Below are 57347 nucleotides of genomic sequence, written 5' to 3'. Positions count from 1 at the left end.
ATATTCATCCCCATATTATCTCCAACGATACGACGGCCTATCCCCATTCGCCTCTGGGCGGAAAGCAGTCGACCTGGTCCAGGGAACGCCCCGTTACCTTCGAGCAGATTGTGCAGGCGATGGACGAGGCGGGAGTCGATAAGGCGGCGATCGTGCAGTCGTCCACCTGCTACGGCTACGACAACAGCTATCTCGTCGATTCCATTGCCAAGCTGCCGGAGCGCGTTTGCGGGGTTGGCTGCGTCGACGTCACCGCAGCGGATGCGCCGGCGGTCATCGCCAACCTGGCCAGCCGCGGCATCCAGGGCCTGCGCCTGTTCACCGGCGGCAGTACCATTCAAGTGAATGTGGACTGGCTCGACGACCCGGTGACCTATCCTGCCTGGGAGGCCGCGGGCGAGCATGGCATGGCGATCAGCATCCAGACCCGGCCGGTCGGGCTGCCGAAGGCCGGGTCACTGGCCAGGCGGTTTCCGAAGGTCAAGGTGGTGATCGACCATCTAGCCCGCGCGCCCGTGGTGGACGGCCCGCCTTACAAGGAGGCCGAAGTGCTTTTCGTCTTGGCCGACCTGCCGAATGTTTATCTCAAGGTGACACCGCGCACGTTCGACCAGGTGCTGGAGGGAAAGGCATCGGCGGAGACCTATTTCCCCAGGCTCGTCAGCGTCTTCGGCGCGGAGCGGATGGCTTTCGGGTCGAACTACCCGTCCTCGGAAGGCGATCTGCCCGGCATCGTCGCAAGGGCGAAGTCGGTCCTGTCGTGCCTGCCGGACGAGCAGCGCCACATGGTGTTAGCCGGAACCGCGCAGATCCTCTATCCCGCACTGGCCGACGAGGAGGTCGCGCCATGACCGCTCCCATGCGTCTCCACACCCTGCTGGCGGATTATCCCGTCACTCATGCGCTGCGGACGGGGGAGATCGGTTCGGATCTGATTGCGTTCGATTTCGCGCCCTACGAGGTTTCGAACCAAGCTTTCAAGCCGATGGTGCGCGAACTCGCATTCGACGCCGGGGAGCTGGCCATCGCCACGTTCCTGCAGGCCAAGGACTGGGGCAGGCCGCTGACTTTGCTGCCGGCGACCATCTCGGGACGGTTCCAGCATCACTGCATCGCCTACAATATCGAACGCGGAGAGCTGCGTCCCCAGGATTTGGCCGGCAAGCGGGTTGGTGTCCGCGCCTATACCCAGACCACCGGCATGTGGGTGCGCGGCATCCTGCAGAACCAGTTCGGCGTCGATCTGAGCAAGGTGACGTGGCTCACCTTCGAGGACGCGCATGTGGCCGAATACGAGAACCCGCCGAACGTGATCATCGCGCCGCCGGAAAAGAAGCTCAAGGACATGCTGCTGGACGGCGAACTCGATGCGGCCATGCTGGGTAGCGACATGCCCGACGACCCGCGCCTGCGCACGGTGATCCCCGACCCGGAAGCGGCGGCCCGCGCATGGTACGGGAAGCATCGCGCCGTCTCGGTCAACCATATGTTCGTGGTCCGCTCGGACCTGTCGCGGGACCATCCCGGCGTGATAGCCGAGCTTTTCCGCCTGCTGAAGGAGAGCAAGGCGCGCGCCGGGCCGAAGGGCGAGATCGACATGCGCCCCTACGGGCTCGAGACCCTGCGCCCAGGGCTGGAACTGGCAATCGAGTACTGCCACCAGCAAGGGCTGGTCCGTCGCAGGATGTCCGTCGAGGAGTTGTTCGATGATACCACGATCGGGCTCGAATGAGCGCCGGTCGGGCGGAATGAGCGGCCTGCGGTCGTGGCTCGTTGTCTTCGGGAATCCGGGTTTCCCGTCCCTGGTGGCCGCCCTGTTCCTGGGCGGCTTCGCCATCCAGATTCAGACGGTCGCCGTAGGATGGCAGGTTTATGACCTGACGGGCGATCCGTTCCAACTGGGTCTTGTGGGGTTGTCGCAGTTCGCCCCCGCACTCGCGCTCGTCCTGTTTACGGGCGCGGTCTCGGATCGGCTCTCGCGTCGTCTGGTGATGAGCACGTGTCTGGTAATGATGGCATTCGTCGCCGGCGGGCTCGCCTGTCTCGCCTGGATCGGCAACAGGTCTACGCTTCCCATCTTTGCCCTCATCTTGATGTTCGGGGCCGTTCGCGCCTTCTACAATCCGGCGCGGCAGTCCATCGTGACCAACATCGTCGAGCCGGAGCACTTACCGCGGGCGTTGGCTACCAATAACAGTGTGCACCAGATTGCGACGATCTGCGGTCCCGTAGCCGGAGGGCTCATTTATGGGATAAGCCCGGTGGCCGCCTATGGCGTGGCCTTCGCGTTTCTCCTTGTCGCAGCCGTGCTGATTACTCGTTTGCCGCGCATTCGCCAGCAGATATCTCGGGCGCGGCGCGACTGGTCGGAAATGATAGCGGGCTTCCGCTTCATCCGGGAGAAGCGGATCATCCTTGGGGCAATCTCGCTCGACCTGTTCGTCGTCCTTCTGGGCGGCGCAATCGCGCTCCTCCCGGTCTATGCGCGCGACGTGCTGGATATCGGATCGGTGGGGCTGGGCCTTCTGAGAGCGGCTCCGGCGCTGGGCGCCGTCATGGTCGGTCTCTTCCTGATCGGCCATCCGATCACGCGCAACGCCGGCCGGATCATGTTCGCCGCCGTGGCGGGCTTTGCCGTGTTCACCTTCGTCTTTGCTCTCTCGAAGGTCGTCTGGCTCTCGGTCCTCTGCCTGATCCTTATCGGGGCCTTCGATGTGATCAGCGTTCTGATCCGCAGCACCCTGATCCAGCTCCACACGCCCGACGACCTGCGCGGACGGGTCAACGCGGTCAATCAGGTGTTCATCGGGGCATCAAACGAGGTCGGCGGCTTCCGCGCCGGCACCACGGCGGCGCTGTTCGGCCCGGTCTTGGCCGTTGCGGGCGGAGCGGTTGTCGCTCTGGGCATTTGCGGCGTGTGGTACCGCGCCTTTCCCGAGCTGCGAGAGGTCGCGCATCTGGGTAAGCCGACTGAGGATGCGACGCCGGCAGCCGCGGCCGAACCGGCGCCTCCCCCTGCGCACATTTGAGGATGTTTGCCGTACGGCCTCAGGCCGGCGTGGCGATCTTTTCCTGTTCCCGAAGGCGCTTGTCCAACCGCGGATAAACGCGCCGAGCGTTGCCTTCGTAGATCTTCTTGCGGTCCGCTTCGCTCAAGCCTGTCAGAGCTTCGACGTAGCGCTTGGTGTCGTCGAAGTAGTGGCCTGTCTCGGGATCTACGCTGCGCACCGCGCCAACCATCTCGGACCCGAAGAGAATGTTGTCTGCCGGGATCACCTCCGTCAGCAGGTCGATGCCCGGCTGATGATAGACACAGGTGTCGAAGAAGACGTTTTCCATCAGCAGTTCGGCCAGCGGTGGACGGTTGAGATCCTGCGCGAGGCCGCGATAGCGCCCCCAGTGGTAGGGCACAGCGCCACCACCGTGCGGAATGACGAACTTCAGCGTCGGGAAATCCCTGAACAGATCGGACAGCAGGAACTGCATGAAGGCAGTCGTGTCGCCGTTCAGGTAGTGCGCGCCGGTGTGATGAAAATTCGGATTGCACGATCCGCTGACGTGAATCATAGCCGGCACCTTGAGCTCTGCCAGCTTTTCGAAGAGCGGGTACCACCAGCGATCTGTGAGCGGCGGATCGGTCCAGTGGCCGCCGCTCGGGTCGGGGTTGAGGTTGCAGCCGACGAAACCGAGTTCGCGGACGCAGCGCTCGAGCTCCTCGATGCAGTTCTTCGGCGGTACGCCCGGAGATTGCGGCAGCTGGCACACCGGTGCAAAGCGTTCGGGATAGAGATTGCTCACGCGGTGGACCAGGTCGTTGCAGATACGCGACCAGTGTTTGCTGAGTGCTTCGTTGCCCTGATGATGCCCCATCAGACCTGCGATCGGCGAGAAAAGCGTCAGGTCGATGCCGCGCTCCTTCATCAGCCTGAGCTGAGCGCTTTCGAGACGTTCGCGCAGCTCATCATCGGAAAAGTCCGGCGGCGGTGCGAAGTCCCCGGTTTGCCCGGCCTCGCAGGCAACCACTTGCGCCTTGCGGTATTCGCGCAGCGTAGTGGGGACGGTTGTGAAATGTCCATGGCAGTCGATGATCATATATGCGGAGCCTTCCTCGTGCCTACCAACCGTCCCCGTGCCACCGCGGGAGCAATGACCGGTTCCAGATCAAGGGATCTCAGGGCGATCTACTTTGAAGACTACGCCTCGCACCGTGGCCTAATGAAATTGGGAACACCGTTCCGGCCATAGAATTTGCTGAGGGGTGGCCCTGAATGCTGCGCAAAAGGTTGAGCGATAGCGACATGACCGCCAGCTATCTTTACAGTTTCGACGAAGGAGGTGCCGACCCTCCGGCATCGGCAAAAAATTGCCGGGATCGAGAACTGTAGCGGAACGGGCGTGGACGGGCGCGATGGATGGACATAATACGGTGGACCTTGAAATCGACGTTCTGCGGCGATGGATCGGCCGCAGGGAAACGGCGGTGGACACGATTTCCGAACGGTTGGCGGCGAGCTTTCAGGCGACATTCGGCTTCGATCCGTCTCCTCGGGGCAAGCCTGCACCGTTAGCCATCCACTGGTGCCTTGCGCCGGCCATCGCCAAGGCCGGTGAGACAGAGGCCGACGGTCACCCCGCACGCGGAGGATTTCTCCCGCCCGTTCAGCTGCCACGGCGTATGTGGGCCGGCGGGGATATCCGTTTCCATGACGCGCTGCTGGTCGGAGATGAAGTCACGCGCACATCGCGTATTGCCGATATCGCCGCCAAAGCGGGGCGAACGGGACCATTGTGCTTCGTCAAGGTCGAGCACCGGCTTTCGACCGCCAGGGGGCTGGCAATTGTCGAGCATCAGGACGTCGTTTACCGGCAAGCAGCGACGGGGCAGGCGGCTGTCGGTGGAGTGCCGGCTGCGGGCGACGCGGAGGAACGACCGCAGCCGCAGTGGCGTGAGTCCGTGATGGCCGACACGCTGCTTCTTTTCCGGTACTCAGCGCTCACCTTCAACGGCCATCGTATCCATTACGACCGCGATTACGCCACGGAAACCGAAGGCTATCCTGGGCTGGTCATTCACGGGCCGCTCCAGGCCACGCTGCTGCTTCACATGGCGGCGCGATTGCGCGACGGCACACCTCCGCGGCTGTTCCGCTACCGAAGCCTAAGGCCGCTCTTCGACGGTGAGCCGCTCTTCCTCAATGCGACGGACGTCGAAGGAGGACTGGATCTCTGGACATCTGACGGTCCGGGAGCCAGGGCCATGTCGGCCACGGCCGCCTAGTCCGTCGCCTTCAGCGTCGACATGAAGCGGTGCTTCGAGCGCTCGACGTGGCGGAAGAAGGCCTCCTGCGCGCGGTAGCGGTCGCCCGAGGCCAGCGAATCCACCATTTCGCGGTGCTCGCGGTTGGAGACGGACAGGCCGCCGGCCTGCACGAGGCCCCTGGCACGGCACAGATGCAGCTTGTTGACGAAGCTCTTGTATTCTTGGAGCAGCGTCTTGTTGCCGGTTGAGGTGACGAGGTAGTCGTGGAAGGCGAGGTTGACAGGATAGTATTCGTCAAAATTTTGACTGCTCGCGATCCGGTCCATCCGGTCGAGATAGTCGTTAAGCTCCGTCAGCATGGCGTCTGTGACGACGTCGGTGAGAAGCCTGCCGACCAGCCCGAAGATCGCCGCCCGCACATCGTAGATCTCGAGCGCTTCGTCCGGCGAGACGGAGCGGACAAAGACACCACGGTTGCGGATGATGTCGACCAGCCCTTTCGCCTGGAGGCTGCGGGTCGCTTCCCTGAGCGGGCCCCGGCTCGTACCGAAGCGGGTGGAGAGCTGGATCTCGTTCAGCCGTTCCCCGGGCTTCAATTCGCCGGTCAGGATGAGATGTTCGAGCTCGCGTTCGAGGGCGCCGGTAAGCGACGACGTTCTCAAGATCAGGAGATCGCTTTTCAGGTCTTGTTCCTGCCCTGCCGACATGATGCCCACCATCCTTTTGATTGTAGGCAATAAACAACAGCTCGGCCAGCCGCAACAAGCCTTTTAGCCAGGCCCGGCCCTTATGCCGTCGATCACCGCCCGTGTTACCGCTGCCGTATCGGCTTGCCCTCCGAGATCGGGCGTGAAAGGGCCGGCGCGGCTCACATCGGCGATTGCCGCCATCAGCCGTTCAGCCGCGTTTTTCTCGCCGAGATGATCGAGCATCATAGCGCTGGTCCAGAAGGCGCCGATCGGATTGGCGATACCCTTTCCCATTATATCGAAGGCCGAGCCGTGGATCGGCTCGAACATCGACGGGTTCTCCCCTGTCGGGTCGATATTGGCGGTCGCGCCGTTGCCGAGACTCCCCGTCAGCGCGGAAGCAAGGTCCGACAGGATGTCGGCGTGGAGATTGGTGGCGAGAATCGTATCGAACTGGCCGGGCCGGGTCACCATCATCGCCGCCATTGCGTCGACGAGCTTCCAATCGACCTCCAATTCGGGGAAGCTGGCGACAACTTCCCGGCAGACTTCGTCCCACAACACCATGCCGTGGCGCTGTGCGTTGGACTTGGTGACGATGGTGAGCCGCCGGCGCGGTCGCGCCATCGCCGTCTCACAGGCAAAGCGCGCGATGCGCTCGATGCCGGCGCGGGTGAACACGGCAACGTCCATCGCCACTTCGATCGGCAGCGCCCGGTGAGCGCGGCCGCCGACACCGGCATATTCGCCTTCCGAATTCTCGCGCACGATGACCCAGTCGATTTCCTGGCCGAGCTCCGGCCGCAAGGGGCCGGTCATGCCGCCCAGAAGCTTCGTCGGGCGGACATTGGCGAACTGGTCGAGGCCCTGGCAAATGGCAAGCCGCAGATCCCAGAGCGTAATGTGGTCGGGGATATCCGGATCACCCACGGCGCCGAAGTAGATGGCGTCGAAGGAGCGAAGCTGCTCGACGCCGTCCTCCGGCATCATGCGGCCGGTGCGGCGGTAGTGGTCGGAACCCCAGTCGAAGCGCGTCGCCTTCACCCCAAAGCCGCCGTCTCTCCCGGCTAGCGCATCGATGACGGAAATGCCCGCCTCTATAACCTCCGGCCCGACCCCATCCCCGCCGATTGCGGCGATCCTATGCGTGCGCAACGGCCTTCTCCATGCCTCTCAAAATTCCCTCGACCATATCGGCCTGCGTTCCGGTTCCGCGGATGTCCGGTGTTCGGGTGGCGGGATCGGCAAGAGCGGCATCTATGCCGGACTTCATGATGCGCGACATCTCAAGTGCTGCATCCATCTTGCGGTTGTGCCCCATCCAATCGAACAGCATGCGCGTGGATTCGATCATCGCGTAGGGATTGGCAATACCCTTGCCGGCAATATCCGGTGCAGAACCATGGGTAGCCTGCGCCATGGCGATGGAACCGCGGCCGATGCACAGCCCCGGCGCCATGCCGAGCCCGCCGACGAGGCCGGCGGCTTCATCCGTCAGGATGTCGCCGAACATGTTGGTAGTGACCACCGTGTCGAAACGCTGCGGCTCGCGCACGAGGCGCAGCGCCATGGTGTCGACGATCACCTCGTCCACCTCCACGTCGGGAAATTCCTTCGCCACCGCGTAGCAGGCGTCGACAAACATGCCACAGCCAAGCTTATAGACGGTGTTCTTGTGGACAAGCGTCAGGCGCTTCTCGCGCGAGCGCGCTATCTCGAAGGCTGCGCGCGCCACCTTGCTCGAGCCCTCCACCGTGATGACGCGCACCGAGATCGTGACGTCGTGGGTAGGCCGGAACTCGCCTGAGCCCGCCACCACATTGCGGTCGGGCTGAAAGCCTTCGTTGTTCTCGCGCACGATGACCATGTCGATGCCTTCGTGCAGACAGCCGATGCCCGGGAACGAGCGGGTGGGCCGTACATTGGCGAAGAGGTCGAAGCGCTTCCGGAGGATCGGGTGCGGATTGATGGCTTCCGGTATCTTCGGATATTCGCGGTGGCCGATGGGTCCCAGAATCCAGCCATCCAGGGCGCCGAGTGTATCGAGCGTGCCCTCCGGCATCGTGAAGCCGTGGGTGTCGAGCGCGCGCCGGCCGATCGGCACGTCGACCCAGTCAATAGCCATTCCGGCCGCCTCGGCCGCTGCCTTCGCGATCCTCACCGAGGCCGGCACCACTTCGTGGCCGATGTCGTCGCCCTCGAGGATGCCGATCTTGAGTGCGGCTTTCTTTGTCTCGTTCATTCGGCTGCTGCTTTCTCCTCGTTGTCGGGGATACTCGCGCGTGCGACCTCGGCTGCGTCGGCGAGCTGCTCCAGGTTCCAGGCGGTCTTCAGGAGCCCTTCCGTCACCGCCTTGCCGACCACCGGGACCGATTGGTTGACGAACTTACGATCGATCTGCGCGTCGGTCAGCGGCACATCGCGGCTGCCGATCGCGCGTTCGACATGCTTGGTCGCCGTCGAACCGTCCTCGAAAGTGATGTCGATATCGACCGACGCTTCATGACAGGCCGGATCGGCCGTCGCCGTGATGGTGTCGCGGAGCGCGATGATGTCGGCTTCATTCACCATTTCGTTGGTGAAGGCCATTGGCCCGCCGTCTCCGCGCAGAAGCGCGGCGGCGGCGGCGTGGTAGACGCTGAATTTACCTTCGAGTCCGGACTTCGGCGCTCTTTTTCCGGTCAACTCGAGGACCAGCGGATGGGTCTTGAGCGTGACCGATCGGATCGCCTTTACCTTGTCGCCGAGTTCCTCGCGCAGCTGAATGCAGCCGTCGATCGCCGGATGGATGACGATGCCGCAGGCAAATGGCTTGTAGCTGTTGAGCGCCGCTTCCCAGCGCGTGCCGAGATCGTCAACGATCTCGGCATAGTCCTGCTTGTCCGACATGACGTTGGCGAAGCCGCGTGGCGCCTCGATGGCGCGCTCGGAGCTGTCGTAGTCCGCCTCCGCCAGAAGTGCAGCGAACATGCCGTTCTGCGCCGCGCGGCCGGGATGGAAGCTTTTCGTCATCGTGCCGAACATCTCGCGCAGGCCGGACGACTGGGTGGCCGCGATGCCGAAGGCCCAGCGCACCTGCCGGCTGGAAAGGCCGATGGCCTTGCCGACGGCAGCGGCCGCGCCGAACACGCCGGCGGTGCCCGTGATGTGCCAGCCGCGGTCGTAATGGTGTGGGTATACGCAGTTGCCGATGCGGCACTCCGCCTCCATGCCGACGATCAATGCCGTCAAGAGGTCGTAGCCGGAGATCGGCCGCATTTCGGCAAGCGCCAGCAGCGCCGAGGCGACGGGGCCTGCCGGATGAATGATCGTCTTCAGATGCGTGTCGTCATAGTCGAGCACGTGCGAGGAGATTCCGTTGAGGAGCGCGGCGTGCAGGGCGTCGAGCCTGTCCGGCCGGCCGAGCACGGTCGACGTCGCTTTGCCGGAGAAGGGCCTGACGGCGGCGAGCGCGCGGTCGACGGTCTCATGGCGTGCGCCGCCGACGGCGCAGCCGGTCCAGTTGACGAAGGTGCGAAGCCCTTCGCGCCGCACCTCGGTGGGAATGTCGGCCCCTTTGATATTCACCGCCCAGTCAGCAAGGATCTGGGTGACATGGGGAACCCCGGGGGCGGTTTCCTGGTGAAGGCTCATTGTGTTTTCTCTCCTCAGAGCAATCCGCGGGCGATGCCGCCGTCCACATTGACCGCCTGGCCGGTGACGTAGCTTGCAAGCGGGCTGGCGAGCCACGCGACCATGACCGCCACTTCCTCCGGCGTGCCGAAGCGGGCGAGCGGTATATCCTTCGAGAATTCTTCCAGAACCGCCTGGCGGTCGCGATTCTGTTCCACGGCCATTCTGTCGGCGCGCTTCTGCCAAAGCGGCGTCAGCGTACGACCGGGAGCAACGCAGTTGATGCGGATGTTGCGGTCGGCGAGCTCAGCGGCCAGCGTCTTAGTCAGGCCGAGCAGGCCCGCCTTGTGCACGTTGGAGACGATCTGGTGCTGGTAGGGCATTTTCGAAGCCGCCGCGCCGAGCGTGACGATGGCAGGGTTCCGCCCCTTCTCAAGAGCGGGAAGAAGAGCTCGGATCGCTCGCACCGTCGAGAGCACGTTGAAGGTGTAGTTGGCGAGCCAGTCGTCGTCTGTCAGGTCGGTGAAGGCGGAGCGGATGCTCCCGCCGACAGCAGCAACCAGCACGTCGAGCCCGCCCCAACGCTCTTCGACGGCTGCGGACAGGATCCGGCCGGCGCCGGTTTCCGTCACGTCGCAGACAAGAGTTGCCGGACGCCTGCCTGCGTCCGCGGCGATGGCTTCAGCCGCAGTTTCGAGGTTCTCGGCACTGCGCGAGGCGATGATGACGTCGGCGCCTTCTCCCGCCATGAGCGCGGCCGAAGCCTTGCCGATGCCGTAGCTACCGCCCACGATAAGGGCGCGGCGATCATTATAGCGAAGGTCCAACGCGGCCTCCTCTGAGTGTCGAATAGAGCCTGAAGACGAGGAGCACGGTCGAGGACACGACGGCGATCCGCATTACATGGAAGGCGGTGACGATCTCCGCCTCCAGATGCATCACTTGCGCCGTCAGCACCATCTCAGTCACGGCCGCCGGCGCCAGTGACAGGAAGCTGGTCGTGAACGGCAGGCCCGTCGCGGCCGTGAGCACCAGCGCGCCGAGCGCGGCGCAGCCGATCATGAAGAGCGAGGTGACAATGGCCGCCGACGTCACCCGGGGCAGGGCGGACAGGAGATTGCGGCGGAACTGGCATCCGAGCCAGGTGCCGAGCACGATCTGCGCGATAACGATCAGCAACGAGGGAATCCCGACCTCGAACAGGCCGCTCACGCCGATGACGATGCCCGTGAAGATCGGCCCGACGAGCCACGGATTGGGCAGTGGCGTCGGTTTCAGGAGTCGAGCCGTGAGGAAACCGAGCGCGAGGGCCAGAAGGACGAGCAGCAGATTCGACGAGCCGCTGGCAGCCGTCTCCGGGGCACCGCCCGGCCGGCCGAACAGCACCACGAGAAACGGGACCAGGGCGACCACGCCCGAGACCCGCATGGCGTGCACGACGGCGACGGAGCCGGGCGCGCCGCCACGTTCCTTCGCTACCGTTGCCATGTCGGCCACCCCGCCGGCCGCAGTGGCGAAGAACGCCGTCACATCGTCCACCCGCGCCAGCGGCTTGAAGAGGAAGGCCGCCAGCATCGTAAAGGCGATCACATAGAGTGTGGCGCCGATCATCGCCGGGAGCAGACTTGCCGTGGCAGCAAGGACGGCCGGCGTGAAACGCAGGCCCACGGCCAGGCCGATCGCCACTTGGCCAAGCTCCCGCCCCAGGGGAACAAGCGCAAATTCGAAGCCGGCGACCGAGAAAGCGGCGAGCACGAAAAACGGCCCGAGCATCCAGGGTAGCGGCATGTTGACGAAGGACGCCGCGGCACCTGCAAGCACGGCGGCCGCATAGGTGAGGACAACCAGCCCCCACCATCGTGGCGAACGGAACCGCCCGGACTTGTCCGGAGGACCAGGGCGCCTTGCGCGCGAATCGGCGAATGTCTTGGCGTCCATGGCGCTTCAGTTGCTGACAAGTGCCATCAGCTTGCGGATGTCCGGGAGCGTTTCGAACGCCGCTACCATGTCGACGACGCACTTCGCCTTGGCCATGTCCCAGCGAGCGAATTCCGCGCATTCCAGGAACTTGTCAGCGACCTCGTCGTAGCTCATGGGGTTTACCGGGCTGCCCTTGCCGAAATCCGCCTTGCCCGAGATAGTGCGCCCGTCCTTCAGCGCGATGTCGATATAGGTCGTCATCAGGTGGTAGCCGGCCGCCTCGGCGCGCTCGTCAACGACGAAATCGACCTTCTCGATCATCTTCTGAACGTCCTCACGCAGCACCGTCTCGTCGGTGAACTCGTTCAAGCCCGCGCGGCCTTCGAGCAAGAGGATCGCCATGCAGAACTCCATGGAGAATTTCGCCTGGAGCTCGTTCTGCGGGCGGTGGTGGATGAGAGCGTTCGGCATGTTGGAGTTGGTGCCGACGCGCACCGAGGCGACGTCCTCGGCCTTGATGCCGTTTTCCCGGATGAGGCGCTGCATCTCGGTCATGCCGGGATGGGTGAGGGAACCCGACGGGTGCGGCTTGATTGAGACGCCGGGGCTATCGAAGGTCCAGGGATTGCCGAGCTTGCCGTGGATGGCGTTCGGATCGTAGCCGCCTCCAGCCGCCGAGAAGAAGCCGCGAGGCGCCTCCAGGATCTTGTCCGTCGACGTCCAGCCATAGGAGGCGAACTGCACGGCAACGATTCCGCTTTCCGACGACCGCCCGGCGTGGAAAGGCTTGGTCATCGTGCCGAAGTTCTCTCTGAGGCCGGCCGACTGGCTGCCGGCGATCGACAGCGCGCGCTGCAACGCCTCGACGTCGAAGCCTACGAGCCGGCCGGCGGCCGCGGCGGAAGCGAAGGTGCCGCAGGTGGCTGTGGCGTGGAAGCCGGTCTGGTAGTGGCGCGGGTTGATGGCCTCTGCGATCTTGCACTCCACCTCGACGCCGAGGTGATAGGCGAGTATCACGTCGGCACCCGAGGCGCCGAGCGTTTCACCCATGGCGAGCGCGGCCGGAAGGGCAGGGGCGGTGGGATGCGTCAGAAGCCCGTAGACGCGGTCCTTGGCCGCAGCGAGCTGCGTATCATCATAATCGTCAGCGTGAATGCCGACGCCGTTGGCGAAGGCGGCAAAACGCGGCGCCACCTTGCGGTTCCAGCCGATGACGGTCGCCGTGCCGCCAGTCGCGCCGAGATCGTCCAGATGCCGGCGCACATAGTCCCCGGAGCGCGCGACGGAGCCGGAAAGGGCAAGCCCGAGACCGTCGAGAATCGACTTCTTGCCGTTCGCCAAGACGACCTCCGGCAGATCGCGGAGTGTCGCGTCGTGGACGAAGGCAGCCACCTCGCGGGTAAGCCCCGTCGTCTCGGTCGCGGTTGTTCCTGCGGTGACGGCAGTCATTCCTCTCTCCCTCTTGTGACGGCATCGGACAGGTGCACCTCCCGGCGGGGCCGGCGGACAGTGCCTCGTCGCTTGCCGGAACAAACGTGAATAGGTGTTGATTGTCAACAAAATTATGGCTGATTGAAGAAACCTTTCCCCCACGCGACTTCCACGGGCAATATCCCCAGTTTCCCTGATGTTCTGACGGGATTGTGGGTAAGGTGCATTCGCAGGAAACCTGGAACATAACTGTTGACAGTTTACCAAAGGGTTCGTAGCGTTACAATGCTCAGCCAAGGGAGTGGCCGGCCTTTCGGCCGAAACGCAACACAAGTCCAGCCAGGACAATCGGAGGAGACAATGAAAAAGGCCATTACGCGTCGCCGGATGCTGCAACTGACATCGGGCGGCGTCGCCGCGGCGACGCTCGGCACGCCATCCATCCTGAGAGCGCAGGAGAGCTATCCGGATCGGCCGATCAACATCGTCGTTCCATTCGACACCGGCGGCTACAACGACCGTCTGGCACGTGCCTTCGCGCCGTTTCTGCAGGAAAAGCTCGGGCAGCCGCTCACCGTGATCAATCGCGGCGGCGCGGGGGCGATGCTCGGCCATACCTATTTTCTTCAGCAGCCCGACGACGGCTACACCATCCTGTGCACGTCGGCCGCGCCCTACATTCCGCTCAATATCCTGACACAGGATGCGACCTTCACTGTCGAAGATTTCCACATGATCAACTTGCCGTCTCGCGACTATACGCTGATGGCGACGAGCGCCGGTTCCGATCTGACGTCCGCCGACGATGTGATCGCCCGCCTCAAGGAGGACAACAGCAGCCTGTCGATCGGCATCCAACCCGCCTCGGCCGATCTCGTGAACCTGATGCTGCTCTGCGACGCCAATGACATTTCCCGCGAGGGCCTAAGGCTGGTAACCTATGACGGCGGCGGACCGACCCGCAATGCCACGGCCGGCGGCGTGGTCGATATCGGTCTCGTTGGTGGCGAAGGCTTCCTACCGCTGGCCGAGCAGATCACGCCTCTCATCGTCTTCGACACGCGCCAGCGGGACGGCTGGGATGCAGCCCTCATTACCGATGTCGCGGGAGAGGACGCGGAGTTTGTCGTCGGGTCGCAGCGGGGCTGGGGCGTGCACGCTTCAATGCTCGAGAACCACCCGGACCGCTACGAGATCCTCGCCGCGGCCGTCGAAGAAGCCTCGAAGAATCCCGCCGCCATCGAGGCACTGAAGAACCAGCAGCTCGCCACCGACTGGTATGGGCCCGAGGAATCGAACAAATCCCTCGCCGCTACGGCAAGAGTGATGCAGCAACACGTCGATCTCCTTCAGGGGACCTGAGGCAGCACATAGCGATGAGGGGCCGCCCGCGCGTCGGCCCCTCTCCCTTTCTGAACGGGAGAGCCGACCATGCAACCCGGTCAAGGCAGGCTGGTCGTCATGTGGGGACATCTGGCGCTGCTTGCGGTCATCGCCGGCGTCGTCGTCGCCTACTGGATGGACGCGCGCGCCACCTCGCTGAAGGTCAACAACCTGCTCCTGGTGCAGCCGGCCTCGGTCCTCGCGCTCATGCTCGTCGCCCTGGTTGTCCCGCAATGTTTCAAGCGGACCGTGCCTGGTGCGGACGAGGAAGTGCCCGCCGAAAGCCTCAGCGACTTAGGCAAAGTGGCGGCGCTGGCTGCCTGCTTCGGCGCCTTCACCACGACGCTTGAAATCGTCGGCTTCGACGTCGCGACCTTCCTCTTCATGATCGCCGCCCTCTTCATCTGCGGCGAGCGCCGCTGGTGGCTCAACTTGTCGTTCTCGGCTGCCTTCACCATGCTTTTGATCTACGGCTACGGCGCGCTGATCCCATTCCCGTTCCCGCTGACCGTGCTGTGAGGCCGTGTGATGATTGACTTCAACTCGGTCGGCGGCGCGTTCAGCCTGCTCACGTCGGACTGGTCGGCGTGGATCTACCTCATCCCCGGGCTGATCATCGGCCTCTTCTTCGGCGCCATGCCGGGGATCTCCATCACGATGGCCATGGCCATCTTCCTGCCGATGACGCTCTACATGGATTTCCTGCCGGCGATCATCTTCCTGACCTCGATCTACACCGGCGCCGGCTTCGGCGGTTCGGTGCCGGCCGTCCTGATGAACATTCCCGGCACCTCGTCGGCCGTCGCCACCACCTTCGACGGCTACCCGATGGCCCGCAGCGGACAGCACAACAAGGCGCTCGGCATCGCGCTCGCCTCTTCGGTAATCGGCACGCTGTCGAGCTACATCCTGCTCTTCGTGCTGATCGCACCCATCTCCAGGGTGGTGCTGAAGATGGGGCCGCTCGAACTCTTCTTCGTCGCCGCATGGGGCCTCATGCTGCTCGGCTCGCTCGCCGGCCGATCGCTCGCCCGCGGCCTGCTGGCCGGTGTCTTCGGTGTGCTGCTCGGCACCGTCGGCATGAACACGGCAGGCTTCATCCGCGGCACGATGGGCGTTCCCTGGCTGCTTGACGGCATTCCTACGATCCCCGCCATGATGGGGCTGCTCGCCGCCAGCCAGCTTCTCGGCCTGATCAACACGACCTATCTTGTCGAGGACGAGGCCTCGCGCAAGATTAGCTTCCGGCAGATCGTCTCGGGTCTCCGCCAAGCGATCTCCTATCCGGCCATCATCTTACGCGGTGCCGTCATCGGTATCCTCGTCGGCGCCATCCCCGGCGTCGGCTCCTCGATCTCCAACCTGCTTTCCTATTCGGAGACGAAGCGCAACGCGCCGGACGGCGATACCTTCGGGCAGGGCAATCCGAAGGGCGTCATCGCCGCGGAGGCAGCGAACTCCTCCTCCGAAGGCGGCGCAATGGCCACCATGCTTGCCCTCGGCATTCCCGGCGGCGGCGCCACCGCGATCCTGCTCGCCGCCTTTGCCATGCACAACATCGTTGGCGGGCCGAGCTTCATCGGCCACAACAAGGACATCGTCTACGCCATCATCTTCTCGAACTTCGCCCAGGCCGTCCTCCTGCTCATGGTCGGCCTCGGCTTCGTCTATATCGCCGGCTACGTGGTGCGCGTGCCTTTGCGCTACCTGATCCCGACGATCCTTGTCGTCTCCACTTTCGGCTCCTACGCGATCGACGGCACGTCGTCAGGACCGATCACGCTCTTTGTCTTCTCGCTGCTCGGCTGGGCGATGGTGCGTTACGGCTATCCGGTGGCGGCAACAGTGGTGGGCCTGCTTCTCGGCGGCCTGCTCGAATCCAACCTCCTGCGCACGTATCAGGTCAGCGGCGGCGATCCGGCCTATGCGCTGGAGCGGCCGGGCGCATTGCTGATCCTCGCCATCATGGTGGTGTCGGTGACGATAACTGCCGTGTCGAAGGCGCGGCGCCGAGCGGGCGATGCCGCCGTTGGGCAGCAGAAGCCGGCGCCAAAGGCTTAGGGTTCGAAGAGACGGAATTCGGCATGCTCCAGCGCATCCAACTGATCGACCAGCCCCGTTTCCCAGGCGAGATAGTGGCGCGAGGCTTCAAGATTGCCGTCGTGTCGGTCGTGGACGAAGAAGAGGTGGTCGATCGCCTTGCGATCCGGCGGCTCGTCGGGTGAGGATTGGCAGGCTGCCCCGGCGGCGACAAGAGCGGCATGACTGCCTTCGACCACGAAGGCCGAATGGAAGCCCGACGCCCGAAGGTCGTCGACGGCGAAACACGCTATCTCCTGATCGTCCGCGATTAGATGAATACGGCGATCCCCGTATGGGGCGGCCGCTCTCAAAAGGCGCGGCCGGATCGACCAGACGGCGCCGTCCACATGCTCGCGCCGGTAGGCAAGGGAGGATCGAAGGTCGATGAAGCAACCCCGCTCCGAGCGGACATCGCGAAGCGCGTCGGCCGCATCGACCTTTCTTGGGACAGGCGCTCTCTCACGGGGAGCCGCGCCCTCCGGGCGGTTGACCCTGCGCATCGCATCATCGATCAAGGCGACGTGGACGGTATAGCCGAGTTGTGCCAGCCAGAACGCTGCGAGTGCTGCGCGCAGACCCCCGTCATCGATGAGGATGAGTCGGGACCGGCGCACGCCAACCCATTGGTCTGTCGCCTGTACAAGCTGGCCTGAAGGTGCATGGACAGCCTCGGGAACGCGGTCGCGCAACGCCTCTTCGCGCGAGCGCACGTCGAAGAGATAAGTGGTGCGGCGCTGGTCGTGGAGAAGACGGTCGGCTTCAGCCGCTGTTACGAGGGGAATTCCAAATCGGTCACAGATGGCGCGGGCGCGCGCCTTTGCCTCTTCGAGCGCATAGCCCGGCAGCGGCGGGTAAGGCTCGGCCTTGTTTCCCCGTTCGAGGTCGAAGCCGGCGAGCGCCCAGCCTTGCGTGCCGTTTTCGAGCGCGAACACAGGCACCTTGTGACCCGCCAGCCTCAGTCCGATGGCGCCGACGATGCCGCGCGTGCGCCCGGCGCAGGTGACGACGACCGGCTGCTCCTTATCGAGACCTGCCGCATTCAGCCGATGGGCTAATTCGCCATTCGGAAGGCAGACGGCGCCGGGCACACGCATCCTGGCATATTCCTCCGGCGGCCGGGCATCGAAGAGGCGGAATGGCCGCCCGGACCGCCGCCAGTCATGGAGCGTTTGCGGCTTGACCATCTCGGGGTGCCAGGCCGTTTCCGCCAGTTCTCCCAGCATCTTGGAGGAAACGTTCACCCCCTTGTAGACGGGAAAGCCGGCGGCGACCCAGGCGGACATGCCACCGGCAACGACCGAGACGGCCGTGTAGCCAAGGCGGTCGAGCGCCCGTGCGGCGCTGTGTGCGACGCCGTCGCCGTCGTCGATCAGGAGAATGTCGATATGGGGGCGGGGAACGAGGCCCGGCACAGCCGCCTCCAGCCGCGAATAGGGGGCGGGCACCGCGAACAGCGCATGGCCTTCACCAAATTGCCCCGCCTCGCGGACATCGAGAAACGCTACTTCCTGGCCGCTATGGACCGCCGCGCGCGCCGCCACTGCGTCAATCTCCCTCATGCCGCGTCCACAAGTTCGGGTTCGCGTCCGCTGAAGAACGACCAGAAGGCGGGGTAGATGAGGTCGGGCCGCTGCTCGGCCGGATAGTGCCCAGTCGGCACCGCAAAGCCGCGCAAATCGTCCACCCATTCGCTCCATGCCTCGAGCGGCTTGAAGTGCCGCCCGCAATGGCTGTTAGAGCCCCAGATGGCGAGCACCGGACAGGCGATCTTCTTCACGCCGTAATCGGCCGTGTCCATTTCGAAATCCAGCGTGACGGTGGCGCGATAGTCTTCGCAGACCGCGTGGATCTGCTCCGGCGTGGTACAACGCTTGTATTCCGCCATCGCCGCCTCGCTGAATATCTCCAGTCCCACGCCTTTCTTGTTCAGCTTGTAATCGATGTAATAATCGAGATCGGCGGTAAGCAGCTTCTCAGGGAAGGGCGCCTTCTGCGCCATGAAGAACCAGTGATAGCTCTCGAGCCCCCAACCGAGCGACACGTTGGTCAAGACGTGATGGGTCGGCACGATGTCGAGCGCGGCAAGCCGCTCGACACGTTCCGGCCGGTCGAGTGCCATGCGGAAGGCGACGCGTGCGCCGCGGTCGTGGCCGGCGACCTGGAAGCGCTCAAAGCCGAAATGGTCCATAAGGTCGAAATTGTCCTCGCCCATGGCGCGAAATGTATAGGCGGCGTGGTCCGCCCCGCCGTCGGGCTTGGAGCTGTCGCCATAGCCGCGCAGGTCGGGTGCCACGACCGTGAAGCTCTTCGCCAGCGTCGGCGCGATCTCGTGCCAGCTCACATGGGTGAGGGGGTTGCCGTGCAGGAGCAGCAGGGGCGGGCCCTCGCCGCCGATTGCAACATTGATCTCTGCCCCGCGCGTGCGCACCCGCTCTCGCCGGAAACCCTCCATTAGCGTGGTCGTGGTTCCAAGGGCCGGCATCTCTGACGTGCGCATGAGCAATCTCCTCTTTTTGTAGATTGTCTACAATATTGGGATGATCTACACAATCCATGGATCAGAAGGAGGGACGCGACGTGAGAATAGCGGACATCAAGGCAAGCCTGCATGGCTTCTCGATTGAAATTCCTCTGCTCGAGGGCCGGGTTCAAGGCTACGGCCGCGAGGAGCAGAAGCATTTCGTCTTCTGCCGTGTTGAGACCGATGAAGGCCATGTCGGCTACGGCCTCACCGGCCATTTCCTCGCGCGTTCTGTCATCGTCGCGCTGGAAGAGCACGTGCTGCCCTGCGTAAAGGGCATGGACGTGCGGGATCTGGAGAAAATCCACCAATGCGTCTGGCAGAAGCTCAACCCGCGCGCCATGACAGGCACGATCTCCATGGCGCTCTCCTGCCTCGACATCGCGCTTTGGGACATCATCGGCAAGACGCAAGGGCGTTCCATTGCGGCGCTGCTCGGCAATGCGCGCGAGAAGGTGCCCGCCTATGTCACCTTCGGTTTTCCGCAGTACGACGTCGACATGCTGAAAGAAGCGGCAAAGCTTCATGTGGCGAACGGCTTTAGGGCGCTGAAGTCGGTGGTCGCCGTCGATCCCGGCGGTTGGCGCGAAGATGCGCGCCGCGTGAAGGCGATCCGCGACGCGGTGGGGCCGGATATCGACCTGATGATCGATGCCAACTACCTCTTCAATCCCGTCGAGGCGAAATATCTCTGCCGCGAGATCGAGGGCTGCCGCATCACATGGTTCGAGGAACCGTTGATGCAGAACGACGCCCGGGCGCTCGCCGATCTACGCCGCGCAACCAGGATTCCGCTTGCCGCCGGCCAGATGGAAGGGCACCGCTGGCGCCTGCGCGAGTTCATCGACCATCAGGCGCTCGACATCCTGCAGCCCAACGTCACCTATTGCGGCGGCTATACGGAAGCACGCAAGGCCGCCCATCTCGCGCAGATCTACAACATGCCGATTGCCAATGGCGGCGGTTGGCCGCTGTTCAACATGCACCTGATGGCCGGCATGATGAACGGCTGGATCGTGGAATGGCATCTCGGCATGGTTGCCGTCGGCGAGACGCTGTTCACCGACGCGCCGAAGCCGGAAGACGGCTTCATCACAATCCCCGATCGTCCCGGACTGGGGCTGACGCTCGACGAGGATGCCTTCCGCGCCACACGCATTCGCGTCGACTAAGCAGGAGCAGAGACAAAATTGTTGACATTTGACAATCATGGCGCCTAACCTCCGCCAGAACGACCGGCGCAGGGGCTTTTCAGCCCGTCATGTCACGTGGCCTTGGTTCGCGTCGCCTTGGCCGGTTTTGGGAGGGAGCAGCCATGCGGAAACAACGCATACTCGCAGCGGGAAGCGCGGTGTTCATGTTCGGCATGATCGCCGGCGCGAACGCGCAGGAGGACTATCCCGTCGACACAGTGACCCTGATCACCCATTCGAGTCCCGGCGGTGGCAGCGACGTCTTCCTTCGCGAGCTTTCCCGCTATCTGGGCCCTATCCTCGGCGCCAATGTCGTCGTCGAGAATGTTAGGGGCGGCTCGGGCGCGGCGGCGATGGCCAATCTCGCGCAATCAACACCGGACGGCTCGAAATTCTATGCCACGACGCCGACCTTCATCTACACGTCGCTGCTCTCCGACCCGGAATACAAGTACACCGACCTCGAGCCGCTGGTGAATTTCTTCATCGATCCCGAGGTCATCTATACCTCGGCGAACAGCGAATACCAGACTCTCGAAGATGTCATCGACCACGCGAGGGAAGGGCGCGGCCAATGGGGCGCGGCCAATCCCGCCTCGCTCGAGCGCCAGGCGCTTGAACAGCTTAAGGCGGCTGCCGACGTCAATGCGGCGGTCGTCACCCACGAGGGTGGCGGCGATCTGTTGATCAATGTCTTGAACGGCACGCTGCAGATCGGCGTTGGCGAGGTGCAGGAAATCCAGTCGCAGCTCGAAGCGGGGGAACTGCGCCTACTTGCCACTTTCAGCGATGAGCGTCTGGAAGCCTTTCCGGACCTGCCGACGGTCGAGGAGCTCGGCTACGACGTCGTCGTGCGCAAGTTCCGCGGCCTTGCCGGTCCCAAGGGCCTGCCGGACGACGTGATTGCCGCGTGGGAACGCGCCGTCCAGGAGGTTCTCGCCGATGAGAAGTACAAGGCCGCCTATGAGGCCGCCAACCTTCGTGCCGCCTACATGCCGCACGAGGAATATGCGCAGTTCATCGAGGACTTCGGCAACGAGACGCGCGTCTTCCTGAAGGAGAGCGGGGTCATTGAGTAGAGGCGGGAATAGAGCGGGCTACAAGGCTCCGGCGGCATCCTTCGGTGCCGGAACCTCCATTGAACCTTGTGCCGAAGGACACGAGGAGGCTCATGATCTCACGTGATCTCGTCGGTGGATTGGCGGCGGTCGTCATCGGTGCCGTCTACCTCTATTTCGCCTACCAGCTGCGCGTCAGTGCGCTTGACGATAGCCTCGGCCCCAGCGGCATGCCGCGCATCTATGGATGGCTGCTGCTGAGCCTCGGACTGATCCTGACGGCACAGGCGGTCCTTTCCCGGCTAATCGGGCCCCCACCGGCAGCCGGGCGCGAGGCGCTGCGCGGCGAATGGGAAGGGCAGGGGCGCCGGATCGCCTGGGCGGCCGGCCTCCTTGCGATCGGTGCTGCCTATCTCTTCGTCGTCGAAAAGCTTGGCTACCTCGTGTCGGTGGCGCTGCTCATCCTCGCGGCCGCCACCTTTCTCGGCGCCCGGTTTGGAACGCGGCTCCTGGCGATCGCGGCGCTCGGCGCTGTCGCTTTGTGGGCGATCTTCGCCCTGGTCCTCGGCGTATCCATGCCTTCCGGCCTTCTCGGCCGCCTCGGCGTGTGACGGCATCCCAATCCTGCCGGCCGCCGCGCCGCATTCTGGAGTTCTGATTGATGGAAACGCTCGTTCAGTCGGCGTCCTATCTCTTCGACCTCGGGGTCATAATCGCCGCGCTCGCGGGGGTGACCTGGGGAATCATGGGCGGCGCGTTGCCCGGCATTTCGCCATCCATCACCATGGCGCTGCTTCTGCCCTTCACCTACACGATGGAGCCGATGAGCGCGATCGTGCTCTTGGCCTCCACCTATATCGGCGCTGAGTATGGCGGCTCTGTCCCCGCCATCCTGATCCGCACGCCGGGAACGAACGCGGCCGCCGCCACCGTCATCGACGGCTACGAGATGAACCGACAGGGCAAGGCCGGCTTGGCACTCGGCATCTCACTCTATTCTGGCGTGCTCGGCAGTCTCTTCGGCCTCGCCATGCTCATCCTCTTGTCTGGGCCGCTCTCCAGGGTCGCACTTGCCTTCACGCCGCCCGCATATTTCGCCCTTGGCGTGCTCGGCCTGTCCGTCATCGCCACGCTTTCTGGAGAGAACCTGGTCAAGGGCTTCATCGCCGCAATCCTCGGCCTCATGGTCGCCACCATCGGCACCGATCCCGTCACCGGCGGGACGCGCTTCACCTTCGGCAGTTCGGAACTCCTCAGCGGCATCGAGCCGGTCATGATCATGGTCGGCCTCTTCGCCATGAGCGAGCTCCTCGTCCAGGCGGGAAGGCGCGGCGAGGCGGAGCGCGTGACCTCCCGACCGCGCATCAGGTTCCCCGATCTCAAGCTTGCCCGGCGCCTCGCGTTTCCCCAGTCGATCGGCAGCGTCATCGGCACGTTCGAGGGCGTAATGCCCGGCGCCGGCGGCACCATCGCCTCCTTCATGTCCTACAACGAGGCGCGGCGCTGGTCGCGCCGCCCCGAGGAGTTCGGCAAGGGATCGCCGGAGGGCATCGCCGCGCCGGAGACCGCCAACAACACGGTGGCGGAGACGGCGCTCGTGCCCCTGCTTTCCTTCGGCATCCCCGGTTCCAATTCCACCGCCATCCTGCTCGGCGGCTTCCTCATCCACGGTATCGTGCCGGGGCCGATGCTCTTCCAGCGCTCGGGCGAGATCGTGCATGGGCTTTATGCCGGCCTGTTCACGGCAACCTTCGGCATGCTCGTCATGGGCATGCTCCTGCTGCCCGCCTGCATCTGGCTGGTCAACCGCCCGCGGCCCTATCTCAACGCTTTCATCTTCGCGCTGATCCTTTCCGGCATCTATTCGATCCACAACTCGGTCTTCGATCTCGGCATCATGATGGCCGCCGGCGCCGTCGGCTTCTTCATGCGCATGCTGCGTTTTCCCTTCCTGCCGACGGTGCTGGGGCTGGTGCTTGGCTATCTGGTGGAAAGCAGCTTCCGGCGCTCGCTGGTGCTCTCTGGCGACGATCTCCTGATCTTCGTCAATGACCGTATCTCGCTGGGGTTGCTCACGCTGGCGGTCCTGTTCATCGCCGGCTCGCTCGGCAAGAGAATCTACGACCTCGCCCGCCGCCGCCGGGTCGAGGCTTTTTCGCAAGGCTCCGAAGCCAGGGAATGAAAATGATGAAAAATGACAACGTCCGCTCGGTTTCCGAGAGGCTGGCCGAATGGGCCGCCATGCTCACGTGGGAGGTTCTATCCGATGCGACGAGGGCCAAGGCGAGGGACATTCTTGTCGACACCATCGGCCTGTGCGTAGCCGCGCGCGGGACCGATTATGTGGCGGCGGTGAAGGCTGCGGCAGAACCGGGCGATCACCTGATCGTCGGCCATGTGCAGCGCGCCTCGGCGTCGAGTGCCGCCCTTGTCAACGGAACCGCCGCCCACGGCGAGGACTTCGACGATACCTTCGAAGGCGGTCCGGTCCATTCCGGCGCCGTCGTGGTGCCGGCGCTCATCGCCGCCGCTGAGCGCTATCAGCTGACGAACGACCGCCTGATGCTGGGCATCGCCGCCGGCACGGAGATGCTCTGCCGTCTCGCCCTCACCCTGCCCAAAGCGGTGCACAAGGCCGGCTTCCACCCTACGGCGGTCCTTGGCACCTTTGGTGCAACCTTTGGCATCTGCGTCGCCTGCCGCGCGGAGGAGAAGGTGATCGCTAACGCTCTCGGCATTGCCGGCAGCATGGCCTCCGGCATCATCGAATATCTTGGCGACGGGAGCTGGACCAAGCGCATGCACCCCGGCTGGTCGGCGCAATCCGCGTTACGCGCCTATGCCATGGCCGAGGCCGGCTTCGTCGGTCCGCGCGCCGTCTTCGAGGGCACGCACGGCGCCTTCACGACCTTCGCCCCCTCCATCGAGCCGAAGACCGACATACTCTTCGAAGATCTCGGCCAGACCTTCGTCATGGACACCATCACCTTCAAGCCCTATCCCTGCGGCACGATGGTCCAGCCCTATATCGACTGCGCGATGAAGCTCAAAGCGCGCGGCATCCCGCTCGAGGGTATCGAGAAGATCGTCTGCAAGACCGCCGAGGGCATCGTCCATCGCCTGTGGGAGCCGCTGGATCTGAGACGCCGACCGCCAACGGCTTATGCGGCGAAATTCTCCACACCCTTCGGCGTCGCGCTCGGCCTGGTGCGCGGCCGCGCCGACCTTGGCGACTTTACCGAGGCAGCGATCGCCGATGATGAACTCATCCGCATCGCCGGTCTGGTCGATTTCGAGATCGACCCGAAGAACCCGTACCCCGCCGCCTACACTGGCCATGTCCGTATCGCCTATCGAGACGGACAGGTGGAAGAGGCCGAACAGGGGCATATGCGCGGCGGCGTGGAGGAGCCGCTGACGCGTGACGAGATCGATACCAAATTCCGCGCCAACCTCGCGTTCGGCGGGCATGCGCGTGCCGACGCCCTGCTTGCTCTCTGCGATCGCATCGGCGCGATGCAGGGCGGACACGAACTGATCGCGGAGCTTGGCCATGACGACTGAAGATCTGAAGGGCAGGACGGCTCTCGTCACCGGCGCCTCACGCAACCTCGGCCGGGCAATCGCGGTGACACTCGCCGGCCGGGGTGCCGACATCGCCGTCCACGTCGCCAGCGACCGGGCGGCGGGACAGGAGACCGCCGCCGCCGTGGAAGCGATGGGCCGCAAGGCGGCGCTGGTCTCCGGCGATCTTTCAGACCCTGAGACGGCGCGCCGTGTCGTCGCGGAGGCAGCATCCGCCTTCGGACGCCTGGACATCGTCGTCAACAACGCTGCGATCCGCCCGGAATCTCCCTTCGAGACGCTTGCCTATGAGGAGTGGCGCAAGGTGATGGGGATTGCGCTTGATGCCGTCTTCCTGGTCTCGCAGGCGGCCCTGCCGCACCTTGACGAGAGCGACCAGGCGGCCATCGTCAACATCGGCGGCCTGACGGGGCATACGGGTGCGGCCCACCGCGCCCACGTCATTGCTGCCAAAGCCGGCATCGTCGGTCTCACCAAGGCGATGGCGTACGAGCTTTCGCCCAAGGGCGTCAACGTTAACTGCGTTTCGCCGGGGCTGATCGAGACGCAGCGTGTGGCCAATCGCGGAAAAGCGCCGAAACATCACGATACCCGCACCAACCTCGTCGGCCGCAAGGGCTATCCGGAAGAGGTGGCGGAGGCGGTTGCCTATCTCTGCGGCAGCGCCGCCCGCTACATCACGGGCGAGACGCTGCACGTCAACGGCGGCGCCTATCTCTCATGATGGCCCGGTCGCTTCTCGCGCTAGGTGGCGGCCTTTGTGCGTCCGCCTTTGCGGGATGGGTTTTCTTTCTCCTGGGCGTGCCGCTCGCCTGGATCCTGGGCGCTATAGCGGGCAGCGCGATCTACGCCAATACAGTCGGCCTTGGCGGAAAGACGAAATACATCCGCCGCGCCGGTCAGCTTCTCATCGGCGCCGCAACCGCTGCCATTTTAACGCCCGATATTCTGAGCCAGCTTCTCGGCCTTTTGCCCCCCATGGTGGCGGCCGCCGTTGTCGCCAACGCGCTCGGCGTGGCGCTCGCCTTCCCGTTGCAGCGCATCGCTAGGGTCGACCGCAAGACGGCGCTCCTTTCCACGTTGCCCGCCGGCATGTCCGAGATGGCCTCGCTGGCGCGTGAGACGGGCGGGCAGGCGGAAATCGTGGTGGTGGTCCACACGCTTCGAGTGGCGATGATCGTCGTCTGCGTTCCGCTGCTCTTCGGCATCGACCGCGGCGCTGCCGGCGCCTCGTTAAGCGCAGATGCAAGCTACACCGCGCTCCTGATGTGCGTCTTCGGCGGGCTCGTCCTGTCCGCCGTCACGGCGAAGCTCGGGGTCCTCAACCCCTGGGTCATCATGCCGATGGCGGTCGGCATCATCATCGTCTCCCTAGGTTTGCCGATCCGGCAGATGCCGCCGGCGCTCATCATCCTTGCGCAAATCCTCATCGGCTTTTCGCTCGGCGCGCGGCTCAAGAAGGAGGATTTCGAGCGCATGCCCCGCGCCGTGCTCGCCGCAATCCTCTGCAGCGGCGGCCTCATCCTCATCATGATGTTCGGTTTCGGGCCGATCCTGCGCCATTTCGTGGAGGCTGCGCCGACGACGCTGGCGCTGGCTCTCGCGCCGGGCGGCCTCGGCGAGATGATCGCCTCGGCCAAGGCGCTGGGGGCTGCCTCGGCCATCGTCGCCGGCTTCCAGTTCACGCGGTCCTTCCTGACCAATATCATCGCCCCGCCGCTTCTCGTCAGATTCGCCGCCAGTTCGAAAGGGTCCCGCACATGAAGATCATCGATATCCGCGACGCCGTCGTCCCCATCTCCTCGCCGATCCGCAACGCCTTCATCGACTTTTCCAAGATGACGGCGAGTGTGGTGGCGGTCGTCACCGATGTGGTGCGCGACGGCAAGCCCGTCGTCGGCTACGGCTTCAATTCCAATGGCCGCTACGCGGCGAGCGGGCTCCTGAACGAGCGCTTCCTGCCGCGCCTGCGCGAGGCCGATCCGGAGAGCCTTGTCAACGAGGCGGGCGACAATCTCGACCCCGCGCGCATCTGGTCCACGATGATGACCAACGAAAAGCCCGGCGGCCATGGCGAGCGCTCGGTCGCCGTCGGCGTGGTCGACATGGCGGTCTGGGACGCGGTGGCCAAGATCGCAGGCCAGCCGCTCTACAAGCACCTCGCCGACACCTGTGGCGACGGCACCCACGACAACAGCGTCTTCGTCTATGCCGCCGGCGGCTACTACTATCCCGGCAAGGACGACGCCCGACTCCAGGAGGAGATGCGCCGTTACCGCGACATGGGCTACGAGGTGGTGAAGATGAAGATCGGCGGCGCCTCGCTCGAAGAGGACCTGCGCCGCATCGAGGCGGTGCTCGACGTGGTGGGCGAGGGCCGCTACCTCGCCGTCGACGCCAATGGCCGCTTCGATCTCCATACTGCACTCGCCTACGCCGAGGCGCTGAAGCCGTATAACCTTTTCTGGTACGAGGAGGCGGGCGATCCGCTCGACTTCCAGCTTCAGGCGGAGCTTTCCAAGGTTTATCCGGGGCCGATGGCGACAGGCGAGAACCTCTTCTCACACCAAGATGCGCGCAACCTCGCCCGCTACGGCGGCATGCGGCCCGACCGAGACTGGCTGCAGTTCGACTGCGCGCTGAGCTACGGGCTGGTTGAATATTTGCGCATCCTGAAGGCGATCGAAGCGGAGGGTTTTACGAGCCGCAACTGCGTTCCGCATGGCGGGCATCAATTGTCGCTCAATATCGCCGCAGGACTGAAACTCGGCGGCAACGAATCATATCCGGAGGTCTTCGCCCCCTTCGGCGGCTTTGCCGACAATATCCGCGTCGAGAACGGCCACGTCGGTCTTCCGCAAGCGCCGGGCATCGGCTTCGAGCAGAAATCGGCGCTGATCAGGACAATGCGCACGGCGACGGAGACCTGACGCCTGACAACCCGGATCAGCGCGCGCTCTTCCAATCCAGAAGTGCGAACAGGCGCCCAGCATCAGGCATCTCTTCGAGCGACCAGACGGCATTGAGGACCTCCTTTACCCGTTCCTCGTCCAGAAGCCCCTCCGCGCAGTCGCGGAACTTGCTTTCGAGTTCCGCATGAGAACGCCGGAAGGGTAGGGTTTTATGGAGACGCCGGGGCTCACCATGGTGTGCGGGGTGCCGAAGCGGTTGACGACGAGGGCCGGCTCGCCGCCCGGTCCGGCAATGGCGAGATAGCCCCAACGTCCGTCGAGCGCTTCCGTGTTCGCCGAGAGGCCGTGGCGCGCAAGAAGCGCAGCGGTCACCCCGTTTTCCGCCGCCCGACCGACATGCAGCGGCTTGGTCATCGTCCCGAAGCCGGCACGGATGCCGGACGCCATGGAGGCAGCGATGCCCAGCGCCCGCGCCACGTCGTCTTCGTTGAGGTCCAGCATCTTGGCCGCCGCCGCAGCCGCCGCGAAGGTGCCGATCGTGCCCGAAGTGTGGAAGCCGCGTATGTAGTGGTCGGGGTTGATCGCCTCGGCGATCTTGCAGCCTACCTCGAAGCCGGCAGCGAAGGCGGTGATGAGCCGTTTGCCGTCGACGGGCCTGCCTGTCTCGCCCGCAACAAGGTCGGATATGGTGAGCGCGGCGACCAGCGGCGGCATGGTCGGATGCATCAGAAGGCCGTAGGGACGCCCCGGGCCCTCGGCGAGCTGGGTGTCGTCCCAGTCCATCGCGTGGCCCGCAGTGCCGCTCCAAAGCGCGGCGAGATGGGCCGGTATACATTTGGAAGCATCACCGACCATTCTCGCCTGCGGCTCGCCGCCGAGGCTATCGATATAGGCGGCGAGCGGCGCCATGCCGGGCTGCTCGGAGCCGGCGAGCGCCACCGCGAGGCCGTCGAGCACGCAGCGCCGCGAAAGTCGCAAGGTCGCCACGTCGAGATCGGAAAAACGCAGGTTCGTCACGAAGCCGGCAGCCGCTTTGGTCAGGCCCGTAAGCGCTGCAAGAGGATCCTCGCCATTCGGCGTCCCGTCCTTTGTCATCTCCATCTCCTCCCTTCGTTTCGCCGCCGAATGTCAGGCCTTGCCGCCAAATTCCTCGCGGATGGCTACCCCGTGGGCGTCCAGTTCCGGCACTGCAGCGAAGCTGCGGCTCTCCCCGCGCGTGACGGCAGGCGGCGCCGGAAAGGAGATCCGTCCGCCTGGTGTGGCGACCTCGATGCGGCGCAGGTGTGGGTGCCGGCAAAGATCGAGCGGCGTGTTCACCGTTGCGTAGGCGATGCGCGCCGCCTCCAGCCTGCCGGCGACCGCCTCATGATCCATTCTTCGGAAGATGGTCCCGATATGTCCGTCCAGTTCCCCGCGGTTGGCAACGCGGGCCGAAGGATCGCGAAAGCGCGGATCGTCGGCCAGCTTTTCGTCTTCCAGCACCAGACGGCAGAAGGCTCGCCACTCCCGCTCGTTTTGGATCGCGATCACCACCTCGTTGCCATCCTTGCAGCCGAAGAGACCGTAAGGTGCGATGGAGGGGTGCTTGAGGCCGAGGCGCGGCGGGTTCTCTCCGCTGCCCTCCGCCTGCAGGAGCGGCACCGCCATCCAGTCCGCCATCGCGTCGAACATGGCGATGTCGATGATCTCGCCTGTGCCCGTCGCCCGGCGGCGGATCAGCGCTTCTAGGATCGCCGCGTGGGCATACATGCCCGTGCCGATGTCGCAGACAGAGACGCCGACGCGGGCGGGCTCGGCCGACGAGCCGGTCACCGAGGCAAGCCCGCTTTCGGCCTGCACCAGCAGATCGTAGGCCTTCTTATCGCGATAGGGGCCGTCATTGCCGAAGCCGGAGATGTTGCACTGGATGAGGCGCGGGTTGAGGGGGCCAAGCGTCTCGGCACCGAGGCCCAGACGGTCGAGCGCTCCGGGCGCCATGTTCTGCACGAGAACATCCGCCCGCGCGATCATCGATTTCAGGAGCTTGAGGTCCTCGGTCGCCTTAAGGTCGAGGGCGATCGACTCCTTGCCCCGGTTGAGCCAGACGAAATAGGACGACTGCCCGCCGGCGAACCGGTCGTAGTTGCGGGCGAAATCGCCCTCGGCACGCTCGACCTTGATCACCCTCGCGCCAGTATCGGCGAGCTTGCAGGTGCAGAAGGGTGCTGCCACCGCCTGCTCGATGGCGACGACCAGAAGGCCGGAAAGGGGAGGAAAGCTTGGCATCGCTGCGCCTCAATACGACCGCGGCATGCCAAGCACATGCTCGCCGAGATGGGAGAGGATAAGATTGGTCGAGATCGGCGCCACCTGGTAAAGACGTGTCTCACGGAACTTGCGCTCCACGTCATATTCCTCGGCGAAGCCGAACCCGCCATGGGTCTGCAGGCAGGTGTCGGCCGCCTTCCAGGACGCTTCCGATGCCAGCAGCTTCGCCATGTTCGCCTCCGGCCCGCACGGCTCGCCCCGGTCGAACAGCTCCGCCGCCCGATAGACCATCAGCTTGGCGGCTTCCGCCTCGGCGTAGGCGCGCGCGATCGGAAACTGCACGCCTTGGTTGACGCCGATCGGCCGGCCGAAGACGACACGCTCCTTCGCATACGCACTCGCGGTTTTGATGAACCACACGGCATCCCCGATGCATTCGGCGGCGATCAGGATGCGCTCGGCGTTCATGCCGTCAAGGATGTAGCGGAAGCCCTTGCCTTCCTCACCAATCAGGCTATCGGCGGGGATTTCGAGATCGTTGAGAAAGATCTCCGTCGTCGCATGGTTGAGCATCGTGCGGATCGGCTTGATGATGAGCCCCTTGCCGAGCGCCTTCTTCATATCGAGGAGGAAGACCGAGAGCCCTTCGCCCTTCTTTTCGACCTTTTCCTTCGGTGTCGTGCGGGCAAGCAGGATCATCAGGTCGGAATGCTCGGCGCGCGAGGTCCAGACCTTCTGGCCGTTGACGACGTAGCTGTCACCGCGCCTTTCGGCGAAGGTACGGATCGAGGTGGTGTCGGTGCCTGCGGTCGGCTCGGTGACGCCGAAGGCCTGCAGCCGCATCTCGCCCGAGGCGATTTTCGGCAGCCACTTCTCTTTCTGCGCCCTGCTGCCGTGGCGCAGCAGCGTGCCCATCGTGTACATCTGGGCGTGGAGCGCGGCCGCGTTGCAGCCCTGTGCATGCACCTCCTCCAGGATGTTCGCCGCAAGCGTCAGGCCCTGGCCGCCGCCGCCATAGGCCTCCGGTATCAGGACGCCGAGAAAGCCGCCCTCTGTCATCGCCTGGACGAATGCGGCCGGATAGGCGCGCTCGCGGTCGAGCCTTCTCCAGTATTCGCCGGAGAAACGCGCGCAAAGCGCGGCGACCGCCTGCCGGGTTTGCCGGATCGTCTCGCCATCTGCGGTTCCGCTTGCCATGCCATTGCCTCCCGAGTTGCCCGCGGGATTCTAGATCAAACCGGAAAGCGGCGCTCTATGCCGACTGCGATATCTATTATATCAATCTGGCATATTAAACGTTGCAGGTGTGCGACCCATGGAGCTTCGGCAACTGAACTATTTCGTGCGGGTCGCAGAGAACGGCAGCTTCTCGCGCGCGGCGATTGCCTTGCAGGTCGCGCAGCCCGCTCTCTCGCGCCAGATCGCCAAGCTGGAGGAGGAACTGGGTGTTCCGCTGATGCATCGCCACGGCCGGGGTGTGACGCTTACGGCCGCTGGTGATCTTCTGCTGGCATCGAGCCGGGACGTGCTGAACCGGCTGCAGGCGACCACGCGCGATATCGCCGAGATCGCAAGCCGGCTCTCCGGTTCGGCCGTTGTCGGCCTGCCGCCGACGGTGGGGCGCATCCTGTCGGCGCCGCTCGCCCGGATGTTCAAGCAGCATTTCCCGGCGGTCAAGCTGCAGATCGTCGAGGGCTTCAGCGGCAACGTGCTCGAATGGCTGTCGAGCGGCCGCATCGACGTCGGCGTGCTCTACTCCGATCCCGGTCAGGCGCCAATGATTGCCGAGCCCCTGGTGGAGGAAGAATTGATGCTGATCGGCGCGCCCGGGATGCCCGGCTCGCCGGGTAAGAAGCCGATTGCCTTCCGCGCGATGGCGCGTCTGCCGCTGATCTTGCCGAGCCGACCGCATGGACTCAGGCGCCTGATAGACACGCTCGCAGCCGACAGTGCAGCGGAGCTCAACGTGGTCATGGAGGTCGATTCCCTCCACACGATGCTGGAGCTGACGCGCGAGCGTCTCGGTTTCACGATCCTTCCCGCGGCGACGATCGACGGCGCGCGAGGCGCGCTCGAGGCCTTTGCGATTGCCGAACCCAACGTCACGCGCACGCTTTATCTCGCCACCGGTCCGCAACGCTCCACATCGATCGCGCGGCGCGAGCTTGCCCGCCTCGTGCGTGGGCAGATCTTCAGTATCTCCGGCGTCGGCTTGTGGCGGCCGGCCGTCTCACCGCCACCGTAGGGTGCATCACGCACGGAGTCTGCATTCAATGGCTTCCTTCCCGTGTTCGAACGATAGTTGCCATGGCCCGTGCAGTCCTTTTAATCCGTGCAATTTGGTCAACCTAGTGCATGGCGTTCATGATGTGATCTGGCTGCGGTGTATCATAAATCATTGAAAAGCAAGGCATTTGCCGTCGCCCCCATGTGCAGGCAGAAACCGGTCTCACACCGGCTCGCGGGTAGACTTCTGCGGTAACGCCGCGCACGAGGAAGCGGACCTTTAATCCCTATCAGAGCCGCCGATGAGAACACGCTGGTGGCGGAAGCCTGCCGCAAGTCCGGCATCTTCGTGCAAGCTCTGGGCTAGCCATCTCCCGGCTCAAGGTTTCCCAGCGCGCGCATGGCCGGTATGCCGGCGATGACCGCAAGAAGCACCAATCCCGTAGCGAAAAGCACAGGGAGAGTAAGACCCACATGGTCGAACGCCCAGCCCGTACCCAGTGCACCCAGCGCCGGGCTGCCGCGCGAGATCAGACCATGCACGCTGAGCGTTCTCCCGCGCATGGAGTCGGGCGCCCGCAACTGCACGAATGTCTGCGTCCCGATCACGCTGCGGGTCACGAAGAACCCGATGATGAGTGCCAATGCAGTGTCGAGCATTGCGGAACCGCTTGCTACGAGCGCTGCCAGCGCCGCGGCCCCGAGCGCCCATGACGTCGCCACTTTCCGCACGAGCCTGTTGAGCGAGGTGTCGACGCCGAACGTAAGCCCGGCCGCGATCGCCCCGACGGCCATGCTCGAGGTTAGAAAGGCGAGGCCGGTCGCCGCCGATGCAAAATTGTTCTCGGCGAAGGCGGGGAACAGCTCCTGTACGGAACGCACCCCGGCACCGCCCAGGAAAAGCAGGAGGAGCAGCAACCGGATCCCCCGGTCGCCGAACGCAAAGATCACACCACTGCGTATCTGCGTGAACACCGATCCTTCCGGTTGCCGGACAGGTAGCGGATCGATTTGGATGAGCCCAAGCAACGCGACGAAGCAAATGGTCAAAAGCGCGTTGGCAAGGAATATCAGTTCGACGTCGAAATGCACGATCATGATGCCGGCGATTGCCGGCCCTGTCAGTCGCGCGAGATTGATGTTGACCGAACTCAGGGCAACTGCAGAACCCACGTCTTCGCGGGAGACCAGGCTTTGCACCAGCGCCATGCGCGCAGGCTGGCTGAGCGCGATCATCGAACCGTTGGCCGCGGCAAGCGCCATGAGCACGGGCAGGTTGAGCAGGTCGAAGAACAGCAGGATACCCAAAAGGGCGGCGATGCCGGCGAGAACGTATTGGCACAAGCGCGTCAGTTTGAGCCGGTCCTTCCGGTCCGCCACCGCGCCGGCCAAAGGCCCCACCACGAGGATGGGCAGCATGTCCGCCGTCGCGAGCATGCCCAGCCAGAAGCCCGAGCCCGTCATTTCCCACACCAGCCAGATCAGCGCGATCCGCTGCATCCAGGATCCGGTGAGCGAAATGCCGTTCCCGAGGGTATAGAGCCCGAATCGCCTCTGGGTCAGCAGGCGCAGATGCCCTACTTTACGCAAGCGGTGGAGGAGACCGGGGTGGTGGTCAAGTCTCTCACTTGCCATTCCGTGCCGCCCCGTTCACCACGCCAATCGGCGTTCCGTCCATGAAGGCAGCGATGGCGGCGACCGCATCGCCGTAATAGATCGCCAGCATTTCCCGTGTGAAGTAACCGAGATGAGGTGTGAGAATGACGTTGTCGAGGCCGCGCAGCGGATGATCGGCCGGCAATGGTTCGGTCTGGTAGACATCGAGGGCCGCCCCGGCGATCGTCCTGCGTCTCAGTGCATCGATCAGCGCTACCTCGTCCACTATGGCGCCTCGCGCGGTGTTGATCAGGTAGGCGCTGGGCTTCATGAGGCCGAACTCGCGGGCGCCAACCAAACCGGTGGTGCGGTCGCTCCAGGCGACATGCACCGTAACGAAATCGCTGGTCGCAAAGAGTTCGTCCTTGCTGACATAGCGCGCACCGGCTTCGGCGGCCCGCTCTGGCGTCAGGTTCTGGCTCCAGGCGACGACGTCCATCCCGAAAAACTTGCCGCCGTCCGCGACCTGCCGCCCCAGCCCGCCGAGGCCGATGATGCCAAGCGTCTTGTTGCGGATGGTGGTGCCCGCGAAATGCTGCCAGCCGCCTTGCCGCATCAGCCGGTCCTCGAGCGGGATGTTGCGGGCAAGCCCCAGGATGAGGCCCCAAACGAGCTCCGCGACCGAACCACCGCCACGGCCATCGACCTTCGTATTGGAGACGAGGACACTGTGCTCGGCGGCCGCTCCGACGTCGATGGTGTCGTACCGTTTGCCAGTCACGAGAATGTATTTGAGCCGCGGAAGGCGTTCGATGAGACGGCGTGGGATGGGCATGCGCTCGCGCAGCGTGCAGATGATATCGAAGTCCTTCAGCGCCTCGGCGGCCTCGTCGGGCACCGCCAGTGGGCGGTTGAAGACCACGACGTCGGCTTTTGACGTTACGGCAGACCAGTCGGCCACCTGCTGCGAAATTTCTAGATAGTCATCGAGAATGGCGATGCGCATCAATTGACCCGAAGCTCCTGAGGTTGAAATGGGCAGGCCCGCGGCCTGCCCCCATTCCTCGCGGGACGTGGGAGGAACTAGTTAAGCGTCCATTCCTCGGCCCAGATCGCATTCACGTCGAAGGGTGTGGAGTTGAAATTGCCAACTTGCGGGATGGCCACGTAGGCCGCCGCGTAGAAGTAGAGCGGCAGCATGGGCAGGTCCTCCGCGAATATCTCCTGCACCTGGCCGGAATACTTCGCCTTCTCGGTCTCTTCGAGCGACTGCTCGAAGCCAGCAACCGCCTCGTCCATGTGCTCACTGGCATAGCCGGAAAAATTGTTGCCCACCCAGGCGTTTTCCTCGGTCGGGATGGCGTCGGAGCCAAGGGCGATGCGCGGCGAGGTGGATGGCGAAAACTGGATCGAAGACAGGATCATGCCCGAGAAACCTCTCTTGCGCGCGTACTCGCCATTATATTCCTGCAGCCCGACGAACTTGTTCTGCGTCTCGACGCAAATGTCCTTGAGCTGGCTCTGGATGACCAGCGCAAGCTGCTCGCGCGTCGTATTGCCGGCCGTGGTCACGAACTCGAATGAGAGCCGATCGCCATTGTCGTTCACACAGATACCGTCAGGACCCGGCGTCCAGTCCGCTTCCGCCAGCAATTGTTTCGCCTTTTCCGGATCGAATTCGTATTTGCGCACGTCGGGATTGTAGTACGGGCTCACCGGGCTCTCGAAGGTGTGCGCCGCAGCCTGCAGCCCTTCGAACAGCGCGTCAGTGATCGCCTGGCGGTCGATGCCATGCATCAGCGCCTGCCGCACCTTGAGATCGGCGAGAGCCGGATTGTCCAAATTGACGGCGATGCGTTCGAGATTGGTGCCGTCCCGCACGAAGAACTGAAAGCGATCCGGGTGCTGCTTGCGTAACTCAAGCATCTGCTCGAAGCTGATGCCGCCGGGGCTGACCACGATGGTCTCGATCTCGTCGGCGAGTACAGCCTGAAGCAGCGCCGACGAGTTGTCGCGGTAGCTGACCACGATGCGTTCGATGTCCGGAGTCTTGCCCGGCCAGTGCGGATTGACCCCGAAGCCCACACGCTGGCCGACCGCATAGTCGCTCAGGACATACGAGCCGTTCCAAAGGCCCGGGTTGTCCGGCTCGCGATTATAGAGCGTCTGGCGCGTGTAGCTCTCCAGGTCCTTGTTGGCTTCGTAGATCGGGCGTTCCAGATGGGCCGGAATGACCTGGTCCCACGAATTGTAGCTCTGCATCACTTCAGGGAGATGGATGACGAAGGTGCGCTCGTCGATCACCTCGACATCGGAAGCGCGGGTCCACGGGTTGTAGTTGGAGAAGCCGATATTGGGGTCGTTCGCCATTTCCCAGGTGAAGACCACGTCGTCGCTCGTCACTGGCGTGCCATCGCCCCAGGAAAGACCTTCCTTGAACTTGAAGGTCACTTCCATGCCCTTGCTGCCGTCGGCGTTCTCGACGATCTTTGCGCCGCCGTTTTCCACCGTGGGCAGTTCCTCGCAGAGTACGCAGACGTTGTTGCCGTCGAGGTAGAATGCAGTGAGCGGCCGCAGCGAGAAATTGATCAGGTTCCTCTTGGTATTGTTGACCTGGACCAGCGGGTGGAAGTTCGTCAGGAACTGACGAGCTCCAAGCACCAGTTGCTCGTCGTCGGCCTGGGCGTATGCCGCAGGCGCGGTCATGAGCCCTAGCGCGGCCAGGGCCGGTAGAAGTTTCAGTCCAGTCATCTCAGTCTTCCTCCCTAGAGAACTTTGATGGAGGTCCGGGGATCCGGACCTATTTTTCCGAGCGAGGATCGAACGCGATGCGGATTCCATCCCCCACGAAATTCACGGAAATAACGGTCAGGAAGATCAGCAGGCCCGGATAGACGGCGAGCGCCGGCGCTGAAATGATGAGTTCCTGCGCATTGGTAAGCATGTTGCCCCATGACGGCGTAGGCGGAACGATGCCGAAGCCGAGGAAGCTCAGCGTGGATTCGAACAGGATAATGCGCCCCACCGACAGCGTTGCCGCCACCGTGATCGGTGTAGTGATGTTGGGCAGCACATGGACCAGGACGTTATAGAGATGCCGGGCGCCGCTCACCGTCGCCGCCTTCACATACTCGCGTTGGCGCACCTCGATTGTAGCTGCACGCGTGATGCGCGCGATAGTCGTCCAGTCCACCAGAGCGATGATGACGACGATGCGCAGGAAAACCACTCCGGGCGAACTTGCGAGCGCCTGCGACAGCCCAAGTTTCGACAGATCCACGGCACCCAGCACGATCAGGACGGGCGTCATCGGCAGTGCGATGACGACGTCAGTCAACCGCATCAGGAATGCGTCGACCTTGCCGCCGAGAAAGCCGGCCCAGACGCCGATCAGGATGCCGATGAGGGCAGTCAGCAAGGTTCCCAGGACGCCGACGGCGATTGACACCTGACCGCCATACATCAGGCGCAGCAGCACGTCCCGGCCGAGCGAGTCCGTGCCCAGCCAGTGCGTGGCAGTGGGGGGACGGAAGCGCATCAGAAGGTTGGTCTCGTTGGGATCGAGGCCCATGAGGAGACTGTACGGGTAGGCCAGCACACACAGAGCCGTCAGCGTCACGAGTATTGCGAGCGCAATCACGGCCGGCTTGTTGCGCAGGAAGCGCTTGCGACGGAGCTGCCAGATCGTCTGGCGGGGAGCCGAGGGGATGCCGGCGAGTCCTGTATCGATCGCGCTCATTTCAGTGTGATCCTTGGGTCGAGCCAGGCATAGGCGAGATCGGCCAAAAGATTGGATACCAGCGTGACGATGGTGGCTAGCAGAAGACCGATGAGCGCGAGGTTGAAGTCGACATAGCGGATGGCGTCGAAGATCATCTTGCCCATACCGAGAATGCCGAAGATGGTCTCCACCACCAGGGCGCCGGAAAACAGCATTCCAAAGCCGAGCGCCAGCACCGTCACCATGGGGATGAGCGCATTGCGTAACGCGTGCTTGACGATGACCGTCGTCTCGGAGAGGCCCTTGGCCCGTGCCGTGCGAATGTAGTCGGAACTCATGGTCTCGATCATGGACGCGCGCACGTAGCGCAGGAGCGGGCCGACGAAGAACATGGTGAGTACCGTGACGGGCAGTATCGAATGGTAGATCTGGAGTCCCAGGGAGGGGTTGTCGGCGAGCGGCGTGCCGCTGGCCGGAAGCCAGCCAAACTGCACGGCAAACACGATGATGAGGATCAAGGACAGCCAGAAGTTGGGCAGTGAAATGCTTGCGAAGGCGAAGAAACTGATGGCGGTATCCATCCAACCGCCGGGCCGCAAAGCCGCGATGGCACCCAGCAGCAAGGACAAGGGGATCGACAGCACGATTGTCGCGACCATCAGCTTCAGCGTCTGCAGGAGCGCGGGGCCCAGGATTTCCAGCACCGGCCGGAAGTAGAGACTTGAAAAGCCGAAATCACCCTGAAATGCCGCAGTCAGCCAGTGCCAGTAGCGAACAGGTAGGGGAACGCCCACACCGTAGAGCTCGCGCATCTGCCGCGCCAGCTCCGGGGTTAGCGCCGGATTGCCCTCCAGCATGTTCTCGACCGGGTCGCCCGGCATCATGCCGATCAGCATGAAGAGCAGAAATGTCATCACGAGCAGGACGAAAGCGGCCTGTACCAGTCTGAAGAATGTGTATCTCAGCATGGCATCAGTCCTTGAAATGGCAGGCGGAGAGCTGTTCGGGCCGTCCCGGCGCCGGCAATAGCTCAGGGATCTGGCGGCGGCAGACTTCCTGCGCCCTGGGGCACCGGGTGTGGAAGACGCAGCCTGGCGGCGGTGACAACGGTGTCGGGATCTCGCCCTTGAGCGCCTGGCCCGGCTTGCGCCTTCCTCGGCCGATGCGAGGCACCGACTCCAGAAGCGCCTGGGTGTAGGGGTGGCTTGGCGTCGCGAACAAATCCTGGCGCGACGCGATCTCCATGATGCGGCCGAGATAGAGCACTATCACCCGGTCGGCGAGATGATGGACTACGCCGAGATCGTGACTGATGAACAGATAGCTGATGGTGCGGTCGCGTTTGATCTTGTTGAGCAGGTTCAGGATCTGGCTCTGGATCGAGACGTCGAGCGCGGAAAGCGGCTCGTCGGCGACGATGAGCTTGGGTTTTGCAATCAGGGCGCGCGCTATGGCGATGCGCTGACGCTGCCCGCCCGAGAACTCGTGCGGGTATCGCCGCGCGCTTTCGGCGGGTAGGCCCACCTGTTCCAGCACGTCATCAGCCTGTTGGAGCCGCTCGGCGCGGCTCACCCCCTGCAGGCGCAGTGGCTCGGCAACGATATCGCCTACCATCATCCGCGGGTCGAGCGCGGAAAAGGGGTCCTGGAAGACCAACTGCACCGGACGTTTCTGTGAATGGCCACCCAGCGCCGCACCAAACTTGATCCGCCCGGAGGTCGGGGTGAGGAGCCCTGAGATAGTGTAACCGAGTGTAGTCTTGCCGCTTCCGCTTTCGCCTACGATCGCCAGCGTCTCGTCCTCTTCGACCGAGAAGGAAACATCAGTCAGCGCCCTGAGCGTAAGCTTCTCCTTGAAGAATCCGTCGTCGATGGGGAAGTGCAGGTTCAGGTTGTCGACTTCGACGAGAGCGTTCATCAGTTCACCTTGAAGCAAGCGACGTGATGGCTCAGCGTGACCTCACGCAAAGCTGGCTCGGCTTCGCGGCACCGCGCGTCCGCCAGCGGACACCGGTTGGAGAAGCGGCAGCCGGACGGTCGCTTTCCGCCGACGGATCCAGGGATCGTGTAGAGTTCCGCCATCGGTTGGGCGATGTCCGGCAGCGTCCTGATCAGCCCCTGTGTGTAGGGGTGAAGTGGATTGGCGAACAGATCCTCGGCGGGCGCGTACTCGACGATGCGTCCCGAGTACATGACCATGAGCTGGTGCGCGACCTCGGAGACCACCGCAAGATTATGGCTGATGAACTGTATGGCCGTTCCGTATGTGTCCTGGAGCTCAAGCATCAGATCGAGGATCTGTGCCTGGACGGTTACGTCGAGCGCTGTGGTCGGCTCGTCTGCCACCAGGAGCTTCGGGCGGCAGGCCAAGGCCATGGCGATCATAGCGCGCTGTCGCATCCCGCCGGAGAGCTGGTGGGGATAGTCCTGCGCCCGCCGCTCGGGCGAGGGGATATGGACGCTGGCGAGGAGTTCTACTGCGCGACCGAAGGCTGCCCGTTTGCTGAGCCTCTCGTGCTTGACGAGAACTTCCGCGATCTGCTGCCCGACCTTCATGACCGGATTCATGGCCGTCATTGGCTCTTGGAACACCATGGCCACCTCTCGGCCACGGTGGTTCCGCCATTGCCTGGGGCTGAAGGCTGTCAGATCCTTGCCGTCGAACTCGATCGATCCGGAAACTTTGGCGCCACTTGGCAGCAGTCCCATGATGGCGAGCGAAGTCATTGTCTTGCCGCAGCCGCTTTCGCCGACCACGCCAAGCGTCTCCCCCTGGGCGATCTCGTAGCTGAGTTCGCTCACGACCTCGCTTTCGCGCCCCTCCGCGCCTGGAAACGACACGCTGAGGGAAGATACCCGCAACAGCCGCGGACGGTCCGGTTGCGCCACGTGCCCCGCGCCGACCACCTCAAGTGCCGGAGTCGCCACGCTCATGGCTCGAATCCTCCCTGTTTTCTTCTTATCGCCGCCGGCAGGCATGCCGCCGGCGAAGTATCTTGCGGCCTCGTCGGCCGGATTTATATTCAGGCCGACAGTGCGGCCGGTTCGGCGCTCGACAAATCGATTGTGCCCACGCCGCCATAGATTTCGACGTTGGTGCCATACATCTTCGACAGACGCTGAAAGCGTTCGAGGATGCGCAGCGCGTCGTCCCCCTTTGCCAGCATCGGCCTTCCTTCGGTAAAGTCATGCTCGCCGCTTCCAGTGCGTCGGGTCTGGGGGGCATCCGGTGTGCTCTCGCGGCCCATCTCCACCGGGTGGAGGTGAATGCGCTTGAGCTGATGGTCTTCCATCTCGACCTTGATGATCGCCGAGCTCCACCAGGTATCGGACGGCGAGTCTAGGCCCGGATGGAGCGGGTGCGCCGCCGGCGTCAGCGTGGGCAGGCGGTCGACATCATGCCCCCATGCATCGTAGCTGTCGTAAGGAACGCGCTGGATGAATTCGGACTGGGCGAAGAAGTTGCCGATCCCGTAGATGATCGGTTTGCCCTTGTAGATCTCGATGCCCAGTGTCTTGTGCCAGCCATGCCCGACATAGATGTCGGCCCCGCCGTCAATCGCTGCATGGGCGAAATCCCGGGCAAACTTCGGCGGGGTGTCGCCTCGGGGGCCATCCGCCACGCTGAAATGATGCGCGACCAGCACCAGGTCAGCCATCGCCTTTGCTTCTTCGACGGAGCGCAGATTGCGCTCGAGGTCGCGCTGGTGGCAGCGGCTGACGATGTCGAAGCGGTCGCCCACAACGAAGGTATTGACGTCACCCCACTGCTGCGCGCCAGGCATCAGGATGCCGAACGCGCCCGGCTTCTCACTCTTGACCGGCTTGAGCACGTTGAGGTTGCGGCCGAACTCCTTGAGATTGGCGGCCGTGTTCTCGTCCACGACGAATTCATACGAGATGCGGAGCGGGTTTACGCCGGGGCGCCCCTGAAGTGCTCCCTTTGGAAGTCCCGCCCACATGAAATGCTGGTTGCCGGAACTGGTCGAGACAAGCGCCACGCGTCCCCTCTTCTTCTCAAGATAGGCGGGCTCGCTGGCCTGCTCGAGGTCCGCGCCGGTTCCCGCTGCTGCAATCCCGGCTGCCTTGCAATGCTTCTTGGTCGCCAGCAACCCCTCGGCCCCGAAATCGAAGCTGTGGTTGTGGGCTGTAGACACGATGTCGATGCCGGCGGACTTCAGATCCATGGCGATTTCGGGATCGGCCATCATGAAGCTGCCGATGCCCTGACCACGGGCCGGCCATCGAAGCTCCTTATAATCGGCGAGGTTCATTTCGAGGTGAGCGTAGGTGACGTCCGAGTCTGTCAGAAGATCGATGACACCCGTGAATTCCGGCTCGTCGTGGAGCATGAACGGCCGGCAAACCATGCACTCGCCGGCCAGTGTAACATTCCATGTTCGCGGTGATGTCATCGTATCCCTTTAGCTCCTGCACGGACAAATCGGACCGTCTCTCCGCATCCGCCATTGGGGGCGACGGGCCTGCCGCTCCCGCCACCGCGAGCCCGTCATCGGCAGGCAGACGGTGTGTTTACGCCATGAGCATCGCTCATCGGCCTTTCTATCGCAATGTTGATTGTTTGACTTTCAGATATGCTGCATTGGCATAAGTCGGAATCGTGGGAGCGACAGAAATTCGAGTGATCCGGCCTAATCTTCGCTCTTGAGGACCTGCAGGCTCAGCTCCTTTAGAATCCGGAACGCTGCTTCCTGAAGGCGATTGTTGTGCCTTCGCGTGGGCAGCACGATCTGAACGGGGAGAACCAGCTCGGGACCGACAATTTTCCGCATGGCTAGTCCCTCGCCGCGCCCTTTCGTTTTCAACGTCCGTCGCGAAGCCACGGTGAAGCCGTAGCCGTCCTGGACGAGATCCAGCATCGCGTCCAGCGGCTCCAGCTCGAAAACGATGTTCAGTTTCTGGCCGAGCCTTGCCAGCTCTGAATCCACCAGAACCCGCACGCTGTTCGGGCGAACAGCGATGATCATGGGAAGGGAAGAAAGCTCCTCCAGCGGGATGGGGCCTAGATCGTCAAATGCGGACTCCGGGCCAACCAGATAGAGTTGTTCTCGAATGAGTTCGTCGATTTCGAGCATGGGGGAGGAGGGCGCGTCGAACATGATCGCCCCGTCAAGACTGCCGGACAGTACCCATTCCTGCAACTGGCGCGATCGCCCATGAACTAACGTGACGCGGGCATCCGACAGTTCCTCGCGCAACCGTCGGATCAGTGCGGTGGCAATGGCCATCGAAATCGTGGCGGGCATGCCGATCGCCACTTTCCCGGATTTACCGGTTCGCGCGTTCTCAACATCCTCGTAGGTCCGCTCCATGAGCCGCATGATGCCGCGTGCATTGGTCAGGAGTCGTTCTCCGGCTTCTGTCGGCTCCACGCCTCTTCCGTTGCGGATGAGAAGCGTTTCCTTCAGTTCCAGCTCCAGGTTGCGGATCTGACGGCTGAGTGCTGGCTGGGCAACGTGCAGGAAAGCCGAGGCGCGGCTGAAGCTTCCGAGCTCCGCAACCCTCACGAAATAGTTTAGCTGGCGGATATCCATACCATCCCCTTCTGGCATATGCCATTTTGGCATGACTGATAGTCTAAACCAGCGGCTAGCGATATGGGAGCCACTGAATTAGCCTCGAACCGAATTAAGGCAATCAGGACAAGGACTGGTGATGAGTGCGTCAGCAGATGTCGTGCAGGACGGCGCCTCCAGGATCTGGGAATGCGTGCTCTGCGGCTTTCGATATGACGAAGCGATAGGTGATCCTGACGGCGGCATAGCGCCCGGTACGCGGTGGGAGGATGTGCCTGACGACTGGTTCTGTCCGGAATGCGGCGCGCGCAAGAGCGAGTTCGACATGGTGGTGGTCGGCTGAGCCAGGGGAAATCCATGTCGAGTATCTTGATTGTCGGAGGCTCCCATGCCGGTGTTGCGGCAGCGTCTGCCCTCCGCGCAGAGGGTTGTTCGGGTGCGATCAAGATCATCGCACAGGAGCCGACGCTCCCCTATCACCGGCCGCAGCTTTCCAAGGAGGCCCTCCGGGAGGAAGTTTTCGACCCACAGCCGCTGCGGGTCGAAAACTTCTATGAGAAGAATGGGCTTGTGCTCCTTCGCGGCGCGACGGCCTCGCAACTTCACCTGAAGGATCGCTGCGTCGTGGACGCCAATGGGCAGTGCCATGATTACGAGACGCTGATCCTTGCTTGCGGTGCCTCGCCGAGGAAGCTTCCGGAAGCGGTCGACCCCGAGCGGCGCGCGCTCTATCTCCGCAACTTTGATGACCTGCGAGCTCTCAAGGTGCGGCTTGCTTCCGCCCGCTCGATGGCGGTCGTCGGCGGCGGACTGATCGGCCTGGAAGTTGCAGCCGTTGCGCTCGTCAAGGGTGTCAGCACTACCCTGCTGGAGGCGGGCGAACGCATCATGCAGCGTTCCGTCAGCCGGTCGATCTCGAACTACTTGGCGGACCGGCACAGCGCCAACGGGCTCGACCTGAGGCTTGGCACGACCTTGGCTTCGATCGGGCGTCAGGCAGGCGGGGAGGGCGATGTCGTCGTCCTGGAGGGCGGGGAGACCCTCTCCGTGGATCTCACCGTGGTCGCGATCGGGATCGCACCCAATGACGGGCTCGCGCGGCAAGCGGGCTTGCCGGTCGCCGATGGCATTCTTGCATCAGAACAGGGCTGCACGACCGATCCCGCGGTGTTTGCGATCGGTGACTGCGCTGCCTGGCTAGACCCGGTATCGCGGCGTCATATCCGATATGAGGCCGTGAACCCCGGGCAGGAGCAGGCGAAAATGGTTGCCGCGGCGATCGCGGGCCGGCCGGTGCCCGCACTGGGGGTTCCCCGCTACTGGACCCACCAGGGCGCCATGAACCTGCAGATGGCCGGAGATGTCCACGGCGTGACGAAGGAGTTTGTCCTCAAGGCGCCCGAGAGCGGTGCATTCTCCGTGCTTGGCTTTCAGGATGACCGGCTCGTTGCCGTTCAGACGGTCAACGCGCCGCGGCAGTTCATGCCGCTCTACCAGTTGATCGGCACGGACCGAGATCATCTTAGCGCCGAGCTTGATTGGGAATTTCCGCCGCCCCATCACCACTGAAGGGGCAGGCAACAAGGCAAGGAGGAATTCGATGCAGGCCGCTTCTTACGTGGAGAAGGAACCCGACCGGTTCCGCCGCGGGCAATCCTGGAAGATCAATCTCTTCGGCAAGAACTCGGATATCGCGACTCCTGACCCGCAGGCGTTCCGGCTGGACCTCAATGCTCACCAGAAACTCGATTCCCATTTCCATATCGTGGATCAGTTCCAGGTTTTCATCGCCGGCAGCGGAACCATCGGCCGCAACCAGGTCCAGCTCGTCACGGTGCATTACGCCGATCATCATACGGGCTACGGCCCGCTGATCGCCAGCGCTCAGGGGCTTTCGTACCTGACGCTTCGCAGCAAGACGGATGCCGGTCTTGTCTATCTCAGCACGCCGAACGTTCGGGAAAAGCTGAAGCCGACGAAGCGGCGGCATCGTGTTTCGCCACAGGTTACCCTGTCGACCGATCCCGTGCTGCGCAATCGAGACAGCATCTCGGTCGAGTCCGTCATCGATGAGGAACCAGGCGACGACGGCATGAACGTGAAGGTCATCCGCCTTGGCCCAAACATGGCCGCCCAGTCGCCTGATCCGAGCGAATCCGGCGGACAGTATCTCATCGTGCTCAACGGCAGTCTGCTGCTGGATGGCAAGAGCTACGAGCCTTACTCGCTCGTCTTCCTGCGCGCCCTCGATGAGGCGCCGCTCCTGACAGCCGGCGAAGCGGGGCTGGAAGTCATGGTCACGCAGTTTCCTCGTGAGGACGAGTGGATGAAATCGATCTGAACCTGACTTTCGAGAGGGCCTGTGAATGACGTCTGACCAGGAGTTCGATCTGGAGCAAGTACGCAAGGATTTGGCACCGTCCGGCACTTTGCGTTGCGCCCTCAATCACGGCAATGTCGTCCTGGTGCGGCGGGGCGAGGCCGACGAGAAACCGAGCGGAATAACTGTCGAACTGGCGCACGAGCTGGGCCGCAGGCTTGGGCTGCCAGTGCATTTCAGGCATTACGATAAGGCCGAAGCGGTCTCCGACGGAGCAGGCCACGACGAGTGGGACATCTGCTTCCTGGCCGTCGATCCGAAGCGAGCCGAAAAAATCGCCTTCAGCGATCCCTATGTCCTCATCGAAGGGGCCTTTCTCGTCCGCAAGGATTCGCCGGCCAAAACGCCCGATGACGTCGACCGCCAGCAGGTGAAGATTGGCGCCGTCAAAGGCAGCGCCTACGAGCTGCACCTGTCACGGACAGGCAAGGGCGGCCGGCTCACGCGGTTCCTGAGCCTGAGCGAAGCGATCGCCGCACTTGAGCGCGGGGAAATTGACGGGCTCGCTGGCGTCCGGCAGGCCATGCAGAGGGTGGCCAATTCCCATTCGGATTTTCAGCTGATGCCGGAAGCGTTCATGACCATTCAACAAGCGGTGGGCGTAAGCGCGAAAAAGCAGACTGCCGCTCGCTACGTGAGGGCGTTCGTGAAGGAAATGAAGGCGTCGGGTTTCGTGAAAGAAGCGCTGGCCCGCAACGGCCACGCCGGCGTGGTCGTTCCGCCGGCCTGACGGCGGGCAAAAGGATTTTACTCTGGCGGCCAGAACGGGCCGGAGCTTTCGGGAGGCGGGCAGGAACTGCCCGCGGTTGATGGAGGAGGGTTTCGAAGATGATCACAGCTCTGCGAGGTGCCCTGCTGGTCCTCGGCTTGTACGGCTTGGCCGGCATGCCGCATCCATCTGCGGCACAATCCGCTGCCGGTGCGAAGAATAATCCGGTGGAAGTAGTCAAGGTGGAAGGCGGGCTCGTCAAGGGCGTGCCGAGCGACACACCGGGTGTGCAGGTCTTCAAGGGGGTTCCCTTTGCCGGAAATGTCGGCGGCAAGAACCGCTGGAAGCCGGCACCCCCTGTAGAGCCATGGGAGGGCGTCCTCGCCGCGGACGAGTGGGGCGACCCGATCTTGCAGGACGAGGAAATCTCCAGCGATGAGGGGCTGAACCTTGCGGTCTGGACTCCGGCTAAGAGCACAAATGACCAGCTGCCGGTCTATATGATGATTCATGGCGGCGCAAACCGTCTCGGTTCGGCAAGCGCCTGGGATTTCCTCAACGCGTCAGAACTGGCTGCGCAGGGCGTGGTCGTAGTTTCCGTCCAGTATCGGCTCGGTGCCCAGGGGTTCCTTTCCCTGCCCGAGATGAAGGACGAAAATCCCGACGGCCTCGCCGGCAATTTCGCCATTCTCGATCTCGTCACAGCGCTGCACTGGATCAAGGACAACATCGCGGGCTTTGGCGGCGATCCGGAACTGGTGACCATTGGCGGCCAGTCGGCGGGTGGTGAAAACACGGTCGCGCTGCTGCGTACGCCGCTGGCCAAGGGCCTTCTCAAGCGCGCCTTCATCCAGTCGAGCTTCACCGGCTTCCTGCCTGGAAAAGTGGTCCCGTTCGAGGAGAAGGCCGTCCAGAACCAGGAGGCGGTGAACGAGATATTCGGCAAGGAGACCTCGCTCGAGGACCTGCGCCAGATCGACGCCGAGACCTGGAAAGCCAAGTGGAAGGACACCGATTCCTCGCTCTATAACACCTTGGCGCGAGCGGCGGCGACCAACCAGTTCTATACCATCGATGGCTATTCGACGACCGAGGACTCGGTGAACCTTCTGCAGCCGGGTGATTTCGACGGGCTCGACATCATCATCGGCCAGACCGCGGATGAATATACGGGCTTGCGCCCGGCCAACCGGGAGATGACCGAGGAAGAGCAGCACGAAGCCATGCTGTCTGCCATCCGCCCCTATCAGGCGGGCAGTGTCGATGAGAGCGTCTTCCCGCTCTATGCCAGCGACGACCCGGTAGAGCGGTACCGACTGTCCCTGCGCATGCTTAACGACTTCATGTTCCAGTATGTGAAGATCGGGGCGGAGCACGCCAAGGCTCACAGCGACGCTAACGTCTATCTCTTCTACTGGGATCACTGGCCTCCAGGTAAGGATCAGGGCTTCCGCCGCGCGTGGCATGCCGCCGACCTTTGGTATTTCAACGCGGCGATCCGCAAGGACAACCCGGACCAGCGGCGCTGGACCTGGCCGGACCTGGAAATGAAGCGCATCGCCAGCACCTACCTGGCCAACTTCATCAAGACCGGCGATCCCAATGGCCATTCCGTGCCACGCTGGGGGCAGGTCTCGAATGGTCAATTCCTGCGCTTTCATGAGGGCGAGGTCGAGATGCGGACCAACACCGTCCATCCCGACCGCGATGAATATCTTCGGCAGCGAATTCTCGAAGGCATGCAGATGACCGAGGCCGATCTCGACGGCTGATCGTAAAGTCTGTCCCGAGCACCCCGGCCGCCGCGCGGGACATTCTGAGCCGGTTCGATGCCACGCTGGGCGCTGCCTCGAAAGAGCATCTTGTTTCCGACTTGACCACTTGGACTTTCAGTTAATGGGAGGAAGGAATGTATTCACGCTCAAAATTGGTGGGTGCGCTACTTGCAGCCGCCTTCGCAGTCCCAATGCTCGTAACAGGCACAAGCGCTGCGCCCGTGGACATCGTGCAGGTCGAGGGCGGCAAGGTAAAGGGCGTTCCCACTGACGTTCCCGGTGTCCAGGTCTTCAAGGGAATCCCGTATGCTGCCACGACCACCGGAGGGAATCGCTTCCGGGCGCCGCAGCCGGTCGAACCGTGGGAAGGTGTTAAGACTGCCGACACCTGGCCGAACCAGTCGATGCAAAAGCCTGATCTCTTCGAGAAAGGCAGCTTCTGGTACGACGAGTTCTACTACGATCCGGAATTCAATCCGGATGTCAGCGAGGACGGGCTTTACCTCAATCTCTTTACGCCGGCGCGCGACACCGACGGAAACCTCCCGGTCTATGTCTGGATTCATGGTGGTGGAAACGATCACGGCTACGGCTCGGAGATGGAGTTCTGGGCGACGAAACTGGCCGAGAAAGGGATCATCGTCGTCTCGGTGCAGTACCGACTGGGCATCTTCGGCTTTCTGGCAATGGATGAGCTCGGCCAGGAAGATCCCATGGGAGCGAATGGCAACTGGGCCATGCTCGACCTTATCAAGGCGCTCGAATGGGTGCAGGACAACATCGCCGGTTTTGGAGGAGATCCAACCCGCGTGACGGTTGGCGGGCAGTCCGCCGGGGCGGGCAATACTGTCGGTCTTCTGAAGTCACCACTCGCCGCAGAACTGTTCGACCGTGCAATTGTCCAGAGCAACAGCAGTGGCCTTTTTCACGCACCGTACTGGCCGCTCGAACAAAGGTTGGAGACGGTTTCGGCCAGCCTTCATAAGGTATTCGATCGGCCGATGACGCTGGCCGATCTGCGGGCGATCCCAGCCCAGGATTTCGCGACCGCCACCGCACCCGGCAGCGACGAGAACCTCTATACCGCGCTGATCGGCGGCGGCATCGCGCGCCCTTCAAAGACGATCGACGGAGTGGTCTTTACCGATGAATCGGTAAACTTGTTCACGAGGAACTCGCTGAACGGGAAGGATATTTTGATAGGCTCGGTCTCGGACGAGCGTACGTCGACGGCCGGAGATCCTGCTGGAACCATGACCGGTAAGGAATTTGCCAAGGAGATGCAGGCCAAGGGTTACAGTGAGGATTGGAAGAACGTCTACAAGTATTCAGATCCCACCGACGCTTATCGCACCGCGCTCCGCGCCGAGGCTGACTTGCGGTTCCAGAACCAGCTTGTCTCGGCAGAGGTCGCCAAGAAATACAACCCGGCCAGCAACATCTACGTCTACTATTTCAATCACTTCCCGCCGGGACGGAACTCGGAGTTCTATCGCGCATATCACTCCTCGGACCTTTGGTATTTTCTCAACTCGATCCGCGAAGGGCGTGGCAACCGGCCCTGGACCGAAGCTGATTATCGTATGGCCGACACCATCAGCACCTATGTCGCGAACTTCGTGAAGACGGGCGATCCGAATGGCAGTGATCTCCCTGACTGGCCGCAGGTTGACGGAGGGGACTTCATGCGCTTCCACCAGGGTTATGCCTATCCCTCCAGGGAGACGCCCTATCCGGCGCGTGATACGCTCAACCGTGCGGCTGTACTAGCTGCCGAAGGGCTGACCGAGGCTGATCTCGGCCGCTAAAGACAAGCAATTCCAGGAAAATATGGAAGTCGATTTTCCGTCCGGAATTGCGTCGAATCTATTGGTTGGATCAGTTCATTGTTTCTGTGAACAGTGAACTGGTCCTGACCGTGGCTGCATCGCTTAGCCTAGCTGCTGTTCATGCAGTGGAGGGCCTGGGTCAATCCTGCAGTAGCCTGTCTTCGAAGCGCACGGAACGGCGCCAAAAAAGCCACTCTTATCTATTGCAAAATTGCAGGCGTCCCTAGGCAGCGGCGGAGGCGCGAGGAGACATCGTCGACGAGCGATAGAGCAGGGAAATATCGTTTAAAATCATCATATTATGCCCCATACCTGAGACTTATGAACCCATAAGGAAACAGTATTTCCGCGGTAGAGTCGCAGTATCTAATCTGTGCGGCGTGAACCTGAGACGGACCCCGCCTAAATGCAAAGACCTTACCCCCATCTCTTCCAGCCCCTTCAGATCGGCAAACTGCGCCTGAAGAACCGCATCGCCATGGCGCCGATGGGCTTCGGTGCACTCAGCGACGATCAGGGCATCCCCACGCAGCGCTATATCGACTATTTCGCCGAGCGCGCAAAGGGCGGGGCCGGCCTGCTCATGACAGGCATGCTCAAGGTCGAGGACAATATCGAGACTCTGCGTGCGCGGCGCGGGCCTGTCAGCAAGGAGTTCATCAAGCCGTTCGCGGATCTCACGGAACAGATCCATGCGTTAGGCACAAAGATTTTCGTCCAGCTTTCGCCCGGTCTCGGCTACCAGGGGCGTCCGCACAACGTGGTGGGCACGCCTGTCGCGCCATCTCCGATTCCGAGCTTCGCCGCTCCGGATATCATTTGCCGCGAACTCACGGTCGAGGAGATCCAGCAGATGGTCCGCGCCTATGGCAACGCGGCGGAGATTCTTTTCACGGCCGGGGTGGATGGCATCGAGCTCCACGGTCACGCGGGCTTCCTGCTCGACCAGTTCTCGCACAGGCTGTGGAACAAGCGGCGCGATCGCTACGGCGGCGACCTGGGCGGGCGCATGACATTTGCGTTCGAAATCTTCGATGAAATCAAGCGCCGGCTGGGCCCGGATTTCCCGGTGCAATACCGTTTTGGCCTGAAGCACTACATGAAGTCGTTTCATTCCTCTGCTCTACCGGGGGAGGATTTCGTGGAGGTCGGCCGCGATGTCGATGAGGGACTGGAGCTCGCGCGCCTGCTTGAAGATCACGGCTTCGATTCTCTCGCGGTCGATGCCGGCACCGCAACGGGGCACTATTGGGCGCATCCGCCGATCTATCAGCCCCATGGCTGCATGCTGGAACTTTCGGCGATGGTCAAGGAACTCGTCACGATCCCGGTCATCGCCGTGGGGCGCCTCGACATTCCCGAACTTGCCGATAGCGCGATCGCCGAAGGCAAGGCAGATGTCATCTCGCTGGCGAAGGCGCTTTTGGCCGATCCCTATTGGCCGCAAAAGGTCTCCGAGGGCAGGATAGAAGACATCCGCCCTTGTATCGGCTGCCACCAGGCCTGCTCGGAACAGTTCAACGGGCGTTATCTCAACTCCTGCACGGTGAACCCCGCCTGTGGACGCGAACGCTCTCATCAATTGATGCCCGCACGGGAAAGCCGGCGCGTGCTCGTTGTCGGCGGCGGCGTTGCCGGTATGGAAACCGCGCGCGTGAGCGCAAGCCGTGGCCACAAGGTGACGCTCTGTGAGCGGTCGGTCGAACTCGGTGGGCACCTGATCGAGGCAGGGGTTCCCGAAGACAAGAAAGACGTGGAGCGGCTGAACGCCTGGTACAAGCGCCAGATGGAGCTGCTCGGCATCGACGTGCGCGTGAACACCGATGTCACGGCGGAACTGGTTGCCGAGGAAAAGGCCGATGTCGTGGTGCTGGCGACCGGCTCGAGCGACGTTGTGCCTCCCATCCCCGGTTCTGACAAGCCGCATGTTATTCCCACAACGGAACTGCTGCTAGGGCAGCGATTGCCGGGGCGCGAGGTGGTCGTGGTCGGCGCCGGCGAAAACGGCTGCGAGGCGGCATTGTGGCTCCATCGAAGGGGCTGCAAGGTCACGGTCGTGGAGATGCAGTCGAAGCCGATCGCCATTCCGGTCGCCAATGCAAACCGCAACATGCTTCTCGACATGCTCACTCATGCCGGGGTTCCGATCCTGCTCGAAACGGCAGTCCGGGAGGTCCACGATGACGGTGTGACCGTTGAAACGCACCACGGCGAGAAACGGATGATTGCCTGCGACACGGTCGTTCTCTCTGTCGGGATGAAACCGGAGAACGGACTCTATCGATCGCTGAACACGTTCTTCGCGGGGCCTATGTACGAGATCGGCGATTGCCAGGAACCCAGCAACATCATGAAGGCAGTTTGGGACGGGTTTGAGGTCGGGAGGACCATCTGAAGCCACGTTCCCGCGCAAAGCCGGCGCGCTGAATGACCGCCGCCGGAAGAGGGAGGAGACAGACCATGCAGACCCGAAGGGAATTCCTCGTCAGCTCCGCGTTGGCAACCGCAGTCGGACTGCCGCGTGTGGCCTTTGCACAGTCGGAGGACAGCATTACGATCGCCATCGGCGACGAACCGACCACTTCTGATCAGACTGTTGCCTGGACGGGTGTCGACTACAATACCATCGAGAACTATGCGGAATATCTTTTCCCGCGGGATACAGGCGGCGAAATCGTGCCCGGCTTGGCCGCCGAGTGGAAATATTCCGAAGACGGCAAGACACTCGATGTGACGCTGCGCGACGACGTCGTATTCCACAGCGGCGACAAGCTCACCGCGGCTGACGTGGTGTTCAGCTATGAGCGCGGCATGGAGGAAAGCCGGACTGTGGCAAACCGTTTGCGGTCTTTCGACCGCATCGAGGTCAAGGACAACTATCACCTGACATTCCATTTCAAGAATCCGGACGTGACATTCCTGCCCAACCGGGGAGCGGCGATGATGGCCTCCAAGGCCTATTTTGATCGCGTCGGGGAAGAAGAATTCTCGCGCAACCCCGTGGGAACCGGCCCTTACAAGTTCTCAAGCTACGCGGTCGGAGAATATGTGGAAGTCGAGCGTTTCGACGACTACTGGGGCGCGGTGCCGCCGATCGCCCGTGCGAAGTTCGTCTTCGTGCCGGAGGAAACGACGCGCGTCGCCTCGCTCCAGGCAGGCGAAACCGATTTGATCATGGCGTGCCCCTATTATGCCGTGGCAGGATTTGATGCCGTGGGCGACGTCAAGACCGTGAAGCTACCGGTGAATCATCCCACCATGTCGATCGTGTTCAGCACGCAAAATCCGGAAGACCCCTGGCACGACAGGCAGGTGCGGCTGGCTTTGGCATACGCCGTGGATACCGATGCGATCATCAATGGTGTCCTGTTCGGCGTTCCGCAGCGTCTGGCGTTCCTTGCGCCTTACGAGGTCGGCTACGATCCAGATCTGAAGCCCTACCCATACGATCCCGAGAAAGCGAAGGCGCTTCTGGCGGAGGCCGGTTATCCCGACGGCTTCGACATGGAGTTGAACTACGCCATTACCGGCCGCGTTCAGATGAACCCGCAGGTGGCGGAAGCCGTTGCAGCTTATTTCGAGGCGGTGGGTGTGCGCACGAAGCTGGTCGGCGAGGAATGGGAGGCTTACCGCTCCAAGTACAATGCAGCCAAGGAGCCGGGTTCGTCCTATGTCGCCCTGTTCACCCATGGCCGCGCGGGCAGCCCCGATCCGACTTACAATCTGGGCCTGTTCTTCCGTGCCGGCGGCCCGATCAGCATCTATAACAATCCGGAATTGGATGCGATCAACGCCGAAGCGACCGCCACCATGGATGAGGAAAAGCGAGGCGAGCTGATCAAGCAGGCGGTCCGCCTCATTCACGAGGATGTTCCGAGCATCCCGATCTACAATAATTTCGCTGTCTACGCGATGAAGAGCAACGTGAACTTCGTGCCGACCCAGGGCTTCAATTTCGACCTGGTGCTGGTCAAGGACATGTCGTTCGCCTGATCGGCTGGACGAGGAACTTCAATAAAGTCGGAGCGGACGGCTGCATGCTCCGCACCATCAACAACAAGCGCCGAGGGAACGGGAGTTCCCCGGCGAGGGTGCCGATATTGCTCTGCGCTGGCAGGGCGGGCAACTGAACGGAGAGCTCGGGCATGCTGCGATATGCGCTCAAGCGGCTGGGGGTAGGCCTCCTTTGCCTCGTCGGCGTGAGCGTCATCATCTTCGTGGCGATGCGGCTCGCGGGCGATCCGACGCTTCTTCTGCTGCCGGACGATGCCACCGAACAGGACCGGATCGAACTGCGCCAGGAGCTTGGGCTCGATAAGCCCCTGCCGGTGCAGTATGCGATCTTCGTGGCAGGTGCCGTTCAGGGCGATTTCGGCATGTCGACGCGCTGGAAGATGCCAGCGATGGAGCTTGTGCTTGCACGCCTGCCGGCGACGCTGCAACTTGCCGGCCTTGCCTTCTCGCTTGCCGTTGGGATCGGCCTTCTGAGTGGGGTGACTTCGGCGACGGCGCGCGGTTCCGTTTTCGATCAGTGCGTGCGCCTCGGTGTGACGCTCGGCCTAGCGGTTCCGGTGTTCTGGGTCGGCCTGATCTTCATCATGGTCTTTGCGGTGGATCTCGGGTGGTTCCCGACCAGCGGGCGCGGAAGCTTCGCGCACTTGATCTTGCCGGCCGTGACGATGGCGCTCAATCCGGCTGCGGCGATGAGCCGGCTCTCCCGCTCAGCGATGCTGGGCGTCCTTGGCGCCGACTACATAAAGATGGCGCGGGTGAAGGGAAATTCTGAGGCACGCGTCGTCTGGAAGCACGGGCTCCGCAACGCCGCGATCCCCGTGGCGACCCTCGCCGGCATCCAGCTTGCAAACATGATCGGCAACACCGTGGTTGTCGAAACCATCTTCGCTTGGCCCGGCATCGGCAAGCTCATCATAGACGCGATTTTTGCCCGGGATTTTGCCGTGGTGCAGGCCGCAATCTGCGTCGTGGCCGCCGCCTACATCATCCTCAACCTGGCCGTGGACCTTACCTACGGCCTGCTCGATCCACAGATCCGATATGACTGACGACCACGTCGATATGCCAGCGGAAACCTTGGGCACGGGGGCAGGACCGCGCCGCGCTTCGATTTTCCGCGCCCTTGGGGATTGGCCGGTCCTGCCTATCATCCTGCTGTTGCCCATCATCCTCTTTGGCGTGTTCGGCCCGTTGATTTCGCCCTACGATCCATCGGCGGTAAACCCCGCCGTGGCGCTCAGGCCGCCTTCATGGCTGACGGGAGACGGTTTGGCCCACCTGTTCGGGACAGACTATCTCGGCCGCGACGTCTTCAGCCGGGTGATCGCGGGCGCGCGGGCCTCCCTCCTCGTCTCCTTCTTCGGCGTCGGCATCGCCGGCATCGTCGGCATCACCATAGGGCTGATATCCGGCTATTTCGGCGGCTGGCTGGACACGGTTCTGATGCGGCTCGTGGACATCCAGATGTCGATGCCCGCAATCCTGCTCGCGCTGCTGATTTCCGCCGCGCTCGGCTCGGGATTGGTGACCGTCATTGCCGTGATCGCCATCGTGTTCTGGACGAACTACGCCCGCGTCGTGCGCGCCGAGACATTGAGTGTCAAGTCACGCGACTATGTGGCGATGGCGCGGGTTCTCGGATGCCGGGACGCAAGGCTCATTCGAAGGCACATCCTGCCCAATGTGATCGACAGCGCGCTCGTGGTCGCTTCGCTGCAGCTCGGCGCTGCCGTGATGCTCGAAGCCTCGCTGTCCTTCCTCGGCCTCGGCGTACAGCCGCCTGCCGTCGCCTGGGGCAAGATGATCGCAGAATCCAAGCTCTATCTTGCGACGGCCTGGTGGCTGCCCTTCTTCCCGGGCGTCGCGCTTGTGGTGACCGTCCTTGGCACGAACATGTTCGGCGACTGGCTTCGGGACAAACTCGATCCCCGCCTGCGGAACACATGAGGACTCGGAGTGAGATGACACAGGCCCCCCTCCTTTCGGTCGAAGACCTCCGGACCTACTGCTACACGCGCGCCGGCGTGGTGAAGGCGGTGGACGGTGTCAGATTTGCGCTCGAGCGCGGGGATTCGCTCGGCCTCGTCGGGGAAAGCGGCTCCGGCAAGAGCATGACCTGCAATTCGATCTTGCGCCTTCTGCCCAAGCCTGCCGCGCGGACCGTCGGCGGGCGTGTGCTCTGGGACGGGCGTGACCTGCTCACGCTTTCCGAGCGCGAGATGCGCCGCGTGCGCGGACGGGAGATCGGGATGATTCTCCAGGATCCGCTGATATCGCTGAACCCCGTCTTCACGATCGCCAATCAGGTAGGCGAGCCCTTCAGATTGCGCGGCGCGGCGAAGGGCCGCTCGGATCTGCGCGAAAAGGTGCTGGATGTGCTGCGGCAGGTTCATATTCCGTCACCCGAGGCAAGGCTAAGCCAGTACCCGTTCGAGTTCAGTGGCGGCATGCGCCAGCGCACGGTCGCCGCGATTGCGCTGGCGGGCAGTCCGGGCCTCTTGATTGCGGACGAGCCGACCACCTCGCTTGACGTGACGATCCAGGACCAGTTTCTGAGGCTCTTGCGGGAGTTGCAGGAGAAGACGGGCATGGCCCTGATTCTGGTTACGCACGATCTAGGGATCGTGGCCGAGACCTGTAACAAGGTCGCCGTCATGTATGCCGGCAAGATCGTCGAATTCGGCGATGTGCGGCAGGTGCTCACATCGCCCGCCCATCCATACACGGAGGCCCTGCTCAAAGCGCTTCCGGTGCCCGGGACGCGGCAGAAGCGGCTCTATCAGATATCCGGAGAGCCGCCCAACCTGCTCGATCCTCCCGCCGGCTGCGCGTTTGAGCCGCGCTGCCATCGTGCCATGCAGGCATGCAAAAAGGCCCGTCCGCCAATCAAGAGGCTTTCCGATGGGCGGCAAGCGGCGTGCCTCGCACTCGAAGCCGGGGAGGTTCGGTAGTGGGAACCATTCTCGAACTGCGCGACGTAAAGAGGTACTTCGGAATCCGCTCAGGAGGTTGGGTGGGCGGCGGCGTCGAGAAGCCGCTCAAGGCCGTCGACGGCGCCAGCTTCTCAATCGCCAGCGGGTCAAGCTTCGGCGTTGCGGGGGAATCGGGTTCGGGCAAGTCCACCATGGGCAAGCTCATCCTGCGTCTCGACCGCCCCACGGGGGGCGCGATCGAATTCGAGGGCCGCGACATCGGCAAGCTCGATGCCCAGGGGGACGCCTGGTATCGCACCCGCGTGCAGGCCGTCTTTCAGGATGCTTCAGGCTCGCTCGACCCGCGGATGCGCATCTCGGCCATTGTCGCCGAACCGCTCGAGATTCATGCGCGCACCGGACCTAATCGCCTGACCAAGATCGAAATCCGCGAGAAGGTCGAGGACATGCTGGCGCAGGTCGCTCTGCCAGAAAGGGTAATGCACGACTTTCCGCACGAGCTGTCCGGCGGGCAGAAGCAGCGCGTTGCCATCGCCCGGGCGATGATCCTTGAACCGACGATGCTGGTGCTCGACGAGCCCGTCTCCGCGCTTGACGTATCGATCCGGGCGCAGGTTTTGAACCTGCTCTCCGATTTCCAGGACCGCTACGGCCTGACCTATCTGATGATCTCCCACGATCTGGCAACGCTGGGGCATGTGAGTTCCCAGCTGGCGGTGATGTATCTGGGGCGGA

50 protein-coding genes (2 of these 50 running past the window's edge) are annotated in these 57347 nt (G+C 63.2%); 28 read left to right on the top strand and 22 right to left on the bottom strand.

The window, feature by feature from the left end; genetic code table 11:
- The 3 genes in view from N5A92_RS17210 to N5A92_RS17200 are tightly spaced (at most 16 nt apart) and all read left to right on the top strand, a layout consistent with a single transcriptional unit that may run on beyond the window.
- On the top strand, window positions 1-851 hold the 3' portion of the coding sequence (locus tag N5A92_RS17210) for an amidohydrolase family protein (RefSeq protein ID WP_260904952.1). It extends 19 nt beyond the left edge of the window; 851 of the gene's 870 nt are visible here — the last part of the coding sequence; the start codon falls outside the window, past its left edge; its stop codon occupies window positions 849-851.
- Complete coding sequence (locus N5A92_RS17205; protein WP_260904951.1) at window positions 848-1732, top strand: substrate-binding domain-containing protein; 885 nt, start codon at window positions 848-850, stop codon at window positions 1730-1732. The genes N5A92_RS17210 and N5A92_RS17205 overlap by 4 nt, the downstream gene beginning before the upstream one ends.
- 16 nt (window positions 1733-1748) lie before the next feature.
- Window positions 1749-3029 (top strand): MFS transporter, encoded by a 1281-nt coding sequence (locus tag N5A92_RS17200; protein ID WP_425248604.1) that lies wholly within the window; start codon window positions 1749-1751, stop codon window positions 3027-3029.
- A 19-nt stretch (window positions 3030-3048) separates the two neighbouring features.
- On the opposite strand, the gene N5A92_RS17195 is transcribed toward N5A92_RS17200, so the two are convergent.
- The gene (locus N5A92_RS17195; RefSeq protein WP_260904948.1) at window positions 3049-4092 is read right to left on the bottom strand and encodes an amidohydrolase family protein; all 1044 of its coding nucleotides are present in this window, start codon (window positions 4090-4092) and stop codon (window positions 3049-3051) included.
- Window positions 4093-4408: 316 nt separating this feature from the next.
- On the opposite strand from N5A92_RS17195, the gene N5A92_RS17190 reads away from it, so the two are divergent.
- The gene (locus tag N5A92_RS17190) at window positions 4409-5278 is read left to right on the top strand and encodes an HTD2 family dehydratase (RefSeq protein WP_260904947.1); all 870 of its coding nucleotides are present in this window, start codon (window positions 4409-4411) and stop codon (window positions 5276-5278) included.
- Here the strand turns inward: N5A92_RS17190 and N5A92_RS17185 are convergent.
- From N5A92_RS17185 to N5A92_RS17155, 7 genes are all read right to left on the bottom strand, one after another.
- On the bottom strand, window positions 5275-5967 hold the full coding sequence (locus tag N5A92_RS17185; RefSeq protein WP_260904946.1) for an FCD domain-containing protein: 693 nt from the start codon (window positions 5965-5967) through the stop codon (window positions 5275-5277). The genes N5A92_RS17190 and N5A92_RS17185 overlap by 4 nt on opposite strands.
- Window positions 5968-6030: 63 nt before the next feature.
- Window positions 6031-7104, bottom strand: coding sequence for a tartrate dehydrogenase (locus N5A92_RS17180; RefSeq protein WP_260904945.1), 1074 nt, complete (start codon window positions 7102-7104; stop codon window positions 6031-6033).
- On the bottom strand, window positions 7091-8191 hold the full coding sequence (locus N5A92_RS17175) for an isocitrate/isopropylmalate dehydrogenase family protein (protein ID WP_260904943.1): 1101 nt from the start codon (window positions 8189-8191) through the stop codon (window positions 7091-7093). The genes N5A92_RS17180 and N5A92_RS17175 overlap by 14 nt, the downstream gene beginning before the upstream one ends.
- Window positions 8188-9582: an MmgE/PrpD family protein gene (locus tag N5A92_RS17170; protein WP_260904942.1), complete on the bottom strand. Its 1395-nt coding sequence runs from the start codon at window positions 9580-9582 to the stop codon at window positions 8188-8190. The genes N5A92_RS17175 and N5A92_RS17170 overlap by 4 nt, the downstream gene beginning before the upstream one ends.
- A 14-nt stretch (window positions 9583-9596) precedes the next feature.
- Window positions 9597-10388, bottom strand: a complete 792-nt coding sequence (locus N5A92_RS17165; protein WP_260904940.1) for an SDR family oxidoreductase — start codon at window positions 10386-10388, stop codon at window positions 9597-9599.
- A complete protein-coding gene (locus N5A92_RS17160) occupies window positions 10372-11499 on the bottom strand; it encodes an AbrB family transcriptional regulator (protein WP_260904939.1) in 1128 nt (375 codons plus the stop codon). The genes N5A92_RS17165 and N5A92_RS17160 overlap by 17 nt, the downstream gene beginning before the upstream one ends.
- A gap of 6 nt (window positions 11500-11505) precedes the next feature.
- On the bottom strand, window positions 11506-12930 hold the full coding sequence (locus tag N5A92_RS17155) for an MmgE/PrpD family protein (protein ID WP_260904936.1): 1425 nt from the start codon (window positions 12928-12930) through the stop codon (window positions 11506-11508).
- 342 nt (window positions 12931-13272) lie between these two features.
- Between N5A92_RS17155 and N5A92_RS17150 the strand changes: the two genes are divergently transcribed.
- The 3 genes from N5A92_RS17150 to N5A92_RS17140 all read left to right on the top strand — a co-directional run bounded on the left by N5A92_RS17150 (window position 13273) and on the right by N5A92_RS17140 (window position 16356).
- Window positions 13273-14274 carry a tripartite tricarboxylate transporter substrate-binding protein gene (locus tag N5A92_RS17150; RefSeq protein WP_260904935.1) on the top strand — a complete coding sequence of 334 codons (1002 nt, stop codon included), beginning with the start codon at window positions 13273-13275 and terminating at the stop codon, window positions 14272-14274.
- A 69-nt stretch (window positions 14275-14343) separates the two neighbouring features.
- Window positions 14344-14814 (top strand): tripartite tricarboxylate transporter TctB family protein, encoded by a 471-nt coding sequence (locus N5A92_RS17145; RefSeq protein ID WP_260904933.1) that lies wholly within the window; start codon window positions 14344-14346, stop codon window positions 14812-14814.
- Between the two features lie 9 nt (window positions 14815-14823).
- Window positions 14824-16356 (top strand): tripartite tricarboxylate transporter permease, encoded by a 1533-nt coding sequence (locus N5A92_RS17140; protein ID WP_260904932.1) that lies wholly within the window; start codon window positions 14824-14826, stop codon window positions 16354-16356.
- On the opposite strand, the gene N5A92_RS17135 is transcribed toward N5A92_RS17140, so the two are convergent.
- Together N5A92_RS17135 and N5A92_RS17130 are read right to left on the bottom strand one after the other, a co-directional pair.
- Window positions 16353-17936, bottom strand: coding sequence for a rhodanese-like domain-containing protein (locus N5A92_RS17135; protein WP_260904930.1), 1584 nt, complete (start codon window positions 17934-17936; stop codon window positions 16353-16355). The two genes, N5A92_RS17140 and N5A92_RS17135, sit on opposite strands and share 4 nt — an antisense overlap.
- Window positions 17933-18874 carry an alpha/beta fold hydrolase gene (locus N5A92_RS17130; protein ID WP_260904929.1) on the bottom strand — a complete coding sequence of 314 codons (942 nt, stop codon included), beginning with the start codon at window positions 18872-18874 and terminating at the stop codon, window positions 17933-17935. The genes N5A92_RS17135 and N5A92_RS17130 overlap by 4 nt, the downstream gene beginning before the upstream one ends.
- Before the next feature lie 80 nt (window positions 18875-18954).
- On the opposite strand from N5A92_RS17130, the gene N5A92_RS17125 reads away from it, so the two are divergent.
- The 8 genes from N5A92_RS17125 (at window position 18955) to N5A92_RS17090 (ending at window position 27664) form a co-directional block, all read left to right on the top strand.
- On the top strand, window positions 18955-20070 hold the full coding sequence (locus N5A92_RS17125) for a mandelate racemase/muconate lactonizing enzyme family protein (RefSeq protein ID WP_260904927.1): 1116 nt from the start codon (window positions 18955-18957) through the stop codon (window positions 20068-20070).
- A gap of 143 nt (window positions 20071-20213) precedes the next feature.
- Window positions 20214-21170 (top strand): Bug family tripartite tricarboxylate transporter substrate binding protein, encoded by a 957-nt coding sequence (locus N5A92_RS17120; protein ID WP_260904926.1) that lies wholly within the window; start codon window positions 20214-20216, stop codon window positions 21168-21170.
- Window positions 21171-21262: 92 nt separating this feature from the next.
- Window positions 21263-21760: a tripartite tricarboxylate transporter TctB family protein gene (locus N5A92_RS17115; protein ID WP_260904925.1), complete on the top strand. Its 498-nt coding sequence runs from the start codon at window positions 21263-21265 to the stop codon at window positions 21758-21760.
- Window positions 21761-21810: 50 nt separating this feature from the next.
- A complete protein-coding gene (locus tag N5A92_RS17110; RefSeq protein ID WP_260904923.1) occupies window positions 21811-23331 on the top strand; it encodes a tripartite tricarboxylate transporter permease in 1521 nt (506 codons plus the stop codon).
- A 5-nt stretch (window positions 23332-23336) separates the two neighbouring features.
- Complete coding sequence (locus N5A92_RS17105) at window positions 23337-24713, top strand: MmgE/PrpD family protein (RefSeq protein WP_260904922.1); 1377 nt, start codon at window positions 23337-23339, stop codon at window positions 24711-24713.
- Window positions 24703-25458, top strand: coding sequence for an SDR family NAD(P)-dependent oxidoreductase (locus N5A92_RS17100; RefSeq protein ID WP_260904921.1), 756 nt, complete (start codon window positions 24703-24705; stop codon window positions 25456-25458). Before N5A92_RS17105 ends, N5A92_RS17100 begins: the two co-directional genes overlap by 11 nt.
- Entirely contained in the window at window positions 25455-26498 is a 1044-nt protein-coding gene (locus N5A92_RS17095; protein WP_260904920.1) for an AbrB family transcriptional regulator, read from the top strand. Before N5A92_RS17100 ends, N5A92_RS17095 begins: the two co-directional genes overlap by 4 nt.
- Window positions 26495-27664, top strand: a complete 1170-nt coding sequence (locus N5A92_RS17090) for a mandelate racemase/muconate lactonizing enzyme family protein (RefSeq protein WP_260904919.1) — start codon at window positions 26495-26497, stop codon at window positions 27662-27664. Before N5A92_RS17095 ends, N5A92_RS17090 begins: the two co-directional genes overlap by 4 nt.
- A 105-nt stretch (window positions 27665-27769) precedes the next feature.
- On the opposite strand, the gene N5A92_RS17085 is transcribed toward N5A92_RS17090, so the two are convergent.
- The 3 genes from N5A92_RS17085 to N5A92_RS17075 are packed head-to-tail and all read right to left on the bottom strand — an operon-like array spanning window position 27770 to window position 31090.
- Entirely contained in the window at window positions 27770-28741 is a 972-nt protein-coding gene (locus N5A92_RS17085; RefSeq protein ID WP_260904917.1) for an MmgE/PrpD family protein, read from the bottom strand.
- A 33-nt stretch (window positions 28742-28774) separates the two neighbouring features.
- Window positions 28775-29911, bottom strand: a complete 1137-nt coding sequence (locus tag N5A92_RS17080; RefSeq protein WP_260904915.1) for a CaiB/BaiF CoA transferase family protein — start codon at window positions 29909-29911, stop codon at window positions 28775-28777.
- A 9-nt stretch (window positions 29912-29920) separates the two neighbouring features.
- Complete coding sequence (locus tag N5A92_RS17075) at window positions 29921-31090, bottom strand: acyl-CoA dehydrogenase family protein (protein WP_260904914.1); 1170 nt, start codon at window positions 31088-31090, stop codon at window positions 29921-29923.
- 118 nt (window positions 31091-31208) lie between these two features.
- Here N5A92_RS17075 and N5A92_RS17070 point away from each other — a divergent pair, with 118 nt between their 5' ends.
- Window positions 31209-32138 (top strand): LysR family transcriptional regulator, encoded by a 930-nt coding sequence (locus N5A92_RS17070; protein ID WP_260904912.1) that lies wholly within the window; start codon window positions 31209-31211, stop codon window positions 32136-32138.
- Window positions 32139-32482: 344 nt separating this feature from the next.
- On the opposite strand, the gene N5A92_RS17065 is transcribed toward N5A92_RS17070, so the two are convergent.
- The 9 genes from N5A92_RS17065 to N5A92_RS17025 form a co-directional block, all read right to left on the bottom strand.
- A complete protein-coding gene (locus N5A92_RS17065) occupies window positions 32483-33754 on the bottom strand; it encodes an MFS transporter (RefSeq protein WP_260904910.1) in 1272 nt (423 codons plus the stop codon).
- On the bottom strand, window positions 33744-34721 hold the full coding sequence (locus N5A92_RS17060) for a D-2-hydroxyacid dehydrogenase family protein (RefSeq protein WP_260904908.1): 978 nt from the start codon (window positions 34719-34721) through the stop codon (window positions 33744-33746). Before N5A92_RS17060 ends, N5A92_RS17065 begins: the two co-directional genes overlap by 11 nt.
- A 77-nt stretch (window positions 34722-34798) precedes the next feature.
- On the bottom strand, window positions 34799-36466 hold the full coding sequence (locus N5A92_RS17055) for a peptide ABC transporter substrate-binding protein (protein WP_260904906.1): 1668 nt from the start codon (window positions 36464-36466) through the stop codon (window positions 34799-34801).
- A gap of 49 nt (window positions 36467-36515) precedes the next feature.
- Window positions 36516-37454 carry an ABC transporter permease gene (locus tag N5A92_RS17050; RefSeq protein ID WP_260904905.1) on the bottom strand — a complete coding sequence of 313 codons (939 nt, stop codon included), beginning with the start codon at window positions 37452-37454 and terminating at the stop codon, window positions 36516-36518.
- The gene (locus tag N5A92_RS17045) at window positions 37451-38404 is read right to left on the bottom strand and encodes an ABC transporter permease (protein ID WP_260904903.1); all 954 of its coding nucleotides are present in this window, start codon (window positions 38402-38404) and stop codon (window positions 37451-37453) included. Before N5A92_RS17045 ends, N5A92_RS17050 begins: the two co-directional genes overlap by 4 nt.
- Window positions 38405-38408: 4 nt before the next feature.
- Window positions 38409-39353 carry an ABC transporter ATP-binding protein gene (locus N5A92_RS17040; RefSeq protein ID WP_260904902.1) on the bottom strand — a complete coding sequence of 315 codons (945 nt, stop codon included), beginning with the start codon at window positions 39351-39353 and terminating at the stop codon, window positions 38409-38411.
- Window positions 39353-40369 carry an ABC transporter ATP-binding protein gene (locus tag N5A92_RS17035; RefSeq protein ID WP_260904901.1) on the bottom strand — a complete coding sequence of 339 codons (1017 nt, stop codon included), beginning with the start codon at window positions 40367-40369 and terminating at the stop codon, window positions 39353-39355. The genes N5A92_RS17040 and N5A92_RS17035 overlap by 1 nt, the downstream gene beginning before the upstream one ends.
- A gap of 89 nt (window positions 40370-40458) precedes the next feature.
- Window positions 40459-41850 (bottom strand): CapA family protein, encoded by a 1392-nt coding sequence (locus N5A92_RS17030; RefSeq protein ID WP_260904900.1) that lies wholly within the window; start codon window positions 41848-41850, stop codon window positions 40459-40461.
- Between the two features lie 237 nt (window positions 41851-42087).
- Window positions 42088-42990 carry a LysR family transcriptional regulator gene (locus N5A92_RS17025; protein ID WP_260904898.1) on the bottom strand — a complete coding sequence of 301 codons (903 nt, stop codon included), beginning with the start codon at window positions 42988-42990 and terminating at the stop codon, window positions 42088-42090.
- A gap of 121 nt (window positions 42991-43111) precedes the next feature.
- On the opposite strand from N5A92_RS17025, the gene N5A92_RS17020 reads away from it, so the two are divergent.
- From N5A92_RS17020 to N5A92_RS16965, 12 genes are all read left to right on the top strand, one after another.
- On the top strand, window positions 43112-43315 hold the full coding sequence (locus N5A92_RS17020; protein ID WP_163269422.1) for a rubredoxin: 204 nt from the start codon (window positions 43112-43114) through the stop codon (window positions 43313-43315).
- Between the two features lie 14 nt (window positions 43316-43329).
- The gene (locus N5A92_RS17015) at window positions 43330-44541 is read left to right on the top strand and encodes an NAD(P)/FAD-dependent oxidoreductase (RefSeq protein WP_260904897.1); all 1212 of its coding nucleotides are present in this window, start codon (window positions 43330-43332) and stop codon (window positions 44539-44541) included.
- A gap of 31 nt (window positions 44542-44572) precedes the next feature.
- Window positions 44573-45313, top strand: coding sequence for a hypothetical protein (locus tag N5A92_RS17010; protein WP_260904895.1), 741 nt, complete (start codon window positions 44573-44575; stop codon window positions 45311-45313).
- 124 nt (window positions 45314-45437) lie between these two features.
- Complete coding sequence (locus N5A92_RS17005; RefSeq protein WP_260904894.1) at window positions 45438-46082, top strand: transporter substrate-binding domain-containing protein; 645 nt, start codon at window positions 45438-45440, stop codon at window positions 46080-46082.
- Window positions 46083-46180: 98 nt separating this feature from the next.
- On the top strand, window positions 46181-47833 hold the full coding sequence (locus N5A92_RS17000) for a carboxylesterase family protein (protein ID WP_260904893.1): 1653 nt from the start codon (window positions 46181-46183) through the stop codon (window positions 47831-47833).
- A 137-nt stretch (window positions 47834-47970) separates the two neighbouring features.
- Window positions 47971-49644: a carboxylesterase/lipase family protein gene (locus N5A92_RS16995; protein ID WP_260904892.1), complete on the top strand. Its 1674-nt coding sequence runs from the start codon at window positions 47971-47973 to the stop codon at window positions 49642-49644.
- A gap of 427 nt (window positions 49645-50071) precedes the next feature.
- Complete coding sequence (locus N5A92_RS16990) at window positions 50072-52060, top strand: oxidoreductase (protein WP_260904890.1); 1989 nt, start codon at window positions 50072-50074, stop codon at window positions 52058-52060.
- Between the two features lie 65 nt (window positions 52061-52125).
- Window positions 52126-53658: an ABC transporter substrate-binding protein gene (locus N5A92_RS16985; protein ID WP_260904888.1), complete on the top strand. Its 1533-nt coding sequence runs from the start codon at window positions 52126-52128 to the stop codon at window positions 53656-53658.
- Window positions 53659-53810: 152 nt separating this feature from the next.
- Complete coding sequence (locus N5A92_RS16980; protein WP_260904887.1) at window positions 53811-54728, top strand: ABC transporter permease; 918 nt, start codon at window positions 53811-53813, stop codon at window positions 54726-54728.
- Window positions 54721-55626 (top strand): ABC transporter permease, encoded by a 906-nt coding sequence (locus N5A92_RS16975; protein ID WP_260904886.1) that lies wholly within the window; start codon window positions 54721-54723, stop codon window positions 55624-55626. Before N5A92_RS16980 ends, N5A92_RS16975 begins: the two co-directional genes overlap by 8 nt.
- 14 nt (window positions 55627-55640) lie before the next feature.
- The gene (locus tag N5A92_RS16970; RefSeq protein ID WP_260904885.1) at window positions 55641-56630 is read left to right on the top strand and encodes an ABC transporter ATP-binding protein; all 990 of its coding nucleotides are present in this window, start codon (window positions 55641-55643) and stop codon (window positions 56628-56630) included.
- Window positions 56630-57347, top strand: partial view of an ABC transporter ATP-binding protein gene (locus N5A92_RS16965; RefSeq protein ID WP_260904883.1) — the 5' portion only. Its footprint extends 314 nt past the window's final position; only the first 718 of its 1032 coding nucleotides appear in the window; the start codon lies at window positions 56630-56632; the stop codon falls past the right edge of the window. Before N5A92_RS16970 ends, N5A92_RS16965 begins: the two co-directional genes overlap by 1 nt.

The organism is Chelativorans salis, assembly GCF_025336525.1.
In the GTDB taxonomy this organism is placed as follows: Bacteria; Pseudomonadota; Alphaproteobacteria; order Rhizobiales; family Rhizobiaceae; genus Chelativorans; species Chelativorans salis.
The sequence above is the reverse complement of the archived record's forward strand: the minus strand, read 5'-3'. Positions and strand labels throughout refer to the sequence as shown.

Bases quoted from the DNA above. Each gene is read 5' to 3' on its own strand.
- N5A92_RS17205 (WP_260904951.1), top strand. From the start codon at position 848: ATGACCGCTCCCATGCGTCTCCACACCCTGCTGGCGGATTATCCCGTC.
- N5A92_RS17200 (WP_425248604.1), top strand. From the start codon at position 1,749: ATGAGCGGCCTGCGGTCGTGGCTCGTTGTCTTCGGGAATCCGGGTTTC.
- N5A92_RS17195 (WP_260904948.1), bottom strand. From the start codon at position 4,092: ATGATCATCGACTGCCATGGACATTTCACAACCGTCCCCACTACGCTG.
- N5A92_RS17190 (WP_260904947.1), top strand. From the start codon at position 4,409: ATGGATGGACATAATACGGTGGACCTTGAAATCGACGTTCTGCGGCGA.
- N5A92_RS17185 (WP_260904946.1), bottom strand. From the start codon at position 5,967: ATGTCGGCAGGGCAGGAACAAGACCTGAAAAGCGATCTCCTGATCTTG.
- N5A92_RS17175 (WP_260904943.1), bottom strand. From the start codon at position 8,191: ATGAACGAGACAAAGAAAGCCGCACTCAAGATCGGCATCCTCGAGGGC.
- N5A92_RS17170 (WP_260904942.1), bottom strand. From the start codon at position 9,582: ATGAGCCTTCACCAGGAAACCGCCCCCGGGGTTCCCCATGTCACCCAG.
- N5A92_RS17160 (WP_260904939.1), bottom strand. From the start codon at position 11,499: ATGGACGCCAAGACATTCGCCGATTCGCGCGCAAGGCGCCCTGGTCCT.
- N5A92_RS17155 (WP_260904936.1), bottom strand. From the start codon at position 12,930: ATGACTGCCGTCACCGCAGGAACAACCGCGACCGAGACGACGGGGCTT.
- N5A92_RS17150 (WP_260904935.1), top strand. From the start codon at position 13,273: ATGAAAAAGGCCATTACGCGTCGCCGGATGCTGCAACTGACATCGGGC.
- N5A92_RS17145 (WP_260904933.1), top strand. From the start codon at position 14,344: ATGCAACCCGGTCAAGGCAGGCTGGTCGTCATGTGGGGACATCTGGCG.
- N5A92_RS17140 (WP_260904932.1), top strand. From the start codon at position 14,824: ATGATTGACTTCAACTCGGTCGGCGGCGCGTTCAGCCTGCTCACGTCG.
- N5A92_RS17135 (WP_260904930.1), bottom strand. From the start codon at position 17,936: ATGAGGGAGATTGACGCAGTGGCGGCGCGCGCGGCGGTCCATAGCGGC.
- N5A92_RS17130 (WP_260904929.1), bottom strand. From the start codon at position 18,874: ATGCGCACGTCAGAGATGCCGGCCCTTGGAACCACGACCACGCTAATG.
- N5A92_RS17120 (WP_260904926.1), top strand. From the start codon at position 20,214: ATGCGGAAACAACGCATACTCGCAGCGGGAAGCGCGGTGTTCATGTTC.
- N5A92_RS17115 (WP_260904925.1), top strand. From the start codon at position 21,263: ATGATCTCACGTGATCTCGTCGGTGGATTGGCGGCGGTCGTCATCGGT.
- N5A92_RS17110 (WP_260904923.1), top strand. From the start codon at position 21,811: ATGGAAACGCTCGTTCAGTCGGCGTCCTATCTCTTCGACCTCGGGGTC.
- N5A92_RS17105 (WP_260904922.1), top strand. From the start codon at position 23,337: ATGAAAAATGACAACGTCCGCTCGGTTTCCGAGAGGCTGGCCGAATGG.
- N5A92_RS17100 (WP_260904921.1), top strand. From the start codon at position 24,703: ATGACGACTGAAGATCTGAAGGGCAGGACGGCTCTCGTCACCGGCGCC.
- N5A92_RS17095 (WP_260904920.1), top strand. From the start codon at position 25,455: ATGATGGCCCGGTCGCTTCTCGCGCTAGGTGGCGGCCTTTGTGCGTCC.
- N5A92_RS17090 (WP_260904919.1), top strand. From the start codon at position 26,495: ATGAAGATCATCGATATCCGCGACGCCGTCGTCCCCATCTCCTCGCCG.
- N5A92_RS17085 (WP_260904917.1), bottom strand. From the start codon at position 28,741: ATGACAAAGGACGGGACGCCGAATGGCGAGGATCCTCTTGCAGCGCTT.
- N5A92_RS17080 (WP_260904915.1), bottom strand. From the start codon at position 29,911: ATGCCAAGCTTTCCTCCCCTTTCCGGCCTTCTGGTCGTCGCCATCGAG.
- N5A92_RS17075 (WP_260904914.1), bottom strand. From the start codon at position 31,090: ATGGCAAGCGGAACCGCAGATGGCGAGACGATCCGGCAAACCCGGCAG.
- N5A92_RS17070 (WP_260904912.1), top strand. From the start codon at position 31,209: ATGGAGCTTCGGCAACTGAACTATTTCGTGCGGGTCGCAGAGAACGGC.
- N5A92_RS17065 (WP_260904910.1), bottom strand. From the start codon at position 33,754: ATGGCAAGTGAGAGACTTGACCACCACCCCGGTCTCCTCCACCGCTTG.
- N5A92_RS17060 (WP_260904908.1), bottom strand. From the start codon at position 34,721: ATGCGCATCGCCATTCTCGATGACTATCTAGAAATTTCGCAGCAGGTG.
- N5A92_RS17055 (WP_260904906.1), bottom strand. From the start codon at position 36,466: ATGACTGGACTGAAACTTCTACCGGCCCTGGCCGCGCTAGGGCTCATG.
- N5A92_RS17050 (WP_260904905.1), bottom strand. From the start codon at position 37,454: ATGAGCGCGATCGATACAGGACTCGCCGGCATCCCCTCGGCTCCCCGC.
- N5A92_RS17045 (WP_260904903.1), bottom strand. From the start codon at position 38,404: ATGCTGAGATACACATTCTTCAGACTGGTACAGGCCGCTTTCGTCCTG.
- N5A92_RS17040 (WP_260904902.1), bottom strand. From the start codon at position 39,353: ATGAACGCTCTCGTCGAAGTCGACAACCTGAACCTGCACTTCCCCATC.
- N5A92_RS17035 (WP_260904901.1), bottom strand. From the start codon at position 40,369: ATGAGCGTGGCGACTCCGGCACTTGAGGTGGTCGGCGCGGGGCACGTG.
- N5A92_RS17030 (WP_260904900.1), bottom strand. From the start codon at position 41,850: ATGACATCACCGCGAACATGGAATGTTACACTGGCCGGCGAGTGCATG.
- N5A92_RS17025 (WP_260904898.1), bottom strand. From the start codon at position 42,990: ATGGATATCCGCCAGCTAAACTATTTCGTGAGGGTTGCGGAGCTCGGA.
- N5A92_RS17020 (WP_163269422.1), top strand. From the start codon at position 43,112: ATGAGTGCGTCAGCAGATGTCGTGCAGGACGGCGCCTCCAGGATCTGG.
- N5A92_RS17015 (WP_260904897.1), top strand. From the start codon at position 43,330: ATGTCGAGTATCTTGATTGTCGGAGGCTCCCATGCCGGTGTTGCGGCA.
- N5A92_RS17010 (WP_260904895.1), top strand. From the start codon at position 44,573: ATGCAGGCCGCTTCTTACGTGGAGAAGGAACCCGACCGGTTCCGCCGC.
- N5A92_RS17000 (WP_260904893.1), top strand. From the start codon at position 46,181: ATGATCACAGCTCTGCGAGGTGCCCTGCTGGTCCTCGGCTTGTACGGC.
- N5A92_RS16995 (WP_260904892.1), top strand. From the start codon at position 47,971: ATGTATTCACGCTCAAAATTGGTGGGTGCGCTACTTGCAGCCGCCTTC.
- N5A92_RS16990 (WP_260904890.1), top strand. From the start codon at position 50,072: ATGCAAAGACCTTACCCCCATCTCTTCCAGCCCCTTCAGATCGGCAAA.
- N5A92_RS16985 (WP_260904888.1), top strand. From the start codon at position 52,126: ATGCAGACCCGAAGGGAATTCCTCGTCAGCTCCGCGTTGGCAACCGCA.
- N5A92_RS16980 (WP_260904887.1), top strand. From the start codon at position 53,811: ATGCTGCGATATGCGCTCAAGCGGCTGGGGGTAGGCCTCCTTTGCCTC.
- N5A92_RS16975 (WP_260904886.1), top strand. From the start codon at position 54,721: ATGACTGACGACCACGTCGATATGCCAGCGGAAACCTTGGGCACGGGG.
- N5A92_RS16970 (WP_260904885.1), top strand. From the start codon at position 55,641: ATGACACAGGCCCCCCTCCTTTCGGTCGAAGACCTCCGGACCTACTGC.